This is a genomic window from Corynebacterium sp. MC3, from assembly GCF_900099485.1.
Lineage (GTDB): Bacteria > Actinomycetota > Actinomycetes > Mycobacteriales > Mycobacteriaceae > Corynebacterium > Corynebacterium pseudogenitalium.
Genome location: NZ_LT622811.1, coordinates 1 through 57671 on the forward strand (window position 1 = coordinate 1; position 57671 = coordinate 57671).

A 57671-nucleotide genomic window follows, 5' to 3' on the forward strand; every position below is an offset into this window, starting at 1 on the left:
CGTGCATTGCGGTGGGTGTACCACCATTGTTGGGTGTCGTTGACCCATGTTGGTACTTGACCTTGGGGGATATCACGGCGATAGGTGCGTTGTTTGAGCCAGTCGTCAAAGGTGATGCGGGTGGTGTGTACGGCTGCGATAAACCGTGCGGCATCGTCGGTATCAGCAACGTTGACGAGCATGTAGCCAAGCTTGCGGATTGCCTTATGTACTGGGTGGATCGGGTTTTTACTGATATCGCTAAACGTGTTGCGTTGTACGTGGACTAGGCAGCGCTGGATGGCTACGTGGGGCCATTTACTCCGGATTGCTTTTCAGGCTCCTCCTGAGCCGTCAGTGGTGATGATTAGCGGTGGGGCGATCTTGTCGAGGAGTTTGAGGTACTCCGATGAGCTTTCCCGCAAACACCAGTGCCAGGCAATGACGTGTGTGTCGGTACATGCAACGAGCAGGCATTTCTTGTGGAAGTAGGTGCCGTCGATAAAGACTTGGTCGTAGACGCGATATGGGTCTGTCATGTTGGGCACGGTGATAAACCACAGCAGTTGAAACCATCTGGTTAAGGTGCGTCTGGTCACCTTGTGTCGTTGAGCGACGCGGTCTGCGGGGTCCCCGGAAAGGATCCAGTCGAGAAAGATTTTGAAGTGGCGTACATCGTTGGTGCGGGCGCGGGGGTTGATTGTGGATGCGTTGCAGTTCGGGCAGCGCCAGCGTTGTGTGCCTGCGGTTGTGGTTCCGTTTTTTATCAGTGTGTGGCCGCATAGTGGGCAAGACGGCCGGTTTGTGATTGCCATAGCAATTGGCCTTACCGCACCACGGTCGGAGCCTATACCACAGGTGTGGTGGTATTCGGTGTTGATTTCTCGAAACGGGCGAATGGAACTGTTTTGGAAACCATATCGGACTGTTGGCCGAGGTCATCACGGGAAACCGGATAGATTTATACACACAAAATGTCCCTTAAGCCGGGTTTTTGCGTTTCTGGTTGCTGCGGTCTTGACCACGCTGATCCCGTCGATCTCTTTCGGCCCCCGACCGGAGCGAACGGGCACGCTCCCAAGCTATGAATTCCCGCTTTTTGCCGGTCCAAGAATCTCTATCACTAGAGGATCGACCTCCCCCTTGGCACTCGTCAGCAGCGCAAGGCGTGCCAACCTTGTTTTCGCGTCATCCGTGTCCTGGAAAACAGTGCGCTCATCATTCGCGTACGGAAGCACGCGCTTGCGGCGAAAAAATCCCATAGTGTGCATGCTAATTTCCTTTGAACTCGAGTCGAAGTATTGATTTTCAGTCTACTCGCAAAGACTTCAATGCCGATTTCATTATGTTGTTGATTAGTTTGCGCTCTTCGTCGTTAGGGATGTTTGACTTCAAATGCACCACTAGAATCTCGGACATGGTTCGAATCTCATGATGATTCCGAGCGCCAATCAGCCTATCGACGATCCACTCGGTTCTGTGCCACCATTCTTGAACGTTGGCAACTTCAAGCGTTCGAATTACTCCACGCAACGCAACTATCGACGCAAAAATAGGTGTCGCGGCAATGATTGCATTTGTTGCGGTGAAGTCCCAACCATCGATCATCACGGCAGCAGCAAATATACCTAAAAGATGAAATATGCGATCCTTAAACTAATTTGGAGGATCGCGCCTTCCATAACCCCCATGCGTCTAAAGATAGTGTATGAACGCACGCCCCGCCAGTTACACCACTGTGCCTGGACCCGTCGGTGCCACCACCGAAGTTCGCTGGCTGGAGCGAGCACCCCATCTCACAGCAGACGCAATTCTGTTCACAAAATCCCGAGTCAGTTTTCGACGAGTACTCCGACCTCACCGCATCCCACCACGCCCATCCCAACCAAGACCACCCCACCCCGGCTATACTGCTTCAAATGTCCAGAAGTTCGCATCGTGTCACGCTCGCGGATATCGCGAAGCATCTCGGCGTCTCCACTGCCACGGTAAGCCTCGCACTAAACGGCAAACCCGGTTCGCGCATTCCGGAAGAGACAGTGCGGAGGGTCCGGGAGGCGGCCCGCGAGCTGGGCTAACGCCCAAACACCTTGGCGCGGGTTTGAAGACTGGGCGCCCGCACTACGCTGCTTTTGGGTATCGGCGTGATGTTCGTCCGCATTTTCCTCTGCGCGGCGTTTACCGGCCCGGTGTTGATCAGTATCGCGAAGATGCTGCACGCGTTTGAGGTTCCGCTGTGCATCCTGGCTATCTTCAAGTACTTCGCTATCCACTTCAACAAGGCACTCTCCGCGACCCTGTACCTGGTGGCATTCCAGCTGTCTTCGCAGCTCGGCAACGTGATCCTGTCCACCCCGCTGGGCTCGCTCCGTGACCAGATTGGTTACCAGCCAACGTTCTTCGTCATCTCCGGCGTGGTTTTCCTCGCTGGTGTGATCGCGGTGTTCGCGCTGAAACGCGACGATGAATGTTTTCTCAAAACGGTCGAATGGGACTGTCTTGAAAACCATATCGTGATGTTGGGCGAGGTCATCCCGGTAAGCCGGATAGATTTATACACACAAAATGTCCCTAAAGCCTCTCTGAATGGAAACCATGAATAAACGCATCTACCTCTACGCCGACGAAACCGGAAACCTTGACTACGACGGGACACCGAACCCACAAGGTGGCGGAGCATCAACCTACTTCGGCTTCGGAACCGCCGCATTCCAGCACGACACACACGGAGACGACCTCCTACAAGGGCTCCACCTACGCGCTAGTCGCTCCAAAGAAGGAATAAAGCTCACCCGCGGATTCCACGCCGTCGACGACTCTGCTAGAACGCGAAACGAAATGTTCAGCCTCATCCAAAAGCAAGCGCCCCGCTTCGATACAACCTTCCTGTACAAGTCAAACGCATACCCGCACATCAAAGACGCTGGACCAATGGGTCTCTACAAGACAGCCTGGTACTTACACCTCAAAGAAATCGCCCTCCAAGTTTCCGAGCCTCAAGACGAGCTGTTCGTCATTGTGGCAGAGTTCGGTACCAAAGGAATCAGAGAAGCTGCGCGACAAGCAGTAGAAGAAGTGTGCAGTCAGATACAGCGAAATATCACGCTATGTGTGTGGACCGCGCCCTCAGCGTGGGGATTACAAGTAGCTGATTACGGCCTTTGGGCTGTACAGCGGCATTTAGAAGGTAAGAAATGCACATGGTTTGAGCCGTGCATTAAACCGACGCTTGCGAGTTTGTTCCTTCCATGGGGGCGACCATAGAACATAGAGAAGCTGGCTATCTCACCTATCGGGGTAAGAAGTCCTCCCCTGGAGGACTTATCGCCAGCGTTGCCTTGATTATAACCAATAATGTCCACCGATTCAAGAGTTTTATGAGATGTTTCATACACAAACCGCTTCACTTTCTCCATCTGCCTGAAATCACTCCCCGAGCTCCAGGTTGTTCGCACACCCCATCACTGACAGGGATGGCTCGATCTCGTGCGGTGGACCAGAGCTTGGTGAAAACGAAGAACGACTAAAACGAGGTGAAGCCGCCATCGACTGGCTCAGGGGAAAGCTTGCAAGACAGCGAATTAGCGAAAAGACATGTAAAGAGTTTTTACAAAAGCCCACAGGCTTCATGCCTCCACGGCGACGAGTGAGGGATTAGGGATTGCCAACCACCCTCTTACAACATGTCATTTCAGGCTTTTCCAATATTCATGACATGATTTACACATGAGAAAAACAACTATCGCAGCAGCCCTCGCCTGCTCGCTCACGCTCGGCGTCGCAGCACCAGCACACGCCGCTCCTGAAAGCCCCGCCCCGACAACCACCACAACCGCCAAGCCGGAGACCCCTTCAGAGGGGCTTTCCGACGGCGCCATCGCCGCCATCGCAGTCACAAGCATCCTCGCGGTTCTGGGCATCGGCGCTGGTGCTACGTTCTGGGCGGTCCAGCAGCGCATCATTCCGAATCCACTGCCAGGCATTATCCCTGGACCACCGGCAAAGAAGCCTGCCCCGAAGCCAGCTCCCGCTCCAAAACCAGCACCAAAACCCGCGCCGGCACCGAAGCCTGCCCCAAAGCCTGCCCTGGCTCCGGCTCCAGCTCCGGCCCCGAAGCAGGCACCCGCGCCTTCGCGCAGCGGCAAACTGCCTGCTAATGGCTCCTACAAGTCCTGCGCAGAAGCTCGCCGAGCCGGAGTCACTCCGATTTACAGCCACGAGCCTGGCTACCGCTCGAAGCTCGACCGTGACGGCGACGGCGTCGCCTGCGAGTAGCCCCGCCTGCAGCAGACGCAATTCTGTTCACAAAATCCCGACTATTCCCACGAAGGCACCTACCACCCCCATCAAGCCCGACCCACCCCGGCTATACTGCTTCAAATGTCCAGAAGTTCGCATCGTGTCACGCTCGCAGATATCGCGAAGCATCTCGGCGTCTCCACGGCCACGGTGAGCCTCGCGCTCAATGGCAAGCCCGGCTCACGCATCCCAGAGGAGACGGCGTGGAAGGTCCGGGAGGCCGCGCGCGAACTGGGCTACCGCCCGAATACGCTGGCGCGGGCACTGAAGACTGGACGCACACACACGATTGGTTTCCTCTCCGACGAGGTCACGACTACCCGTTTCGCTTCACCAATGATTACGGGAATCGTGGATGAGGCCGAACGGCTTGGCCACGCGGTGATGATGGCGGAGACTGGCCACCGTTCGGATCGGTTTGCTCCGGCGTTGCGTACGTTGGAGTCGCGGAACGTGGATGGCGTTGTGGTCGGGTTGATGGCCTCGCGCGAACTCGACTTGCCGAAGACGAACTTGCCGCTCGTGATCTGCAACGGACAAGCGGGCGATCTTCCTGCGATTTTGCCGGATGACTTTGCTGCTGGCAGGGACGCGATTGACTATTTGGTGGCGCGGGGACATCGTTCGATTGCGTTGATTGGCCGGTTCCCAGACGAAGAAACCCCTTCGTTCAGCATCAGCGAGCGCATGCGCGGTATCGACGCCGCCTTGGCCCACCACGGGATCCGTCTGCACGCGGAGGGCCACGCGTCGGTGTGGGAGCCGGCGTCGGGGTATGCACGGATGTCGGAAATTCTTGACGACGACCCAGCAAACTACCCCACCGCGGTTCTGGCCGCGAACGATCGTTTGGCGTTGGGCGTGTATCAGGCGATGCAGGACGCGGGGTTGGATGTGGCGTCGACAATTTCGGTGTTGTCATTTGACGATGAGGATTTGGCGTCGTTGGTGCGGCCGGGGTTGACGACGTTCCGGCTGCCGTATCAGGAGATGGGTGCGCGGGCGGCGCGCATGCTGGTTGGCCTTCTGTCCGGCGAACAGCCCGAAGCCGAGAATCCCACCTTGCTCCCCCTGAAAGTGGTTGAGCGTGGGAGCGTTTCCCAAGCTCGCTAAATCGTTTTAGCAACTTCCCCACCTTTCGCACACCCCCGATATACTATGCGCTTAAAGGTTTAAGCAGGGTCGCTGCAAGGACCAAGAACGAGAAGCGCAGTACGCGCACCTGCACATATCCCTGCGAAGCCATTGTCGTGCCCGGCTACCCCCGGGCCTCACAGAAAGGACATTCGGCGATGGAGATGCTTCGATCGCAGTTTTCAAACCCCGCGTACCGCTTCGGTTCCGCCACGATCTTCCTGTTCTTCGCAGCGTGGGGAATCTGGTGGTCCTTCTACCAGATCTGGCTCACGTCTGAGGCTGGCGGTCTGCAGCTCAACGGCGCGCAGGTAGGTACCGTGTACGCCATCCAGGGCGCGATCACGATGGCGCTGATGCTGGTGTACGGCGTGCTTCAGGACAAGCTGGACCTGAAGCGCCCGCTGACCATTTTCATCGGCGCGAGCGCAACCCTCATCGGGCCGTTCACGCAGTTCATTTACCACCCGTTGCTGCGTGACCACTTCATCGTCGGCGCAATCCTGGGCAGCGTGGTGCTCTCGGCCGGGTTTGTGGCTGGCGCCGGGCTGCTGGAGGCGTTCGTGGAGAGGATGGCAAACCGCACTGGCTTCGAGTACGGCCAGGCCCGCATGTGGGGTTCGTTTGCCTACGCAATTGTCGCGTTGCTCGCGGGTATCTTCTTCACCATCAACCCGATGCTGAACTTCTGGATCGGTTCCGCGCTCGGCGCGCTTCTGCTGTGCACCCAGCTGTTCTGGCACCCGCAGGGCACGGCGCAGGAGGCCTCGATTGAGGAGGTCACGGCGAAGACCCCGCCGATCTCCGAGATGCTCGGCCTGCTCAAGGACAGCCATGTGTGGAAGGTCATCGTGATTGTGTTGCTGTCCTGGACGTTCTACACCGTGTTTGACCAGCAGATGTTCCCGGACTTCTACACGTCCCTGTTTAGTTCGCCGGAGGTCGGCCAGCGCGCGTACGGCACGTTGAACTCGGTGCAGGTCTTCCTCGAGGCGATCATGATGGGCCTCATCCCGCTGTTGATGCGCAAGGTGGGCGCCCGCAATACGTTGCTGCTGGGGATCGGCGTCATGTTCGTCCGTATCTTCCTGTGCGCGGCGTTCGGAGGCCCGGTGTTGATCAGTATTGCGAAGATGCTGCACGCGTTTGAGGTTCCGCTGTGCATCCTGGCTATCTTCAAGTACTTCGCTATCCACTTCAACAAGGCGCTCTCCGCAACTCTGTACTTGGTGGCATTCCAGCTGTCTTCGCAGCTCGGCAACGTCATTCTCTCGACCCCACTGGGCTCTCTCCGTGACCAGATCGGCTACCAGCCAACGTTCTTCGTCATCTCCGGCGTGGTCTTCCTCGCAGGGGTGATCGCGGTATTCTCGCTCAAACGCGATGATGAAGCCGTGGTCAACCCCGAGGAAATCCCGACTCGCTAGCCCGCAACGTTTCTAGAAAGGTTTCATCATGCAACCCCTCCGTCACACCAACGACCGCTGGTACCCCTCGTTCCACGTCGCGGCCCCTGGTGGCTGGATAAATGACCCGAATGGCCTCTGCTTTTTCGACGGCCGGTTCCACGCTTTCTACCAGCATCACCCGTACAGCCCAGCGTGGGGCCCGATGCACTGGGGCCACGCTTCCTCCGCGGACCTGCTCGAGTGGCGCGAAGAGCCTATCGCTCTAGCGCCGGGTGATCCCGGATCCGATGACGCCGACGGCATCTGGTCGGGTTCCGCCGTCGTCCACGACGGCACGCTGTATGCGTTCTATACGGGCAACCGCTGGGCCAACGGCGTCGATGATAAGGACGGCAAGTTCCAGACCCAGATGCTGGCCACCTCTACCGATGGCGTCCACTTTGAGAAGCACGGAGCCGTGGTCCCGCCCGTCAAGGCGGACGCGCGCGATCCGAAGGTGTTCTCCCACGATGGCCGCTGGTACATGACCATCGGTGCGGAGGTGGACGGTCGCGGCCACGTGCTGCTGTATACCTCCGAGGACCTCTACACCTGGTCCGAGGTCGGCTCCCTCTTTGTCGACCCAGACCCGAACGTTTTCATGGTCGAGTGCCCTGATTTCTTCTTCCTCGACGGCAAGTGGGTGCTCATCTACGGCCCGATGGTGCGCACCCCGATCCGCTCTGGGTACAGCCTGCGCAACGGCCACAACGTTGGTTACGTCGTGGGGTCGTGGGAGCCCGGCGCGCAGTTCGTGCCCGAAACCGACTTCCGGCTTCTCGACTGGGGCCACCACTTCTACGCCACCCAGTCCTTCGCCGCCCCCAACAACCGGCGCCTGGCGTTCGGCTGGATGGGCGAGTTCGCTCACCCGCTCGCCTCGCGCGAGGACGGCTGGTCCGGCCAGCTCAGCCTCCCCCGGGAGCTCTCGCTTAGCGACGCCCTCACGCTCCACTGCGCGCCCGCCCCCGAAATCGCCGAGCTCTTCGACCCCGCCGAGACACACGACGCCACCCTCCAAGCAGGCGAAACAACCACCCTTGCCCCACTCGAGGAGGCATGGCTGCGCGTCACCCCCGACCTGGAGCAACCCGTCCCGCTGCAGACAAACACCTGCGAGCAGGTAATCCTCCACCTCATGCGTGACGACGCCCCCTCCGCCCACATCGTGCTCGACACCCTCGCTGAGCGCATCCACCTGGTATTCGCGCGAGGCAACGGCGCCGGCAGCGGCTACCGCTCCATGCCGTGGGTCCCTGGCGATGCCCTGGACATCTACCTGGACCGTGGCTCCATCGAGCTGTTCACCGCGGACGCCACGGAGACGCTGTCCTCCCTCGACTTCCTCGGTGAGGGGCCTCGCACCGTGGAGATCGAGTCCGTGGCTGGCCCCGTCGGCGTCAACCTGGAAGTGCGCCCGCTGAAGCGAGATTAACCCCGCCCGCAGCAGACGCAATTCTGTTCACAGAATCCCGACTATTCCCGCGAGACCCCCGTCCCCCAGCGCTACTTCGCCACGAAGTAGCGCTGCTTGTTCACAAACTCGTCCATCCCGAGCGGCCCGAGCTCGCGACCGAAGCCGGAGTTCTTCACGCCGCCGAACGGCAGCCCCGCACCGCGGGCCTGCGGGATGTTGACGTGGATCATGCCGGTGACAACTTGGTTGGCCACCTTCTTGGCGCGCTCCTCATCGGTGGAGAACACGGCGCCGCCGAGTCCGTAGCGGGAGTTGTTGGCCAGCTCTACGGCTTCCTCGTCGGTGGACACCTTGTAGATCTCCACGACGGGGCCGAAGAACTCTTCGTAGTAGGAGTCGGAGCCGACTGGGATGTCGGTGATGACGGCCGGGGTGAAGTAGGCGCCTTCCCCTGTGAGTTCGCCTCCGCAGTGCAGCGTGGCACCGGCGTCGACGGCTGCCGCGACTTGGTCGCGCAGCGTCTCTGCGGCTTCGCGGGAGGACAGCGGGTAGTAGCAGCCGCGCTCCGGGGAGAACGGGTCGCCCTGGCGAAGCTCGGACACGGCGTCCACCATCTTGGAAACGAACTCGTCGTAGATGTCGTCCATCACGATGATGCGCTTGTTGGAGGTGCACGCCTGGCCGACGTTGCCCATGCGCTTCTTCAGCGCGGTGCGCACTTCGCGGTCAATGTCGTCGGTATCGAGGACGATGTATGCGTCGGTGCCGCCGAGCTCCAGCAGGGCCTTTTTCAGGTTGGCGCCAGCCGCCTTGGCTACGGCCTTGCCTGCCCCCTCGGAACCGGTGAGCGATACGCCTTGCACGCGTGGGTCTGCGAGCAGGTCTTCGATCTGGCTGTGGCTGATGCGCCGGTAGTTGAAGACGCCTTCGGGTACGCCGGCGTCGTCGAAGATCTGCTGGATAGCTTCGGCGGAGCGCGGGCAGATGGACGCGTGCTTCAGGATGATGGTGTTGCCCGCCATCAGCGTCGGCGCCGCAAAGCGTGCGACTTGGTAGTACGGGAAGTTCCACGGCATCACGCCGACGATCACACCGAGCGGCACTTTGCGAATGACGATCTCCCCACCGTCGTGCGGCAGCGGTTCGTCCGCGCCGAATTCGGCACCGTGGTCTGCGTAGTAGTTGCAGATTTCCACGCATTCGCTGACTTCCCCGTCGCCTTGGTCGATGGCCTTGCCCATCTCTTCGGCGATGATTTTCGCGAGGGTGTCGCGGCGCTCGTCGAAAAGTTGGGCGACTTTACGCAGGTACGCAGCGCGTTCCTCGTAGCTGAGGGCACTCCATGTCTTGTACGCAGCGTCGGCGCGCTGGAGGGTCTCCTGCAGCTCCTGGTCAGTGGTCTGCTCAAACGTTGCGACGATCTCATTCGTCGCCGGATTTTGTACTCGATATGTCGTAGCCATGGCCCCACGCTACAGCCTCTGCCCGCTTTTCGACGCCCATTCACCCACCTTTACGCCAGTTCCCAGATACGCAAGCTGCGGATTTCCCTTGCCTTGTAACATGCGCTAGAGTGTCTTTCGCACCTAGTGCGTATTCCTCCATAGCTCAGTTGGCAGAGCATTCGACTGTTAATCGAAGGGTCACTGGTTCGAGCCCAGTTGGAGGAGCAAAGCGAAAGGCCCGAGGTTTCCGCATCCTCGGGCCTTTCGCTTGCCCTGGTAGTATTCACCTATATAGTTCACGGCATACTTGAGGAGGGCTCATGGCAACTTCGATCGATGTCGCCCAGTATATCTACAACAAAATGGGCTGGATGGACGCATGGAAGCTAGCCAAGCTCACTTACTACGTGCAGGCATGGAGTCTAGGCTGGTTTGGAAAACCGCTGTTCGCGGAAGAATTTCAGGCCTGGGCAGACGGTCCAGTTGAGCCAAAGCTTCATGCCGAGAACCGGTATTGCCGACGTGGGATTACAGACACGCAACTTCCGTCGGCGGACGTGTCAAGGCTCACTGCACAAGACATCGAAACCATCGATGCAGTGCTGGATTTTTACGGTGGCTTCACAAAAGAAGAGCTTATTAATCGCACGCATTCAGAAATGCCATGGCTTAAGGCCAGGGCCGGTCTTGCGGCTGGTGAGCGGAGCCGCAATCCTGTATCTCAGTCCTCTATGCGTAGGTTCTATGCCGATCAGGAGCTCAAGAAGGTCGATGGTCCTTGCCGCCCCAGAATGCTGGTTCACGGTAATCATGACCAAACTCGTGCACAGTTCCGCGGAGCAGTAGAACGATGGGAAACTGCACTTACGATTCTGGCTACTCGATGAACCAGTACTGTTTGGATGTAGCAGCAGTAATCGATTTGAATCGATCGCTAATTCGCCAGCACTTCAATGTCATTGACCAGTACAAGTTGGAAGGTGCCCTTGCCGCACCGCTTCGAACTTGGGCTGGTCAGTATTTGTACCAATCGCCGGTTGAACGAGCTGCGATACTCCTAGAGCGGTTGACAAACGCGCATGCCTTCTTAGACGGCAACAAACGCACTGCCTGGATTTGCGGAGCCGTATACCTCGAGCAGTGTGGATTCGTCCTGGAAGACGTGGCGGATGAAGAAATCGTGGAGTTTATGATCGAAGTGGCAGAAAACACCCTAGGAACAGAAGCCATTGCAGATTGGCTGATAGATCACCTGGCCTAGCCTCTGCCCACCCCCTGAAATACCTACGCATCCCCATGTCGTGAAATCGAGAGGTCAACCAAGAGTTACACCACCCAGCCGCAATCGCAACGGTCTTCTTCGAAAACCAAAACAGTGTTCGCTTGGATCGCGATAGCGGTCGGCATCATCCTGTTGTTTTCAGGCGAAATTGGTGGCATCCTGCTCGCGGCGGCATTCATTGTGCCGGGTGCCTGGTGGATGTGGTGCGAGGCCCAAGATAAAAAGCACTACAACGAGACTCAAGAAGCCGCCGCGAATCACGAGCAGTTGCGCAAGCTACTCGATCCCCAGCGCGATTCGTTGGTCCTCAACAGCATGGGCGCTGCGCCGCAGTTCACCCCAGTAAACCGCAGGTGGCCTATTGTTTGGCTGACAGCACTGGTGCTGTTTATTGCCGGTGGTAGCCTCATTCCCGAATCTGGATCCACCACAAACACGGAGCCCACTCGGGCCAGCATGGACCCGACGACAACCACGTCTGCCACGAGTGAATCCACCTCAGCAGCAACCACTACAACACACACGTCGACGACCAGCTCTACTCACAACAGCTCTTCCCCGAGCAGTGTTACAACCGAGGAGACCACGGCAAGCATCGCCAAATTCGCCGACATCCCAGCCGAAGAACCTGCACAGGCTCCTGCACCCGAGCCCGTAATTGAACAACCAGTGCCAGCTGCGCCTGCCCCAGCGCCAGCCCGTGTTTACTACGCCAACTGCTCCGAAGCACGAGCAGCCGGAGCAGCACCTATTTACGAGGGACAACCCGGCTACAGCAGGAAGCTCGATCGCGACGGCGACGGAATCGCTTGCGAATAGTGGGCAAAGCCCGCTGACCAGCAGCCGCTTCCGACAATCATCCGCAGCTGCTCACGAAGGAATTTGACATGCAATTCGACTACTGGACGGTTCGAGCAGTCCCCCAGCCGATGGGAATCACCACCATCGGTGTGGGCGTAGTCGTGCTTGACCCTCGCACGGGAGAATCGCAATTCAAGTTCAAGGATGCCCACCGAACGCTCACTGATTCTGATAATCGAGACGCGATCAAACATGCGCTGCAAAATTTTAAGAACGAACTAGAGCAGCTTTCCGCTCCAACAGAACCTCTTTATCTTGGGGATCGCTATTCACTTCGTGGCTACTTAACTTTTGTCAGTAGCCATTGGATGAACATAATCCGGGTTGACCAGGTCAAAAGCATGGATGCAGCAAACATTTCCGAGGCAACCCAATTGCTTTTTGACACTTTGATTGGCGGCCAAGCGCAAAGCGATGTCAAGCCGGGAGTACGCCAGTTGAAGAGGGAAATCCGCACTGTGTACCGCTCATTCCCGGAACTCGGGAAAGCCACAGTACCGGATGCCGATGTCTCCGTTGCCAGGCGCGAGCTCGACCTCAACCTCGCCGTCGTGCGAGACGACACTGTCTTGGAACTGAATCAGGCATTTAATTTCCAAGTAGATAACCCTGCTAAAACACGGTCCCACATCGATGCGTGGACGCTGAAGATCGATAAGCTGCGCCAGGAAGGAGGCAAGCTTAAGTACAACGACTCCTCACTTGAGATTGGCAAGGACCACCTTTCGGTCACTGCGGTCGCCCTTGACCCGGTTACAACTGCCCAGCGAAAGAATTACGCACTGTTCAGGGACTTTTGCCATGATCTCAACGTAATGCTCATTAGTAGCAGCCGAGTGGGAGAGCATGCCGAGAGTCTCAATCGCCAACTCAGTTCGTGACCGAAAACCATTGCGGCCGACGGCGTATGGCAGCGACTACTGTTGCTCCTCCTTACCCCTCCTGCAACAGCGCCTTCACGCGGCACAGCTCATCGTAAATTGCCCGTTCTTGCAACGTGAAGGAACCCGAATCTGCAAGAAATCGTAGCCACCCCGGAGTGAGCCGGTGCTCTCCCAACTCCTCCCCAAGCCGAGCCATCAGTTTGCGCTTCCGCTCCACAAGCTCAGCATCATTCGTGCGACGTAGCTCCAGTTGCATCTTGACCGCCTCCCTCCGCGCCGCAAATCAGCATACCGTCGCCCCACTCGCCCACCCCAGTTACGCTGGCCTCATCGATCCCCCTGGACAACCGGAGCCGACCATGTCAAACGCAAATAACCTCAAGGCCCGCGTACAGCTCCTGGAGCGTGCGCTCGCGAAGCCCCTTAGCACCGATGATTTCGAAGCATTCCTCACCGAATGTCGATTTGAAGCGTCCTGCGTGTGCATGTATAGCCACCAATCCATGGTGATGCGTTTCCAGCAGGTATCTAGGCATTTTGTGTAGCGAGAGTTATTTTGAGCCCTAGGGCTTTCATGATTTTCGTGATAGCTGCAAAGGACGGGTTACCGTCTTTTGACAGTGACTTGTAGAGGGATTCACGGTTGAGTTGAGTTTCTTTAGCGAGCTGGCTCATGCCGTGTGCCCTGGCAATGTCACGCAACACCACCTGTACGGTTTTCGTATCACCGTCTTCGAGGGCGATAGCCAGGTAATCGTTCATTGCTTCTTGGCTATCGAGATATTTGCTTGCGTCGAACGCTGAAAACGTTACTTCCTTCACGACTGTTCCTCCCTTACCTGTTGTGCGAGCTGTTGAGCGGTTCGAATATCTTTAGCCTGGCTGGATTTATCTCCTCCGGCCAGCAAGAAAACCGTTACTGCACCTAGTTGGGTGTAGTACACCCGGTAGCCTGGCCCGAAATGAAATCTTATCTCGTTCACTTTCTCGCCAACGGGTTTGATGTCTCCAATCATTGTTCCGTGTGCTTCGCATCGGGCTATTGCATACAAAATGCGCCGTTGAGCATGTTTGTCTTTCAGCTCAACTGGAAATAATCTGCACACACCCGAGTGTAGCCTACAAGCTACAAAGGTCAAGGGGAGAAACCCCTCTCATGGCTGACTCCTCTTTCGGTTTGAGGGCTGGTTTGGAGGGTGAGTGGGAGTTTAAGCGAGCTATCACCGACATCAACCGCGAGATGCGGGTACTTGGGCCGACTCGCTCATGGTCAATAGCGCCCAACTCGCCCCACCCCAGATACACTGACCCCCTCGATCCCCCGAAAACCGGAGTCCGCCCATGCCAAACGCAGACGACCTCGAGGCTCGCGTGCAGCTCCTGGAGCGTGCGCTCGCGAAGCTCCTTGGCACCGATGTTTTCGAGGCATTCCTGACCGAAACCGAGACCAAGCAGATCCCGTCCCCACCGTCCACACCCGCCACGCCACCGCAAGCATCACATGCACCAGCACCCGAAGAACTCACCAAAGTCACCAACGCTTCTTCCCCCGACGCAAAGCTGCGACTGTTCGCCGACTACTTCCGCGGCCGCAAGGACGTGTACGCGGTCGCATGGCATAACGGCGAGAAGAAGGGCTGGTCACCCGCATCTTATGGCCGCTACGACCGCAACAATCCAAACCTGAAGCCGTTCACTCCGCAGGTCCTCGAGCAGCATCTGCGCCGCGACAACAACTTTCACGTTGGGCTCTACCCGCTATGCAAGGGCGACACCTGCTTCCTCCTCGCCTGCGATTTCGATGACACCGACTTCCGCACCGCCGCCCGCCTGTATGCCGAGACCTGTCGCGAGTACGGCCTCGACCCGCTTATCGAACTCTCCCGTTCCGGCACGGGTGCTCACGTGTGGCTCTTCTTCAGCGAGCCCGTCCCGGCTGCCCTCGCACGCGCCGTAGGTACTGGCCTGCTCGCTAAGGCCAGCCCGAAGCAGTTCTTCACCAGCTTCGACCGCTTCTTTCCCGCCCAAGACACGCTGCCCGGCAAACGCCGCGGCTTCGGCAACCTCATTGCGCTCCCACTCGCGGGCCAACATCGCGCCCACCAGCGCACCATCTTTGTCGACGCCTCCTTCGAGCCCACCGAGGATCAATTCGCCACGCTCGCCTCCACTACCAAAGCGTCTAAGTCCCAGCTCAAAAAGATTGCCGCTTGCCTGCAACCAGACCCGGAGACCCAACTTCCCCAACCGCCAACCAAGGCAGAGCTCAAAGCGCTCAAACAAACCGGTAAAGTACTCGTCACCCACGATTCCCGAGTACACATCTCGCTCGAAAGCGTCGACGGCACCACAGCCACCGCACTTCGCCACCTCGGCGCAATCCCAAACCCACAGTTCTACATCCGCCAGGCCCAGCGCCTCTCCACCTTCCAAACGCCTCGCCTCATCATCCGCTTCGACGAGCACGACAACACCCTCACCCTAGATCGCGGCGTGCTCGATCAAGCCATCGCTATCCTTAAAACCGCCGGTTACACCGTGACCCGCCGTGGCAAAACACCAAAGCCACGCACAATGCAGGTCACATTTACCGGCGAACTGTACCCTAAGCAGCGTAAAACTGTAGCAACCATGCGTAAACACCCTACTGGTGTACTCGTCGCGCCACCGGGTGCGGGCAAAACCGTGATGGCCTGCGCGCTGATCGCACACCGCCAAGTACCGACCGCAATCATCGTTCCCAATGTAGAACTCGCCACACAGTGGAGCGAAGCACTCACAAAGTTTCTCGACGGCCCCACCATCGGCCAGTACGGTGGCAACTCCAAGAAACTCAGCGGAGACATCGACATCGTCACCGCCCAGTCCATCAGCCGAGCCGACTCACGCACCGACTTCCTCTCGGACTACGGCTACATCATCATCGACGAATGCCACCGCGTCGGCGCCGCCGGCCTCACCCGCGTCCTCGCAGACCTCAACGTCCGCTTCATCAACGGTCTTACCGCCACCCCGTACCGCTCTGACGGACTCGACGCCCTCCTACCCTTGATCTGTGGTCCTATCCGCCACACGATGGAGCTCGAGCACGCCGGCCCCAAGCATTACGTTGTACAGACCACGGAGTTCACCTACGACGAACCCCACCTCTACTGGCCCGACCTCGACAATGCCCTCGCCGCCGATAGCGCCCGCAACGCGCTCATCGCCGAGACCATCGCCCGCGCCACCGCCGATGGAAGCAACGTCCTTGTGTTGGTCAAGCGCCGCGAGCACATCAGCGCCCTCGAAACCCTGCTTACGCGCGCTCACCCCGACCTCCCCGTGCCGGTATTTACGCTCCACGGCGCACAGTCTTCCAAGGACCGCAAAGCCACCCGAAAAGCCCTTGACAGCACATCTCAGTTCATCCTTATCGCCATGTCTCAGATCGCAGGCGAAGGGGTGGACCTCCCAGCTCTCGACGCCCTCGTCCTCGCAGCTCCTGTCGCGTTCAAAGGAAACGTCATTCAACAGATCGGCCGCGTAACCCGCGGTACGGAAAGCGCCGCGACAGTCTTCGACTTCCACGACCATCATGTCCCTGCGCTCACCGCTGCGTTCCACAAACGCAGCTCGGTCATTCGCAAGCAAGGATTTGTGTAGTCGGGTGCGCCCACTTCTCGGCGCTTTCCCTTTTCTAAACCCTTGTGGGGCCAGCGGGGCTCGAACCCGCGACCAGCGGATTATGAGTCCGCGGCTCTAACCGACTGAGCTATAGCCCCTTCTTTGAACAGGGCTGAAATGCACCAGTTCCAGAAACACATTACAACATGCCCAAAGCAATTTGAAACAGCCCCTACAGTTGCTACCATCGAACAGTTAAGGTATCAGCAAATTCAGCAGTTTCTAGAGCCAGATAAGGAATCCAGATGACCCCTGCCAAGATCATGGTTGTCTACGGTACACGCCCGGAGGCCATCAAACTTGCACCGGTCATTAAGGAACTGCGCGCCCGTGATGAGTTTGAAACGCTGGTCGTCTCCACTGGGCAGCACCGCGAAATGCTCGCCCAAGTGACAGAGCTTTTCGGTTTTCAGCCGGACATCGATCTCGGTCTCATGCACAGAAAACAACCGCTGAACCGGATTATGTCGCGAGCGCTGAAACGCCTCGATAAGGTTCTGAAAGAATTCAAACCTGACGCACTTATCGTTCAGGGAGACACCTCAACCGCAGCATCTGCAGCCATTGCAGGTTTTAACCGCGAAGCCAAAATCGTTCACATCGAAGCAGGTCTCCGCTCATTCGATTTGGACTCTCCATTCCCGGAGGAGGCGAATCGCAAGATCATTTCCGCAATCGCATCACTGCATCTAACTCCGACCAACCGCGCGAGAAACAATCTCATCGCCGAGGGCATTTCTGAAGATGCAATTGTTGTCACCGGGAACACCGTTATTGACGCTTTACTTGAGACTGCAGCGAAAGAAAGCCACTTTTCTAACGCTTCTGTTGAAAATGCACTTCGGAGCTTCGATCGACGAGTCATCTTCACTTCTCACAGGCGGGAAAACCTTGATTCCCTCGCAAAAATCGGAGTTGCCCTCGGGAACCTCGCAGAGCGGTACAACGACACAGCGTTCTTCGTACCCATGCATCTGAATCCTCGTATTCGGGAACGCCTCCTTCCGGGCGTTGAGCACCTCCCAAATGTGGTGGCCACCGGGCCACTCCCCTACGACGAATTCATCCACCTGATGAAGCAGGCTGACCTCATCATCACCGATTCTGGCGGAGTACAGGAAGAAGCTCCAGCACTGGGACTTCCTGCGCTCCTAATCCGAGACACAACAGAGCGCCCAGAGGCCATTGAAGCCGGCGTAGTGAAGATGATTGGGCCAGACCCGGACACCATCATTTCAGAAGCCACAGAGCTTCTCGACAACCCCGACGCTCACGCTACCATGAGAAACGCAGTAAACCCCTACGGTGACGGCCACGCAGCTGAACGCACTGTGAAGGCTCTCGGCGGCCTTTTCAATCTTGCAATCGTTGCTCAGGCACCGACGCTTCATCCAAGGTTCTAGCCTGTTGTAGGGGTCGGCAGTCGAACGCGCTAGACTGTCAACGGCATTACCCCACGATTCCGCTGAGGAGCACCATGACCGCTGATCGACGCGACCACTTCGACATTGCTGTGATTGGCCTCGGCTATATCGGACTCCCTACAGCAGCGTTCTTCGCGTCTACAGGACTACAAGTCTTCGGCTACGACATCAACGGGGACCGAGTAGCGACAATCGCGAGGGGCGAGGTTCCCTTTGTGGAACCCGGTTTCGACAAACTACTTAAAGACGTAGTCGAGTCTCAATCTCTTACTGTAGGAACATCGCTTCAGCCAGCTGATGTGTACATCATTTCGGTCCCCACACCGCTTTCACCTAACAAGTCGGTAGACCCTTCCTATGTTTTCGATGCAACGAAGTCAATCGCGCCACGGCTCCGGGGAGGCGAACTTGTCATTCTCGAATCAACAAGCCCTCCCGGTTTATCAGAACAAGTGGCGGAGGTTCTGGTCTCTGAACGCAGCGATCTGACGTTGACACCGGGCCAAGCAAAAAGCATTTACGTTGCACACGCCCCAGAACGGGTCCTACCAGGCAAGATCATGGAAGAAATGACAACCAACGCGCGCATCGTAGGTGGCATTAATCCTGAATCGGCAACGCGGGCAAAAGCACTCTATAAGCGATTTTGCAAAAGTGATGTACTTGTAACTGATGCCCGAACTGCGGAGATGGCAAAACTTACCGAAAACGCCTTTCGGGACGTCAACATCGCATTCGCCAATGAGCTTTCTATAATCTGCGATGACTTAGATATTGATGTTTGGGAACTTATCTCTTTAGCGAATCGACACCCTCGTGTAAATATTCTGCAACCAGGACCAGGTGTGGGAGGTCACTGCATCGCAGTTGACCCATGGTTCATCGTTGATTCATCACCAGATCACGCACGACTGATAAAAACCAGCAGGCTAGTGAACGATTCAAAGTCGGCCTACGTTTTATCCAAGATTAACGACGCATTGACTGAGGTCGACCATAAATCGGAACACCCTCGTATCGGCATACTTGGGATTACGTTCAAACCAGACATTGACGACCTCCGCGAATCGCCGGCACTAAACATTACTAGACAAATTGCCCTGAAACACCCTCAAGTCCATGTGCACGTCGTAGAGCCGAACTTGACCCAATTACCGCGATCACTTGCTGAATTGCCGAATATTAATCTTCGCGACCTCGCGCCTACCCTGGAAAATTCAGATATTCTCGTGATTTTAGTCGACCACTACCAATTCCGGCTTAAAGCTAAAGAAATTTCTCAATCCCCCTGTACCATTGACACAAGAGGATTAATTGCGAATTACAATTAGGTTTTTACAGTTGCTCCCTATCAGAAAATCCGGACTGCTTTTTCTTCTCATCCCCTCGAGCACATTCCAACACACTTTTTGAGCGCCGGATTTTTAACTGTCTTCTCACAACGGGAAGCGCGGGTGCTGCGACCGGCTATTTGGTAGCAGTTTCATGACTATCCGTGTTATACCCATAGGGTTTTTGGACACGGAGTCCGGTGGCTTCTTGGACACCGGGTCCATGGTGTTCTTGGGCACTTTTAGCAGATTACGGTTGCATCCCGCGTTTCGGCCGGGGTTTGGATAGTTCCGAGTTCACCCGCGGTGGTTGGCGATATTTCATTCCTTCGACGAGATTGATGCTGATCTGACCACATGGCGGCCTGTGGCTCAACGTGATCTGCAGGGGCACACTGAAGAGGAATTCACCGTCATGGGCCGTGCAGAACTCCGTAACGTTATCGACTGTGACTGTGCAGTAGAGAGCCTGTGGTTTTTAAACCTCAGACCGATGTAGAGACCGAAGCCGGATACGCGTACAACGCCATCGTTGCTCACGCAGAGCTGGTCTGGGATACTCCAATAGTTTGTTGATTGTGGCGTCGGTGCCGTTAGTGCGGGGGTATCGGTGGGAGGCATGCCTTGCTGAGCTGCCATGTCATCGGTGTTGGCCTCGCGTGAAGTTGTCGCTTCCGCGGGGCCGTTTGACATTTTGGATATAGGCACTCTCTAGACGCAAGTAATTGTTCCATATACCTGGCTGAAAACGGGCTGCTACCACGATGAAACGTGTTCGTGCCAACTATCTAAACGATTTGTTGCTGCTGCACGAATGGGATTCATCGGGCCTGTTCAAAGAACAGTTTAATTTGTCCCTCTACTAAACTAGCATCGGGTAACCAGAATCCACGGAACACCACGAACAATTATTGCTTTATAGCTGTCAAAATTTGCCGGGAGTGCTAATGAAGCTTTCTAAATTCAAGCCAGCAGTACAGTATGTTCATGACCTCAGAAGATGGGCTCGACAAACGCGATATGCTCAGTCTTGGTTGAATCTGACTCCTCCGAAGGACAATCCGACACTCTCGATAGTCATCCCCTGCTATAACGCTTCCAGATGGATATTGACACTTGTTCACAGTATCCAGGCACAGGGAATTGACGAATTAGAGATATTAGTAATCGACGACAATTCCACCGATCAATCAGCCACCATCCTAAAGTACTTAGCGCTCTTGGACCGACGGATACGCGTGATCCCCGGCGAAGGGCGCGGCCCTGGGGCTGCTCGAAATCTTGGGGTTTCCCTGGCAAAGGGAAATTATTTAGCATTTGCCGATGCAGACGATTTGGTGTTGCCAGGTGCTTATAAGGCGATGCTTGCGTCAATAACTGAAACCGGAAGCGATTTTGTATTCGGGGGTTACGTGCGCCACCGAAATTCTTCAGTATCTCGACCTCAGATTGTCGAGCGCACACACCAGCGCACCATAAAGCGCGTCAATGCCCAAAGTTTCCCACAAGCATTCGAAGAGCCGGTCTTATGGAATAAAGTTTTCAAAAAATCTTTTTGGGATCGCCATATCGGGGAAATACCTACTGAACTTAATTATGAGGATCAGCTACCGGTCCTAAAAGCAATCATCAATGCAACATCATTCGATGTTCTCAAGGAAGACGTATATTCGTGGCGGCTGTCCGAAGAGGGCCAGTCACGCTCCAGCGCGAAATCCTCTTCAAAAGACTTACAGGATCGGATCGAGATCACTCAAATAATGTGGCAAGAGGCACTTCAATCCGGTGCTCCACGTGAACTCGCAGCATTCATGCTAGAGCGCTTCATCTCCCGTGACATCCCTCTTTATGCTGTTAATGCCCCACGCAAACCCCATGGCGATAGCTTTCGAGAGTCACTTCGTATCTTCGCGAATTTACTCTTTGAATGGACTCATGACTTTCCTGAAATTTGGAATAACGTGCCTTTCGCCCGTAGATCACTAATCTGGGTACTCGCTAATGGCTCGGACTCTGATTTAGATGAGGAGCTTGGTTTGCGGTTAGAAACGAACTCAGGCTACGCATTTACCTCAAGTGGAGCCCCTGCCCCGGAATGCTTACCTCGAGTAAAGGGGCTACCAGCCGAACTATTGAGAGCCAGGAAAGTAGACTTGCCCACGCGAGCAAAGATCCAGTCGCTGCAGTGGTTGGATGCCAATACCTGTCGCCTCAGAATTCGCGCATTCATGGCAGGCGTCGCGCCTGACGAGGTAAACCTCAATGTATTCATCCTGGAAGCATCGGAGGTTGACAGCGACACTCCCGATCCTAACATCACCGACGGTGTTTCTCCGGTACCTATTGAGCAGGTTATTGACACACGTAATGATGCTGAAGTACGTGATCCTTGGCATAATAGACAAGCCAACTCTTTCGAATTTACAGTTTCGCTTGACAAGCTCGATAAAGTTTCATTTGCAGTAAAATGCGACTGGTACGGATTTACCACTATCTCATATCTACGCGCGAGCACCGATCCGTCAACCAACATACCATCGCCGATCGGCCAAAATTCGCGTTGGACGGTCACACCGAAACGTGGAATCGGCGGGAAGCGGTTCGAACTCCACCGACAAACTGTAGACGAAAACTCCTTAGTGCTGGCCAACTACATGGTGTCTGCTTCACGCATAACTACATTTGCGCATCCAGCTGACGCTCCAAGTATCATTTCGAAATCCACGACGCGGATGAAGCCCTTAGGGTATCAGCGTTTACTCGGTTGGGCTAAGACGGCTCCACTGATGCACAACCATCGACCCTTGATTTTTGACGTCCTACACGTTCAAGAGGCTAATTCTGTAGAACGTTTGATCATTGAACACGATATATTTGGAAACGCAATGGTCAGTTTTAAAGCGACCCGAGTCGTCATAGATGAAGCATCGCTTCACGGCTCCCGCTTAGTTATTTCCGGGAGATCGAGCTCTTCTTATCTGAAGCCCACGCTTTGGTTGAGCTCATCCAGCAGCGTGTTAAAAGCTTCAACCACCTGGCGTGGTCAACAGTTCACTGCAGAGTTTGCGCTGACCTCACTCCGCGCTAAATCATATTTTCTCCGGTGGTCTCATTTACCGAATAACCGTTTCACCAAAGCAGCCGTCGAGCCCGGACGACTGGCAGCAAACACCTTCATCGAAGGGACCGTACGTAGTGTTCTGGTAGAGCCCCGTATGAATGGTACGACTGCGTTCTTCATCCTTCCTCCTAGAGACATCGCATACAACACCTCGTGGGAGATTTATCGGGGCATCCCTAAACAGTCTCAGCCGCTATTGAGGGGTATTTTTTTTGAATCCTTTAGCGGGAAGAACGCTGCTGACAACCCTGGAGCAATATGTGAATATCTCATTCATCAGATAGGACAAATACCACTTTGGGTATCAGTAAGGGACGAACAAACAAAAGTGCCTGATGGTGCAATACCAGTGATAACTGGCAGCGACGACTGGTACGACAAGTTAACACGCTCGAAGATAATTATAGGTAACGATAATTTTCCTTTATGGTTTAGAAAGCGCGAGGGGCAATACTGGCTCCAAACTTGGCATGGTACTCCCATCAAGCGTCTTCTATTTGATGCACATCCTAATTTCGTTGGCCTGTCGTACCGGCGATTAATGAGAAGACAGGCAACTGATTGGGACCTGTTGTTAGCGCAAACAACGCGCGCGGGTAAACTAATCGGTGGATCCGCCCTGTATAAGGGTGAGGTAATGGTCGGAGAATATCCTCGCAATATTAAACTTGCCCGGGGTCTAAACGACGTAGAAGGGTTGAAGAGGAAGCTTGACATCCCTTTAGACAAACCGGTGATTCTTTGGGCACCTACTTGGCGTTACTCTGCCAACGGAATTCCCTTTCCTGCGGCGCTCATAGCTCGAAAAAACAAAGCTGTCGTACTAGTTCGAAGTCACCACATGTCATCAATAACTATGCAGGGTCCCGGAGTAATTAACGTCAGCGACTATCCCCACGTCGAGGAACTCATGGCGGTTTCGGATTTATTGATTTCCGACTATTCCTCAGTCCTTTTCGATTTTCAGCTCACTAAGAAGCCGGCAATCATTTATGCTCCAGATCTCAAGCGATACCGCGATGAAGAGAGAGGGTTTTATGGTGATTGGCCCTCTGACTCTACCCACCCGTACGCTGAAAACACGAAAGAGTTGCTGTCAACAATCGAATTGGTTCTAGAAAATCCCATCTCGAGAGACTCTGAATTGGCGGCGCAACGGGTCGAAAGCCAGGTAGAGAACACCCTAGAAAGAATCTTATCGTGGGTGAGAGCGCACCTTGAACAGTAGAATTGCTTGACGGAGAGAGAACGCATGCCGTCACCATTGGAGCTTGCTGAGTTTATTAGTTACCGCGATTAAGTGTTGTGCGGGGTATCCAGTAACAACCTGGTGACTATCGGGTAACGCAATGGCGGGCTTCGAGTAACTCTTTGGGAGAAGATCCCTCTGTCCGTGTGGCAAAAGGACACGCGACACAATCAGAAAAGTCCGATCGTGACTGAATACCGGGCCGTGATGGACCTTGTCGTACAAGGCTGGTCCGTCCGCCAAACCTGCTCAACTAAATATGCGCTTCGAAGCCAACGAGTAACGCTCCAACGCTTCCGTGGCACCTGGATGATCCCTGCGCCACCGGGCACTCACTCATGCGCTACCGGATACTCACTACGCCGCTACCATTTCAGTCTTCTAAACATACTCTGCCCGTTTCTTGTCGAACAGACACCCTGGCCAACCAACTGATGGTTCCACGCCATGATTGTCGGATAGCACAGCACGCGTGGAGTTTCTTTGAAGACTTGCACCTAGCAGATGCACTCGTGCTTGACGACTTCTCAACGACGCCGATTGATACTGCCACAGCACACCAACTGCTCAATATTCTTGCTGAGCGTGAACACCGGAGATCAACGATTGTCACCTCCCAATTCACGCCCTATGAGTGATACGAGTCCATCCCGTATGCTGTCGTCGCTGAGTCGGTACTGAACCGGCTTGTCGTGGGGCTGGGATCGTCACGCTGGAAGGCTCGAACATGCGCCTCGAAGCCAATACGAAGTAGCAGCTCATAGTTGACGTCTAAGTGTTACTCGATACTCACCACAGTGTTGCTAAGTCCATGGGCCTAACAAAGCTTAGATTATATACCCAGAAAGAACCCCTGCAAGTTTAAGGAAAAAGAGAAACTGGTCCATCGGGTCATAGAGACGGTCCGGTTGGAATCTTGCCCACTGCAACGGCGCTACGAGAAGATCGGCGAGTTCCTACTCGTGTCACGACAGCGCCAAAGTATGGGAGCGAGGCCACAGCGTGACTAGATGCCGAAACATAAAAATAAGAGCTCAAGCTTCTGTACACCGAAGACCACGGACCGCAACGAGCAAACGAGATACTCAAGACAACTTCGGCTTTTCGCAGCAAAACTCCACCACTCTTAAGACCAAATAGTCTCCAATATCGACGTGCAAAGATCGGTATAGTATCGATACCATCTGCTACGTCCTTCAACAAGCAGATCGTGGATTCATCGCCTCACGCGGCCGCCGCAAAAGCCGCTACGCGCCTCCCCGATTACGGGGGAATACGAGTGGTGGACGGCTTATGCCTGCCGCCCACCACCTCGAGGCTCCGCTTATATTTACTTTCACTTGGGTTTTAATTCCGGTCTGCATTAAAAACCAAGTCGTACACCTCTTTAGCTGTGCTCTCAGAGTCATTTGGCGCAAACTTTGCTCTATAACTGTGATATGCAGTTGCGTATCGAGCCTTCACATCGTCGAGATTGCTTAAAGCATCGATGAGTTGAGACGTGGATTCACATAACGGTCCAGGAGCTGAGTCTACAAAATTAAAATAAAAACCTCGCGTTTTGCTGCTGTATTGTTCCAAGTCGGGAACCAGGAACAATATAGGTTTACCAGTGTTGACATAATCGAACATAACAGACGAGTAATCGCCGACCATCAAGTCTGATGCGTTAATCAAGTCATTGAGATCCGGATACTTCGTCACGTCAATAACATTAGAGCCAGCCAACACCTTATTGGATTTGCTCGTGTTGACGTGGCCTCTCGCCAAGACGACCACGTCGGAGCCAAACCTTTTTTGTAATGCACCAAAATCCAAATATGACACCTTTTCGTAATGGCCAGACGAGGTTTTTTTGTTATCTCGCCATGTCGGAGCATATAAGATGACAGTTTGGTTTTCCTCTATCTCAAAAAACTCACGAGTAATCTGTCGAGATTCTTTGGCAACCTTGCCGAACAACGAGGAATTCCGAGGATATCCGATATCAATCACGTCACCCTCGTAACCGAACGCCTTACTCATCGTACGCCCGGCCCAAGGGGATTGAGCCAGGAAATAGTCCCAATACGCCGCCTCTCGTACCATTAACTGCCTATACACAAGACTAAGGTTTTGTGACGGCACGTCATTTCCGATGCGTTTCAGCGGCGTACCATGCCAGGTTTGCAGATAAACCTGGTTCGAAGCCTTACGGAATGCAGAAGGGAAATTATTATTATTTACCAGGTACTTTGCAGTCGAAAGTATTTCCCACCACTTACTGCTATATTGGACCAAAGGAACTGCTCCCTTTGGCACCGCAATGGATTGATCCTTTACCGTCCAGTATCGAACGAGATCAGGGCGATTTCGTCCTATCTCACGGTCTAAAGCTAAGCACGAGTCTGTGACGGCCGACCCTCCAAAGCTCTCGAATAAGACAGCCTCAACAAGGTTTCGGCTCCCCTCAGTCATGTACTTACTTTGCAAGCGATATTGCTTGATCCTGCCTTGACTATCAGGAAGTAACAGTGGTGCGATACGCACGTTCATGCCATGCGCAGAAGGCGTAGGAGATACGATGACGCGACTTAATTCGCCATAAATGGTTACCTCTCGAAGGATTTCTTCCTTAACAATTCGGGGCCAAACACTCGCAGGCAATTTCTTGCCAGTCGGTTGGAGGATTTGGAAAACATACGATCCAGACGGGACGGCTACGCGGGCCCCACGTGCATCCGTGCGGTCGAGCCGAAAACTTACAGTGAACGCGCCAGTCTCGCCGTTAAACGTGAAATTGCTCGGGTAGATGTTACCTGCAGCAGAATTTACCAAGGCGAAAGACGGCGATGACTGCCGGACTAACCCCAAATCGAAAAATGCCCTCCCCTCAACAGTCAGGGAGTTTCTTCCTTCATCAAACGAATACCCCTCCACAATGCCGAACTGCGAGTATTTTTCGAGTGAAGCATATCCCCAGAGCGACGCGGTCAATCCGAAGAATGGCTTAGCGTATTGATTCTTTAGACGGTTAGGCAGCGACAGGTGGGATACATACATGTCGTGGCTGACTATTTTGAGGTCGAAAGCGGTGATGTTTTTAGCTTTGTCTCCCCCTTTCCACGGAAGTGGAAGGTTTGTAACCCATTTTTCGCCTTCCATGTCCAGTTCAGCCTGGGTTAAGACAGTCCCACCCCGAGACGCTTCAATGCGAAGGCCATATTCCTCAATGGATCGTCTCCAATGCTTATCGTCTTGCTTCAGATTGTCAATCTCCAGCTTCAACCGCCCATCAACGAATTTTGCGTCAGCGACCATAAATCGGGCTTCCTCGACTTTGACGCTGATTCCGTTCGAGTTCGAACCAAAGACCACTCGGTCTCCACTCCCAGTGAGCTCACCTGGTTGCAGGGCGGTCAACCCCATCCATCGCGAAAACTTCGTTCTCTCACTTTCCACATAAAAGGCGTCAGTATTAACACGACATTTCAGCATCATCTCCTGTCCGACCTGATGTCCAATTTTTGACTTTAAATAGTCCGGATCGAGATTGATGCGGATTACTGACGCGGACTGGTCCACAAACCAATTTGGGAGAAAAGGAATTAACTCTTCGCGAGTAATCTGCTCTGGGTCAAGTGAAATCAATTCGTCCCCGTCGCTCGATGCAAGGTACGGTTCCAACACCAGGGAGGCACCCCAGACTGTCGGCAGACAATTCAGTGCACACCAAACGTCCAGCGATACCGTTCCATCTTCATTCATTTTCTGGTCGAAGACCCGAAAATCTAGTTTCAACAGCGACGGACTGATGATCCGTTCCTCGTTGGTTAATTCAAACGATAAGCCGTCCTCAATCTTGGAGTAAGCAACTACATTGCCATTTTCGTCGATTTCATCTTCCCAGTAGGGTCCAAATTCTTGAAAATGAAGTAGCACTGCACGAAAGTCATCAATGGTCCCCTTTGCCAGTGCTAGCGCCATCAAACGACGGTCGTAAGGCATTGCCTGGACCGCACCGAGGTCTGCCTTTGGGTAAAAGTATTGCACGGCGGCTTGAAGAGAGCGACCAAATTGCGAATCGGTACGTGGCTCTTCTCGGTAGTAATAATACAAGTCCTCTGAAAGGAGCTTTGTGAACCAGTAGTTCTTAAGCGATTCATCCGGGCTCACCTCAACTATTTTTTCCACCGACTTTGCGACATGCACCCTCTGCTCAAGGTCGTAGAGATTCGCTTTATTTTGGGTAATAGAGCTATTGTCATCCCGCTGTCGCCACCTATAGACGACCTCGGCCAAGAGATCGAACTTGATACCACCAGCGTAAAGCTTCGCTGTCGCCTCTTGGTCCTCGTATAGGACCCCTTCAGGAAACTTGCCTACAAGTTCGTCCCACTGATCAGCCCTAAACAACTTGTTACAGGCGAATACGTCATACAGAGCTGGAGGAAGTTCCGATGCTGTAACGCCCTGCTGGTCTTTGAAATGAACTTCTTCCACCCATGCTGGTGTCCATGAGCGAGTCGAGTTAAACCGTTCAATCGAACCTGCTACAAAAAACGAACCCGATCTCTCCAATGACTTAACCATCATAGAGATGCCGCTTGGAGTAACGATGTCATCTGAATCAACAAATGTGAGATACTTGCCGTTTGCCCTCTCGATACCAGTATTTCTGGCGGCTCCCAAACCCGCATTCTCTTTATGAATAACCGTTATTCGGTCATCCATATCTTTGAGCTGCTCACAGATCATCGGCGAGTCATCATCCGATCCGTCATTCACCAGAATCACTTCAACGTTCGAATAGTCCTGGTTCAAGACGCTCAAAACCGCTTCTTCCAAATATTCCTGAACGTTATAGACCGGAATAATGACAGATACCAATGGTCCCGTTCTCAGCGGGCTCTTTGTTGAACGCTTTTCGGCAATCGCTGGCTTCTTCTCACCGGTACCACCAGCAGACGGTGCGCCGGAACGATGCTTGGCATAGAGCTCCGCCCCCAATATCTGACGAAGGCGCGGATTGTCTACCACGCGATCCAGTCCTGCGGAACGAGCGATTTGTGCGACTTTGGTACTAAGTTTCATACAAGGTCCTCAAATATTCAACAGTTTTGCCACTGCATACCAAAACGTTAAGCGAACACGCTAATAGGCAACATTAAGCAAGACGGCAAGCCTCTTTTGCGTTCTCAATATCCGATTCGGATGCTTTCGTCTTTCATTACCTTAGCACTTTCGTCCTCATTTGAACTGTCGGGCTCCTGATTATTCCCAGTCCTTTCATCAAAACGACCTATCAGACGGTCAACAGCAAAACACAGACCATCACTGACACGCCAGTCACTTTCCATCCCTAACGACCAGTGTCAAATGGATGTCCGCCCGCTCAGAATCATGGTCGCCGAAGCGTCCTGGGAAACTTACCACCCCTGTTAACCGCTCAATCTGCTTAGCATCCGGCTGGATATGTAGTGCCTACGCATGGTTGTCTGCGTAATAATGACAACAGAGTCCCGATTAGTCGGAGTGAAGGGACACGAGCCCGTATACTGAGGACTGCGGAATCCACTCCACCAAGCTCTGAAGAGAACTGCAAATAGATACGCGGATGTTGATCGCGTACAACAGGTTTCGCCTAGTCGAACTGTTAGCCAGTAACTATGCAATTACATGTTTTTCGTGTAATCCAAATGTACGCACTTGCCCTTGTGCAATGAAATCTTCATCTGAAATTCGCCACGTATGGCCTGAGCTTCTGACCTGGATAAAATTAAATCGGTCACTGCAGTATATACTGCCACCTCGCCTCTTTACCGTGTTGATGAATGCTGTGTCTTCACCTGTATTTCTTGGTTGGAATGGCGTCTGCTTAAAGGTAGCTATTGGCCCAAATAGAGTAGGACCGGCTACAAAGTTGCCCCAGAGATGCTCACATTCTGGGTTGCGGAGAACCAAAGCATCATACTGTTGTATGTAGGCATAACAGGCTTGCTTTCCGATAAGATCTGCACCGCTGAATGCTGCTGTGTTCCTCATGTCTTCTAAATAATGAGGCAAGTAGATATCATCATCATCGAATTTAGCAATGTATTGGCCGCGTGCGTAGCTAACTGCTTTGTTGAGGCATGCACCCAATGTCTCATCCTTCGGAGATGAATCTATGATTACCTCCTTTGCAGAAATCCCATACGCTTCGAACAGTCGCTCGCGTTCTGAATCATCAAGTTCGTAGCCATGCGTGATTAAGACGAGTTCACGGTCAACGTTGATCTGACGCGAGTACTGCGAAAGTAGATGCTCAATGTTGTTTGGCCGATTTGAGGAGCAGATCACTGAAATTGTAGGTGAAAAAGTTGCCGAATCGTCTTGGAGTTTTATAGCGTCAAAGAGCAATTGCGCTCGGTGGTGGTAGCAGTGCCGATTCCAAATTGTGCGTTGTGCCTTGTGAACCATCCGGTCTCGAACTTCTGGAGAATTAACTAGAGTCTTTATTTTCGCAGCCGCATCCTCAGCCGATCGTGCTATAGAAATTTCATCTTCCGCAAAAAAGTTTGAAACTGCAGGGGAATACGCAGACACGACAGCTGCACCGCAGGCGGGAAGCTCGAACAGTCTCCTCGCACACATTGTTGCGCTATCGGTCACGGAATTTACATTTAAAAAAACTTTATGTTCCTTATTGGCACTAAGCATTCTGTCAGGACTTAGGGAACCTACGACATAACTTCTGAAGTGAGACGGAAATCTATAGCGTTTATCCAGCTCATTTTGCCTGGAAAATATCGTTAATGAAGCTCGATTGTCCTGCGCTACCTTTATGGCACCTTTTAGTAAGACGTCAAGTTGCCGACGTCGTTCAGCGTATTTTTCTGTGAAATAGGTCCCTGCAAAAGCGATATCACCCCGACGAATGCGAGGGTCTCGGATCCCTGGCATTGTCGGAGAATTGTTAGCGGGGTTGTGGATTTTAGGTTGAGCTGCAAAGGGCATAACCGCAACGGTGGCATTGTTGACGAAAGATTCATATTTCGGAATCATGTTCGCGTCGGTGGTGAAGATGACATCGAACAGTAGGGCTGTCTGGAGAAACTCGTCGAAATGGACGGGATCTTCTTTGTTCCAGAAGACCGTGGGGATACCTCGGTTCTTACACCAGTCTACGACACTCGCAAGCTCGGCGTCTGGTGATCCGGTACTTTTAATTTTTCCACGCCATTCTCCGTGGTTTCCAGAATGGGCTGACTCTACGAACAGAAAATCAACATTCGTTTGTTCTAGCTGATGTCTCCAATTATCGACGGTTATTACAATAGTATTAAACTCTTGTTGCCAGCAGTGTAGCGAGAAATCGTCCAGGATTACCGCCGCCCGAATTCTTGGAAAACTTAGTTTTGAAGTATTAAACATGTAGGCAGGTGCAGCCATGGGGTCGAAATTTTGCTGTACGCGCGAGCGTGGGTGGAGGTTAAAAGGTAATGTTAACCACGGGTGGTGGAAATACTTATTAAGATGTGTGACTGCTCTGGCGACTACATAATTGACATTACCTCGCTTCAGCTGGGTTAGCGCCGTATATGCCTTCCGTCCGATAGCCTTTAGTGAATTCATAAGTCAATTTGGTCCGTTTGGTTTGTAATGTTCACCGAGCCGGAATGGTCAGCCTCGCGACTCGGTTATTGTTATTGGTAACTTATGATAGTCCGATCTCCTTGAGCAGGTGAATACCTGCCCTTGCTGGCATGCTGAGTGCAACCAGAAGCCACAAGGAGATTCACGTCGATGCCGCATACAGTATCCCCCGCTGATACGACCCCCACAACGAACGGAATGGGTGTACTACAACTGGCCCCGCAGCACACGCAAGCGTCGGCATGTAATCCTCCTATCTGTTCGCGCCGCGCTAAAGCACCCTGGGTTGAGTCGCTGCCTTAGGTAAGGAAGGATTTGGCACTATGCCCAGAAGTATTCCGTCGAGTTTAAAGTGAAGGCGGTCTATCAGATCATCGTAGTGGTCCGTTTGGAGTCCTACTCAATGCAGCGGGCCTACGAGCAGGTCGGCGAGCTCCTCGGTGTATCTCGCCACACATTGCGGGCGTGGTACCGCGACAGCGCCTCCACCCAAGATGGCCGCATAGGGCCGGATGGCGAAACAATGGAAGAAGAACTTAAACGTTTGCAGCGAGAGAACCGTGAACTGGATCGAGCAAACTGGGGTTGCCCGCGAATCGTGGACGCGCAATGTAACTATCTGGTGGTCAGGCAGCTGTTTCTTTCTTAGCCACCCTCTGAGCGCCGCGACCCTCCTGCTCACTTTTGACCCACTTACCTAACAGGCTTGCGCCGACGCCGATTTCTTTAGCCCCATGTAAGATCGGTCGGCCCGACTCGATGACGAGGTTGGCTGCTTCACATCGCTACTCCGGCGTGAATTGTCTACGTTGTTGACTCACAACGAGCATCCTCTTTTACGGACACATCATCCGTACTACTTGGATTTCCCTTAAAGCGTGGTAGCCTCAACCCTCCTTGGGCGCACTCCTTCCTGTCTATGCCAGCGCTCGGCTGGTGTGGATACCGGCAGTAGGGCTTGGGAAGGTTGCGGAGTGTTGCCAGAAGCCCACTTCGTTGTCGCATTGTCCACACAACGCCTTTACTAATCCATCAGTCGCAGTAAGCAGCAAGCAAGCTTGTGGCGCGCTTAACAGGCACAGTATCCGGTAGGCCATTATGCGCCTCAGGGTTGCTTGCTGAGATGTCGTGTCGACCAAAACATAAAGCGATGCGTCACTCTGCACATCAGATTAAATCGATAATTTTGACGTTGGGGTAATGTGTCTTCAACGTCGCTTCGTAAACTCCTAAAGATTCTCCATGATTCCCGATATAAAACCGTACATCCTTTCCCATCATCGCACCAGCAATTGCAATGTGCATGCGGTCTGTATAGATACATGAATACCGGCTTAGAATCTCGAAAAATGGTGTAATGGAATCCATATGATTACCAAATTTTGAGAGATCCAATGTACCTCTGTACAAGTCACCCAAAGCTGAGCTTCGCTCTTTATCTCCCCTGAAAAAGAAGCCCTCGCCCAAAGCTCCGTCAACCCTAGTTAGGCTTGGCAGTTGCAAAAAGAACGCTATATCGTGACAAAATGACGCTGACGGTACGTGTTCTAGGCTGCCGCTCCTATCGCGGGCAAAATAATCGATTTCACACCCTGACTGGTCGATCATCGAAGTAGCGTAGCTATGAGGGAGTTCGATTATGTTGCCAAACACCCCAGCCATCGCTTGAGCTCTGGACCTGTTCCCTGACGTGGAGGCTCTCCACGACCCGCCACCGCCATTTAAAACAGCCTTTTCTCCCACTCTTAAGCCTAGGCGTTCCGACTCTCTCAGGTAAGGTTGCAACTCTTTCCACTGAATCGTCTTAAAGTCAATACCAAAGTGCTTTAGGAACTGCTCTGTACCCTTGTGAATCAGAGCATCTTCCCAGTTCCCCATGTTTGGCACGTAGAGCACCCAATCCCCATTGGATCGTGTTTTAATTTTGTCAGCCAACTCCTTATACTCTGGCGCAGACCGCAAATTCTTCAAGGGGTAACGAGTACGTGGCCACTTGTTGAGCTTCCGCTGTAATGAAACAACGCCAGCCTGCAAAGGCTCCATTTCCATGACTTGCATGATAATTCTTTCGGCTAACGCGAGTGCGTCATCCCATCTCTCGCTACATCCTAGCTCTAAGACTTCATAACCTAACTGGGAGGGTTTTGGAGCGCCTAATTCAGCGCCAAATGTAGACTGTAAACTTTCCTTAAATCTGACGGCTTCCGCTTTATTCCTGACACCGCAGCTCATGACCAGCGTCGATTCCCGCTGTACGATATCAAATGCAATGTCACTTGATTCTCCTGGGTACTCAAGCACAAAAACCTTAGAGCGCCACAACCAGCATTTGTGCCATACGTTGTGGAGTTCGGAAGAAGTTCTTAAAGCGTTAAACAACCAACTAACCATAGGCGCATCCGAAGCGTCATACTTGATTCCAACCGTCGATAGCGAGCGTGTCAATGCAAGGTCCGATGCCTCTTGCACACCTACGTCCTCAAACGCGTAGCGGACAGCTTTTAATAGATGTGATTCGTCCCTTGTCAGCGGACTGCGTCTAACTTCCCGCGACACTTCCCTACGCGTCGGAATCTTCCACCCCGAATTCAAAGGCTTAAAATGCGCAAGCATGAAATCACTGCTCTTGCATTCTCCGACGCCGCGAACGTAATGAGCTGTGGGATGGGCTGACGGTTTCACGCGGTCACTGGCCATTACCCACTTAGCGTTGCATTCTTGCGCAGTAAAGTATGGAAAGTTCCAGTATCTCGGCAACTGGCCCTCTTGGAGGTCCACAGCAATGTTTGATATCCACCGCCCTCCAACACCGACAACTCCAGATGAGGAGTGTTCAAGTTCGTCAAAAATTGTTCGTTTCTTCAGCGGCACTATCAATTCGTCCACATCACAATTGATCCAACCTACCGCTTTCGTTGTCCATTTGTATCGACAGTTTTGAAAAGCGCCTATCTGACAGAAGTCGGAATCCCAAGCCACGCCCGGCCCTACCCAAGGACTACCTTGCGGACCGTATTTAAAACCCCAATCAACAACAACGACATGTCCAATTCCATCAATACTCGCAACGGCTTTCGCAATATCTTGAGGAGAATACCTATCGGACCCGTTGTCGTAAATTATAACTGCATTAACGCCGTGATTTTTAACATAGAACTGGGCCCAATCTCGTATCCACGCCAGCTCTTCATTCTTTTGCAGCGTCATGAGAACTTTCGAATCTTTAAGAATCTCATAGCTCGAGATGTCTATTTCTGATTCTACGAAGAGCCCTAAAGATTCAATACGAAGCGTAAAACTAACTGTGGAGTTTTCGGGCGGCGAAGGAAGCGAAAAGATTGTAATCTGTGACCGCTCGAGGGCTTCGGTCTTTTCGAAGATTGCAACCTCTCCGTCAATAGTAACAGTTGCTGATCGTACATGCTCTTCCAAATTTAAAAGCGGTGGCCCTGACAACACAACGTCTTCTCCCACTAAAACTATGTCATAGAAGAGGGTGCTATCGTCGTATTTTTCCGCATAAGTAGGGTCTTGGAGGTGCTGAGGGCGGGCGGCGGCTCGCCTAATCGCTCCTTCAGGAAGACTGACTGAATTTGGAGTAGCTAGAGTGATTTTAGGCGCACTTTCACCCTTCAAGTTGCCTAAAGCCGTCGCATCTATGCTCGATCCTTGATTCATGAGTTACCTTTTCATTAGTTATTAAATTACAACCTGTCCCCACCATCAGTTTTAAACCTTAAGTCTTCGTGAAGGTCGTTTGCACCGCGGACACATAATGAACGCCTAGACTTCGATTATCTTTACTTCCACAAGTATTCCCAGTACTGTCCTCTTCAATAGAGTGCCTAACCCAGCACGTTGGACTATAGCGACTAAGTTAACTTACTAGTCGATAGCACCCCTTCGATTATCCCCATCCACTCTTACGTTGCAAATAGCTTGCTTGTACGGAAGGGGCATCGCCCCTCTGCACACCAAATTTTTAACCACTAGCAATTAGCTACTGCAGTGGCATGCACCGCGGCGCCAGGGGTTTCAAACTACTACCTCAATTTATCCACCGCGGTTCAATTCTCTCTTAATCTGAGTAGTTGAAATATCAGGAGTACGAGGCAGGTAAATTACCTCGCACTTCCCCTCAAGCTCAGCATCAAATTTGCCTGACCAGTCATCTCCCATAACGAAAACGTCAACTTTAAGGTTCTCTACATCACGAGCTTTTTGCCCCCATGTTTGTTCTGGTACAACTAGGTCAACATACCGTATAGCTTCCAGCATTCGGCGTCGCCTTTCGTAGGAAAAGTACGAGTGCTTACCTTTAAGTTTATTGAACTCATCAGTAGATAACGCAACTATCAAATAGTCACCAAGTGCTTTCGCACGGTGCAGCAGCTCAACGTGGCCGTAATGCAATAGATCAAACGTTCCGTAGGTTATAACACGCCGCATGGGTATCCGAGCATTCTTCCTTCAACGATTAAGTCGATCACTAAATCATCTCGCATGATATCACGCCAGAAGGTTCTTCGTTACAATGCAGCCGCTTCACTCCTAAGTTCCTAAGTTGTTTTCTCTGGCGCTCCGAAAGGGATAGTTGCTCATCGCGATCTTCTTATATGTAGAAGTGAGTGCCGAATCCGCAACCACGTCCTAACTACCGGCTTGTTTCAAGGCAGATACTAGGAGATTGATAGTCGGTCTCTATTTGCTTTATTAAATTCTCAGCATCCTTTCGCTTATTGGCCCCTTTCAGGTTTGCCCACTGCCGGTAATTTGTCGCAATTTTACCCACTTCCCCATCCGCGATGATCCTACCTTCATGAATCCAAAGTCCCCGGTCACACATTGTCTCCAATTGTTTTGGCGAATGCGAGACAAGCAACACAGTGCCAGCACTATTGATAAGCGATTTCATCTTGGCTTCCGCTCGCTGAGCAAATGCTGCGTCACCGGTAGAAAGCGTCTCATCCACGATTAGGATTTCCGGATTCGTTGCTAGCCCAATCGAGAATCCCAATCGTGCTCCCTGCCCTGAAGAATATGTGTTCATTGGGCGATCAATGGCGTCACCGATATCGGCGAGTTCAACAATCCCGGGGAACGCAGCCTTAGATTCTTCAGGCGTCATTCCCATAGCGAGGCAACCTATACGGATGTTTTTTGCACCAGAAAGACGTGGCTGCAACGCGGCATGCACTCCCATCAGCGTCGGCTGGGATTTTACTAGCACATCACCAGTTGTCGGCCTCTCGGCACCGGCAATGATCCGCATCATCGTTGACTTCCCCGACCCATTTTGTCCGAAGAAACCAACTGACTGGCCTTCATACAGCACAAGGTTGATGTCATCGAGCGCACGAACTGTGTCCCAGCCGAAACGCTTTTCCTCAGACTTCACCGGGTAGTCCATAGTGATGTTCCGAAGCACGATCGAAGGAACCATCTCGCTGTCATTGCTATTTGACTGTGGCATAGCGCTCTTCCGCCCTCCAGAAGAAAAGGAATCCGACCGCAAAGGTAGCAAAAGACCAAATGATGATCGGTCCCCAGAGGTCCATTGCTGGTACTTGACCGTACATGACGCAGTTACGGGCTGCCATAAGGAACTGGTACCCCGGGTTGTTTTCCATAACCTCTTTCAGCACTGGTTGGTGGACAAAGCGTTCAACGGAGAAGAACACGCCCGAGCAGTAGAACCAAAAACGCTGCCCCAAGCGGAAAATGATCTCTGCGTCTGGGTAAAAGGCTGTGACGCGCGCAACGATGAACATGATGCCTGTGCCGAAAATATGCGCCAGGAAGAAAAGCGGAACGAGAAAGATAATCGTCCAATGCAGCGGCTCATTGAGTTGTGTTAACAACGTGAAAACCGTCGCGACCCCGACAGGTAGCATCGTCGAATAGAACAGACGCAAGCTCTGCGAAAGCACCAGCGCTGCACGCGGGAACATGAACGACTTGATCAAGTTCTGCTGCTTCTTCACCAAGTCATTACCGTCGGTGATGTACTTCTGAAAGATCTGAAATACCGTTACCCCAAGCACCACGTATCCGGGGAAGTTCTGAATACCGTTACTCGTACGGATAATGAAGCCGAAAATTACGGCGTACATCATCGCGTCAATCAACGGTGAAATGACAAGCCAGACTTTGCCCATCCAGACGTCACGCGGCGTGCGAAACGCCTTCGCGGTTGCATCTGCGTGCAGGAAGTAGCGGCGCTGCCAGATCTCGGTGATGTACTGGCTGATAGGCGGCCGTGCAGATACTCTCTTTAGCGACGACGTGTCAACTACGATTGTACTCGAATCCTGGCACTCCAGCTCCTGGCTGTCTGCATCTCGACTCATCAACAATCCTTCCACTGGCGGTGCGACAACTCTCCGTCATTCAAAGCCTAACTGTTACAGCTTAGTAAGCACGCAGTAGCAACGCTATTTTGCTCACTGCCTGTATAGCGCGGCGTATTCCTGCGCTACAGCGGACCACGCCCTCGTTCGCGCCCATAATGTACGCCTTTCGTCATGCTCGAGGCTTGCCGCGACGCAGATTCCCTCCGCCAACGACAAAGCATTTTCCGGTTCCACGTACGTTTCTATACCACCGGTCACTTCGCGAAGCGCCGGCAGATCAGAAGCAACAACAGGGATGTCGAGTGCCTGTGCCATCACCGACTTAATAGGAGTCACGTTCCTACACACGACAGTGTCCTTGCGCGGCACTACGAAGACGTCGAGCGCCCCGTACCATTTGTGGATGCTGCTCGCAGGCTGTCGGCCGACGAAACGTACTCGCTGTTCAATGCCTAGCGATTGAGCCTGTTCCTTCAGCCCCTCCAGCGCTACCCCATCTCCCACTACGACACCCAAGAAAGACTCATCGAGCTTTGTGAGTGCCTCGAGGAAGTACTCCAGACCTTCGTAGTCGACAACTGCGGTGATGGCTCCCACAAGCGTCTTGCCCTCGGGAAGGCGTAGCTCCCGGCGTAGTTCAAGCTTCGAATCGCGGCGCTGGAACACGTCATCGGGCACGCCGTTCGGCGCAACCACAATCTTTTCAGCACTAATTCCGCGCTCAATCAGAGACCGTTTTGTAATCTCGCTCAGCACCACCACTGCAGCTGCCTGACGAGCCGCCTCGAGTTCCTGGCGGTGTGCCGCTTGATAGTACTCAGATTGCTTTGCAGTCTCGCGTTTGTCCGTTGGTTGCTTTGAAAGCCATGTTTGTTCCGGTGCGCCCCGCATCTCGTACACCCACGGGATGCCGAGCCGTTTTGCTGCTCGGCTAACGATCAAGGCATTTTCGAACCCTGTAGTCGTATGTAGTGCTTCAGCACCGAACTTCGCAGCGTAACGCACCAGCTGTTTTACAGCTTGGTCCTGCTGCTCTGAAAAGGAGCCCGATGGCCACAAAGGCAGGATTCGAAAATAATCAATGCCATCAACGCACTCACGTTCATCTGTAGCAAGCTTGCCGACAACATTTGGATAGCCATACCGCGTCGCAGCTGCTACCTGAAGTCCAACGGACTGCATGCATTGAAGTACTGCATGGCTTCGCAGCGAGTATCCCGCGCTTGTGTGTGGCAACGAGTTGGTCAGGTAGTGAAACACGCGTTCCGCACCGCGCAGCGGCAAGGACGACTCAATGCCTTGATGCAGTTTCGCCCGCTCAAACTCATAACGTTGGTGTGTCAGCCGGTGACGCCGACTGCCTGCGAGCAAGTCAATGGCTTCCGAAAAATTACCAGATTCGAAAGCATGACGAGCAGCCTTCGCGATGTCCTGTTGATCGGCGTCTTTATCCGAAAGCACACGACGCTGCAGTACCGGACCCACGATCTGAACGTACTTGAGCCGCTGCGCTACGTTGCGTGCAAACGCATCAGCGTCAGTTCTGCACTGCTGCGCGATAAATCCGGCAGTAAAAACGGCTTGGCGCAGATACGCAACTTTGAGCAACGATTTCACGGTACTGCCTTAGTTCGAGAGGGCGTCGAGAAACTTCTGTAACGCGGCTGGACTCGCAACGTCTCGTTCGTGAACGACCCACTGAGCCGCATTACTCGGGACTTCCAATTCCTCCCGGTTATGTGCCAGCCGTACCCAGAGCTGTGCCAGCGCCTGTGGATCCTCGGCCGGCACAGTATGTCCCGCGTGCAGCTGTTCGATTAGGCGAGCAGGCTCGCCCTCCACTGCCCCACTGATATGGATCCCGGCTTCCATGAGCTCATACGTTTTCGAAGGCACTGCGCGCTGTAGCGGTGCCCAATCAGCAAGATGTACTAGTGCCGTATCAGCCCAGGCGTAGTACTGCTCGAGCGCATCTGCTGAGGTCCTAGGCAGAATTTCGATATCCGCGTCGAGTTCCCGTGCTTGGTTTTGCAGAGCTTCTTTGGTCACTCCAGCGCCGATGAGCTTCAAGTGCACATCAACACCTTGTCGGTGGGCTATCTCTGCTGCCTCGATCGCATTGCCAAGTTTTTGGGCTCGACCTAACGTGCCGGCGTACAACACATTGAGGTACGGGCGTTCACTCTCCTCATGGTGCACAGAGGTTGCATGTTCCCTTGAAAATGCGCTTTTGACTGGAAACACATTTCGCACGGTACAAACGTTCACCGGAACGCCTGCGTCTCTGCGAGCTAGCTTTGTCTGAAGCTGTTCCCCCAAATCATCGGCGGTAACAATCACACCGGCAGCGTTGCGCAACGACTTCTTCAACAAGTGCGAAACAATGGCGATCACAACCTGTTTTGGTCCCTTACCAAAGATTCGTTCCCGCCACGAAGAATCACCCAGTCCAGAGTTCCAGTCATTCGAGTACTTCAACAAATCCGGCCAGGCATCCCGCAAATCAATCACATACGGCACTCCAAGCAGCTTCGCAGCAAGCGGAGTAATGAATGCCGTAGGCAGCGCAGGAACCGTACCAATGATGAGATCAGGCGTCGCATCCTCCGCCTTATCGCGCTGTTTGGCGACTTTCAGCAGCGTCGAGAGCGCAACAAATCCTTGGTTCAAAGCCTTCGCTGTCAGCCCGGAGCCACCAGTTAGATACTGTGTCCGAAAGATCCGCTCCCCCGATGGACCCCACTCGACTTTGTTCACCCCCCGAATGCGGCGCCGAGTACGCACTCTTGCGTCCTTGGCGCGTTCCGCCCAATCATTCACCCGATTGTAATGCGGCGGTGGCGCGATGACACTGACGGAATGCCCCTGCTCGTGCAGCATCTCAGTGAGCCACGTCCACCTCCGCTGTGGGACCCCATTTTCTGGCGCCCAATAATGCGATAGCACCAAAATACGAGCCAACTTCATTCCCTTCTCACAGAGTGCACCAACAGTCATCGCAATATCGGCGTGTGCCTTGGCTTCCAGGATAACGGTTAGCTTTCTTAAAACCTTAATTGTGGCAGTACTGAAGCAAGATCGTAATCCTCTGTACTATGGCACCCATGATTCAATTCGTTGTCGGAGCAGCCGCCGGGTACGTGTTCGGCACGAAAGCCGGTCGCAAGCGCTATCACCAGATTGTCAACGCCACACAGAAGGCAGTGAACTCGCCGGTGGCCAAACAGGTGGTGACTTCCACCCGTAAGGCCATTGCGAACAAGATCGATCCGGAACCCCGCATGCGTGAGATCAAAGACTTACGCGGCAAGCGGGGGCACCAGGACCAAATCCTGGAGCCGGACGAGGACTAGCGTTTACTTGAGTTAAAGTTACTATTCGTGGCTTGCCAACGAGGCCACGATGCCGTCGAGGATGTCTTTCTCACTGATCACAATCGAGTCAAGACCAGTGAGATCCTCGGCGGCTTTCAATATTTCCTCGACGACGGCAGCGCCGGCGGGGATGACGTCGGCACGCCCGGGGTGGATCACCGGGTGGTCCTTGCGTTCCTGCACGCTCAACGCCTGGATCTCCGCGATGGTGGCACGCAGATCCTCGAAGGAGAGGCGTGAGAGGTGGATGCGGGTTGGGTTGTACTCGGGAAGGTGTTGGGTGAGCGCGGAGAGCGTCGTAAAGGTGCCGGCGCAGCCGACCATCGTGCGGGCCTTCGCCATGTTGACCACCGCTGCCGCGTGCTGGACCTGCTCGCGCGCGTAGTCGCGGGCTGCGCGCAGCTCCTCGGGGGCTGGCGGATCCGAGCGTAAGAAACGCTCCGTGAGGCGCACGCACCCCATCTGAGTGGAGATGCGGCCCTCGATGGCGTCGCCGTTGCCTACAACGAACTCGGTGGAGCCGCCGCCTAAGTCGATGACGCAGAAGGGGCCGTCGCCTGCGGGAAGGTCCATCGTGGCGCCGATGAAGGAAAGCTGGGCTTCCTCCTCCCCCGTGATCACCTCGGCCTGTGCGCCAGGCTGGATCTGGCTAAGCAGCTCGCGGGTCATGTCGAAGAAGACGTCGCGGTTGGAGGCGTCGCGCGTCGCGGAGGTGGCGACCATGCGCACGCGCTGCACACCCTCGGCGAGCATGCGCTCGGTGTAGGTGGCGAGCGCCTTGCGGGTGCGCTCAATCGCCTCGGGGTTGAACGCACCCGTCTTGTCCACGCCCTGCCCCAAGCGCACGATGATGTTCTCGCGGCAGGCCTCTTCAAACGTGTTCGTTGTGGGGTCGAAACGCGTGATCAGGAGGCGGATGGAGTTCGTGCCACAGTCAACCGCGGCGAGCGTTACCGGCTGGCTCATGCGAGGTGCTCCCCCGCCTCAGCGAGCGTGATGCCGAGGTCCTCGAGCGTCGGCCAGTCGGCAGGAATCGCGGTGCCACGCAGGTTGCCGTGCTCGGCAGCGAGCGCCACCGCCTCCGTACCGAAACGGAAGTGCTCCGGCCCCTCCGCAAGCGCGTACGCAATCAGCACGTGCAGGCACTTCACACGATCCGGCATACCGCCGCCGGAGAAGTCCGTACCCAAGTCCTCAATCTCGTTGCGCTTCGCCAAAAAATACTCGTGGGCGCGACGGTAATCCTCTTGCAAATCCTCGTCCTCGGCCAGGCGGGCCTCCATCCACTTCATCACCTGAGCGCCCTCCAAACGCGAAGCCTCGGCCGTGAGACGGCGGTCCGTCAGGTAGTAGAGGGTGGGGAACGGAGTGCCGTCGTCAAGCTTTGGTGCAGTCTTGACCACCGCAGGCTGGCCGTCCGGCGTGCGGTAGGAAATTTCCAGCACACCGCGGGGCGCGCGGCCGAGCTGCTCCTGAATGATATTGAGATCCTCTTGAGTCGGTTGCATGAGCAACATTGTTCCACACGAGGTGGGCGGTGGTGGAACGGTGCGGCGGAGGTGGGTTGAGGCTTCAGCTGCTTCTTGCACAATCAGTCATGGGGGCATTGCCTAACTGACTAAGGTTGCGTAGAATGTGTATCACAGCACCAACCCGAGAAGGATACAGCTGGGTTCCCGAATGGGAGTAAGGTCAAACGACCTGAGAATTCCTTTGCTCCAAGGGTTGGTGTTTTACTTTTCGAAGGCGATTTGCGGCTCAGTTATTTTGTATTAATTTTCCTTCTTAACTGATCAAGACAGTGACCAGGGTCTTTTTCAACTTGATGCGCGATAAATTCGACTGCTGCCTCGGAATATATCCAATTGCTCGTTTTCTCTCCCGCAGTCTTACGGTCGTAGGAGAAGCGCTCATCGCCTTTCATCTCGTACGCTTTGGTAAAGAGTTGGAAAGCATACGTAGTAAACTTCTCTTTCACTGAACCATTGAAGCAAAAAGTAATGCCTCTTTTCTTTAACAAAGAATCGATCTTTTTAGTCGCGTTACCAGCAGTATAAGGATAAAAGCTAACGGCATCTTTCACATCCTTGACGATGGCGATGCCATGCTCCGATCCGTTTTGAATGTAAACATTCAAATCTGCATCATTCTTCTTTTTAACCAGCCTCAACGAGGTCTCGTAAGTCGCCGCGATCCTCTGATTTCCTTCAGCCCCGATAGCATCCGCAACGTCTTTCCGCCGGGCAAGTAGTTCCTGCGCAACTGCAGCGTCATACTTTGTCCGAATAACGTCAGGAACGATTGCACCTCTTCTCATTGCCAAGGCCAACCGATTGTCTGGGATGAGCTCGCTTACCGAACGGTTATGCAATTCCCAAAGCTTGTCCGCATAGTTTTCCACGCACGACTGCAAGAAGGGCCCATAAAACAAGTCGTACTCGTCTGTGATGAAGTGCGTGTTCGTATTACGAAACTCCATCACATTCTTCATGTTTACCCGAAGAGGATCCTTCTCATTCGTAAAAACCCTCTTCAAACAATCGGAAAGAGCAAGAGTCCTACTAGGATCATCTTTGAAGTAAATTGAATCAATGCCCCACTTTCTGATCATGTGAGCTTTCAGCATCAGCTCCCAAGCATTGCACAACAAAATCGAACAACTTTCCGCACCGTATTTTAAGCTCGGTCGATTGTACAGTTCGACAGCAAGAACAAACGCCTCCTCACTCTTATCCAGCAAGCGGGTAATTGTCTGCTCGTTTCCTTCATCGATACACATATCACCAAAGTTTACTCGAATCGATACGCAAAGACGTTCTAATATCGATCCCTTTGGTTTCGCTGCGCACCCTGTCCTGCCTGCGCTTTCTAAAACCTAATCCCCGATCAGCTGAAATTTGCTTCCTAAGTACTCTGCCTCCCTGCTAGCCCAATCGCTTTTCTTCACCAGGTTCTCAAAGGACTTATACGAGGCAGCGCCAAGAAGCCGCGCAGCATCTCTCTCAGGAATCTGTCCAGACTTTGCGGCAAAGGTGATCGTCTCGAAGAACCGCTCGCCGACGCGAGACCGAACGAGGACATGGAACGAAGGACCGCCGCTGCCTTCTTGTGTAGCTTTCTTTTCTTTCCTGACACGGACCAATCGCATAACTTCGTCGAACTCTTGTTGCTCGATCAGGAAAATATCTTTCAAGCGCAACAGCATCGCTTCCCTACTGATGCCAAACACGCTTGCCAGAGACGTGACGTTGTCGAGCAAAGAACACTTCTTGTTGTACCGTTCTTTCACTGCAGTCTCTGGGGCAATGAATGCCGCTGCAAACTCGTTACACCAGCGCTCTACCCGCAGGTGATCGCTGTGGTCAGAAATACCAGCCTTCCCCAAAGCAACATGACCCAACTCGTGGGCGAGACTGAAGAGCTGCGCAGTTTTAGCGTCACTTGTATTCACAAACACCAGGCAGAATTCCCCATCAATCAGGGTGAATCCGCGGAACTCATCAATACTGAAATGACGTTGCGTAGAGTTTCCGACAATGGAATTTCGGGATACTAAAATCCCTACATCTTCCATCTGATGCGCTAGTGTCGTCACTCTCTCTGGCCCAGGAATTGCAGAAGCCTCGTCAAACCCCAGCGCGATGCGAGCCTGGCGAGCAGCCAGGATGGAACTGGTGGAATCTTGGGCAGAGCGCAGAATTTCAGGACCAGGAATTCCAACTTCCTCCGCGTAATCCGAGTACCACCCCAAGCGCGCCTCGGCGGAGTGAATAACTTCCTGCAGATCAGGACTCAGCCCATCGAGACGCTCATTTCTGACAGTACGAAAATCAGGTACATCAGTCTCTTCGCCAGAAGGCGCCTGAAGAAGGAGCCTTCCAAATGGGATTCGTGCCTTCTTCGCTAGTTCCTTCGCTTGGTTGAGCGTCGGACGCTCCTCCCCTGAGCGCCAATCGTTTACCTTGGGAGACGTGGCACGGAGCTTTTCGTCACTGAGTCCTGTACGTCGCAGCGCCCAGTCCAGCACAGACGGTTCGATATCAACACGCAGAACCCCCATCGCTTCCCTCCTTTCAATCTTGGTAATGAAAACGGCGCAACAGAATTGAGAATACTTTAACTTGCCTGGTTAAACGTTAAAACCCAAGGACCCAGCCGAAGAACTCAGTGAGCTTCGAGCGCTTCTTTCTTTTCGGGAGCGTGAGGTAATCAATCAGCCACTGCTCCTCTCGTTGTCGCAAGCCGTTGGGTTGGTTTCAGGCTACACAGTTCTGGTTCTTGATTGCGCTTGTTGGACCCCAGCGTGGGCGTAAAAAGCGTGCGCTAAATGTCGTGCGATTCAGGTCGCGCTGTTTGCCCCGGGCTTGGTGATTTTCGGCGACCAGCGTCGCACTCCATTAATCACACGCTGCTAATAGCACGCTGCTAATCGGTCGACGGGAGCGCTCGGGGTGGCGTCGGTGGAAGCCTGGTGATTCTCCAAATGGGAGTAAAAGGATTGGAATAATCCAGGTGGGAGCGCGCAAAAAGTGGATTGCAGTAATCCTGTTGCTACCTTTTAGCTTCGGGCTACTGCGCTTCAGGCGCCGCAGGTGCTTCCGCGGGCGCTTCGGGAGCAGGCGATTCTGCCGGGGCGGGCGATTCTTCAGGAGCGTCAGCGGGGACGTCATCGGGGACCTCGCGCAGGGAATCCCAGAGGAATACGGCCCAGCCGCGGTCGTCGGGGGTTTCGTCGGAGGTGATGGTGGTGCCGTGGGTCATGCGGGGGTCGATGACTCGCCAGGCGGACTCGCCGGGCTCCATCACGCCGAGGCGGCGGCGGGCGACCTGGTTGAGATACTCGGGGTCCTCATACTTCGCGATTTCGCGTTCAAGGTCCGCCTGGCGGCGCTCCAAGTGCTCGATGTTTGCCTGGGCGCGCGCGATCTCGTTGCGGCCCTCGTAGAAATTACGGAGTGGGGCTGCTACTGCCACAAGTACGGCGATGAGCACGATGATGAGCAGGGCGAGCGTCGCTAAGTTGGGGGCGGCGAAGCGCGACTCCCTGTTGGCCTTCTGCTCGGCGAGCTGCTGCTTGCGCTGCTCGCGGGACGCCACGGGCACAGTGCGAGCCAACCGCTTCCTGCGGCGCTTCGCTGTGTGCTTGTCTCGGGGCGTGCCAGTGCTCATAGTGCTCATTAGTGTACAGCAGGGAAAAACGCGACACCCCCTGCCACGCGCGAGCGCGCGATGGGCAGGGGGTGCGTACAAATCAAGCGATTACTTGAAGCGTGGGAATGCGGAACGACCAGCGTAAACAGCGGCGTCGCCGAGCTCCTGCTCGATGCGCAGCAGCTGGTTGTACTTCGCAACGCGCTCGGAACGAGCCGGTGCACCAGTCTTGATCTGGCCGCAGCCCAGAGCCACTGCGAGGTCCGCAATGGTGGTGTCCTCGGTCTCGCCGGAGCGGTGGGACATCATGGTGCGGTAGCCAGCGCGGTGAGCCATGTCCACAGCGTCGAAGGTCTCGGTCAGGGTACCGATCTGGTTGACCTTTACCAGCAGCGCGTTCGCAGCGCGCTCCTTGATGCCGCGTGCGAGGCGCTCAGGGTTGGTGACGAAGAAGTCGTCGCCAACAATCTGGACCTTGTCGCCGATGGTCTTGGTCAGGTTTGCGTAGCCCTCCCAGTCATCCTCCTGCAGTGGGTCCTCGATGGAGACGATTGGGTACTCAGCGATGAGCTCCTCGTAGACCTTGGCCATCTCCTCAGCGGAGTGCTCGCCGCCCTCGAACTTGTACACGCCGTCCTCGAAGAACTCGGAGGAAGCAACATCCAGAGCAAGTGCGACGTCCTCGCCTGGCTTGAAGCCAGCCTTCTCGATTGCCTCAACGATCAGGTCAAGCGCTGCGCGGGTGGAGTCGACGGAAGGAGCGAAGCCGCCCTCGTCGCCAAGGCCGGTGGAGAGGCCCTTTGCGTTAATAACGGACTTCAGAGAGTGGTAGACCTCTGCACCCATGCGCAGAGCCTCAGCGAAGGACTCAGCGCTCAGCGGAGCAATCATGAACTCCTGGACGTCAACGCCGGAGTCAGCGTGCTCGCCACCGTTGACGATGTTCATCATCGGAACAGGCAGGATGTGAGCGTTCGGGCCGCCAATGTAGCGGTACAGCGGCAGACCAGCGGACTCAGCAGCAGCCTTCGCCGCAGCGATGGACACGCCCAGGATCGCGTTCGCGCCGAGGCGGGACTTGTTGTCCGTGCCGTCGAGCTCGATCATTGCCTTGTCGAGCAGACGCTGATCGTCAGCCTCGATGCCAGCCAGTGCGTCAGCGATCTCCTCGTTGACGTTCTTGACAGCCTTCTGGACACCCTTGCCGCCGTAGCGATCGCCACCGTCACGCAGCTCGTGCGCCTCGTGTGCGCCAGTGGACGCACCGGAAGGAACACCCGCAATGCCGTGCGCACCATCGTCGAGGAAAACCTCAGCCTCAACGGTTGGGTTACCGCGAGAGTCCAAAATTTCACGAGCAAAGACGTGCATAATATCAGCCACTACAGTTCATCTCCTTGAGATTGGCCAAACCAAATTTCCGTTACCGATTGTTCCAGATCGCAGCAAAAAATGCTTGTTGGCGTTCGTCACACTCGCGCTTTCCCTGCGTTTCCGTGCAGTGATAGGCCCACAACCACGCCATTTAAGGTCACACCATTCGGAATGTGATCTTCGTCAAACCTTTTGTCCATGCCCGGTTTCGCCCGCTTTTGTGGCTTTCTCGGCATGGCCGCGGCACGCCTACCGGGTGGCGCGCTGGGTGAGCGCGTAGTTCGCAGCGGCATCGCGGACGTTGTGGAGGTACTCGCGCGAGTGGTTATACGTCAGCACCGCATCCGACCACCCCTCCGCAGTGGACAGGTCACGCCCGTTCGCACAGAGGAGGTTCGCTGCGCTCAGGGCGGCGTCGTCAATTTGCTGCGGGTTTGCTACCCCATCGCCGTCCGCGTCGCGGCCATATATCGCCCACGAGCCGGGGATGAACTGCATCGGCCCCACCGCGCGGTCGTACTCGGCATCGCTGTCGAGGGTGCCGCCGTCCGTGTCCGAAATGAGTGCGAAGTTGCCCGTGCCGTCGAGCGCCGGGCCGATGATCGGCGGCTGCGCCACCCCGCTCTCGTCGAGGCGACCAGCGTCGAACTTCTTACCCGTATAGGTGCCGTGGCGGGTCTCCACCCAGCCGATGCCAGCGAGCGTATTCCACTGCAGGTTACAGGCCGGCCAGGCCTCCGCTGCGATCAAGGCGGCGTTGCCGTAGGCACGCACTGCCTGCGGGTCGACCCCGATCTCCTCCGCGATAGGGGCGGCCCAGGCATGGAGTTCGTTGGCGGTTCGGCCGGGCGCGTGGACGTCGATAGCAGGTGGTGGCGTGGCCGCAGCCGGGGGTATGTCTTCCGGGATGGGTTGGCGCTGCACGAACTGCTCGGGGCCGCCAAGCGCACTGAGCAGGAAGGCCACCAACGCAACAACCATCACCACCGCGCCGACAACGACAAGCAGCGCCACACACCCACACCCGCGCGCACGCCTGCCGGGACGGCCAGAAAACGTCATGGCAGAAGATCCTACACTACCCCCGTAATCCCCAATTTTCACTTGCGTCACACCAGTAACAGGTATGGTGTAATCCGTTCTGTTTTCAAACACCTATTTACAACCTGAAAGTGAGCACCCTATGCGCATTTCCACCCGCATCGCAGCCATCGGCGCCGCAGCCCTGACCGGCCTGGCAGGCCTCGCAGCACCAGCAGCACAGGCACAGGACGCCACCTCGCTCCTGCAGCTGGTCAACGGCAACGTCAAAACTATGAACTGCAGCACCCTGCGCGTCACCCTCAACGGCACCGGCGTCGCAGGCAAGGACACCACCCGCCAGCAGCTGGTCAACAACCTCAATGGCAAGATCGGCGACTCCATTGCCCTTCGCGTCATGTCCGGCGGCACCGTCCAGGCAGTTGCGGACCGTGCGCTGGAGTGCGGCATCGTGAAGCCGGACCCGGTACAGGACTGGGCGAAGCTCCTCGGCAGCTCCCAGACCAACATCCCACCACAGCTGCAGCAGCTGTCCTCCAACCTGGACCTGGGCCAGCTCCTGACGCGCTAGGTTTTAGGCGCTCGCCCCGTTGCTTGCGCACCACATTCCCTTTTTCCTTCGCCGACTTTTACGTTTCCCCAGGTCACGCAAAGCACGGGAGGGAATCTGGTGTCACCCCAAGCAGCACGCGCACCACATTCCACGATTCCGATCGGCGAGCGCGGCAAAAGCCCAGGTCAGGCTAAACCTGTGAGGGAATGTGGTGCGCACCCCCGCTAGCGCACAATCCCAAGAAGCCCCCCCTACTCCACCACCAACTTGATCACGTCGGTGGGGCCTTCGTCGCCCGCGAACTCGACGGGCTGGACGGTGGGGGTAATCGGGGCGTTCACATCGACGGGATCGCCGGTGGTGGCGCCGGGGCAGGCGTCGATAATTGAGGGGTCGAACCACTCGATGGCGGGTTTGCGATCATCGCTGAAGATGACGCCGATGCCGCTCCAGGTCTCCCAGCGTTGTGAGTCGTCGTTGATGCTGTAGACATCGTCGGGGTCGAAGCCCAGGGCCTCAGCCTGCGCCTTGTCTGTGTACGGGCAGAAGAGATAGGCGCGCTCGGCGTGCTCGCCGGCAACCTGCGACACCGTAAACGGTGTGCCCTCCTGCGCTGCGGCTGCGAATCCCAGGTCCGTCGACTTCTCTGTCGAACACCCGGCTAGCGCCACACAGCCGAGGGCAAGTCCAGCAAGAACCGTTGTACGCGCCTTCATGATGGTCTCCTATCCTTGGCGGGCGTGCTCGCGTAGTGCGAATTCTACCGCGTCGAGTGGGAGGTCGGGGGCGTGCTCGTCGCGCCCGGCCTTGATGGCTGCCAGGTAGGTGCCGTATTCGTCGGCGGACCAGTCGCTGGTTACGTCCAGGCCGGCGCCCTTCGCGCGGTTGGAGCAGATGATGAGCGGCTTCTCGTCGGCGGCCTCCTGCGGGCCGGCCAGGAAATAGATCAGGCCGGAGGCGAACTTCGCAGGCAGGCCCGTGGCAACGACGGCCTCGTACTGCTGGACCGGCGTGAGCTCACCGGAGCCGACCTTGCGCAGCGCCTGCAGCAGCGCGTTCGCCTTGCCCTTGTTGCGCAGGAACTGCTGCAGCTTCAGCTGCGCCTGCGCGTTCTTGCCGCCCTGGAATGCGAAGGACGCACCCAGAAAGTCGATGATCTGGTCGCGGGCGAACTCGGAATCCACGACGTCCTGCGCGAAGGCGAAGACTTCGCGGCGGGTCAGGGTCGCGGTGGCGTCGTCGCGGAAGGGTGGGACGCGGCGCAGGTTATGCGGCCAGCCGGTCTTCCAGCGGATCGGGGAAAAGCTGACGGTTTCTTGCGCGACGGCCTCCGCGGTTGGGGAAACGGCCTTGATGGCTTCTGCAATCTGGTTTGTCATGCGGACTATTGTTACACACTATGACCATCCTCGTGCTTGACCCTCGTTGGCCCGACATGCTGCCCGTTTCAGTTGCGCAGCGCATCCGCGGACCAGTGGAGTTCACCATGGAAGTGCCCGTCTCCGTGCGTTGGGACCTTGCCGACGCCCCCGACGGCCCCTCCCCCTGGCTGCTCACCACGAACGAGGAGGACGAGCTCGTGCGCGACCGCATCGCGAAGGGCGAGCACGTCGAGCGGGTGCCTTCGCTCGAGGACCCCGTCCACCAGGCAGTATCCGTCATGCACGCGGCGCGCACCCGCGGGCAGTGGGAGCGCTCCATGACACACGAAACGTTGCTGCCCTACCTCCACGAGGAAACCGAGGAGCTCGCCGCCGCCATCACCGACAACGAGGGCGACGAAGCCCTGCGCAACGAACTTTCCGACGTCCTGTTGCAAGTCCTTTTCCACGCCGAAATCGCGGCAGAGCGCGGCGCGTTCGGGTTCGCGGAGGTGGCGCAGGGGTTCGTCGATAAGATGAAGGCGCGCTCCCCCTACCTTTTCGACGGCAGCACCGGCACCATCGACGCCGAGACCCAGGACCGGCTGTGGCAGGAGGCCAAAGCCAAGGGCAACTAGCCTTGCGGCCCGTAGGCCCCGCCGCGCAGGGCGCGGTCGTTGAGCTCGCGGCGCGCCTGCTCAAGCGCCACCAAGTCGGAAAACAGCGCGTTGTAGGCGGCCTCGTCGTCGGAGGGGCGCATGCGCTGCAACTGCGCCTTCAGCAGCGCAATCTGATCCCCCACGCGGGTCTCCTGTAGGCGTGAAAGCACCGAGTCCACGTAACGGTCAATGTCGTCCGGGTGCATCGGCTCAACCGCCAACTCTGAAACGAAATTGCGGCCCACCAGGTCCAGCATCTCCTGCGCCACCTTCGCCAAAAACTGCGGGCCCACGTGCGCGCCCGTCACCCCGCCAGCCTTCTCGATCGCGTCACGCACCTGGCGATACGCCGGGTTCGTAAACGCCTCCGGCGAAATGCCCTCAAAGTAGCTACCGGCTTTCTCCGGGTACTGCAGCGCAATCTTGAGCGCCTCGCGCTGCGGCCACAGCAGCGGATCCTGCGGGTTCGGCGGCACCAACGCGGGCGGCTGGCCCGGCGCGGCCTGCTGCTGGCGCTGTGGCTTCTGCCAGGTACGCTGCTGCTTCTTCGGCCGACGCGCCTCCTCGCGGACCTGCTCGAGCACCTCGTCCGGGTTCGGCCAGCCCACCCAGCCGGCGAGCCTGCGTGCGTACTCCGTCTGCAGTACCTTGTCGCTGATACCGGCGACGACGGGGACGGTGCGTCGCAACGCCTGCAGGCGCCCCTCCGCCGTGTCCAGCGAGTAGTCCTTCAGCAGGGACTCAATCACGAACTCAAAAATCGGGATTCTCGACGCCACCAAGTCCCGCAACGCGGAATCCCCACGGTCAAGGCGCAGGTCACAGGGGTCCAGGCCGTCGGGGGCGACCGCCACAAACGACTGCCCCGAAAACTGCTGATCCCCCTCGAACGCGCGCATCGCCGCCTTCTGGCCAGCCTCGTCGCCGTCGAAGGTGTAGATCAGCTCGCCGCGGAAGTAGTTGTCATCCAGCATGAGGCGGCGGATCACCGCCATGTGATTCTTACCGAACGCCGTACCACACGACGCCACCGCCGTCTTCACCCCCGCAGCGTGCATCGCCATCACGTCCGTGTAGCCCTCCACCACCACAGTCTGGTGATCCGTAGCAATGTGTTTCTTGGCCAAATCCAGCCCAAAGAGCACCTTCGACTTGTGGTACAACATCGTGTCCGCGGTATTCATGTACTTACCCATCGGGTCATCATCAAACAGCTTGCGCGCCCCGAACCCGATCACGTTGCCGGCCACATCCTTAATCGGCCAAATCAGGCGGCGCCGAAACTTATCAATCGGCCCACGACGCCCCATACTCGAAATCCCAGCATCCTGGAGCTCCTGGGCGTCGAAACCCTTGCGAAGCAAGTGCTTCGTCAACGTATCCCAACCATCCGGGGCGTACCCGCACTCGAAGTGATAAATCAGCTCCTTCGAAAACCCCCGCTCCAGCAAGAAATTCCTACCGACCTCCGCCTCCGGGGTCTCCAACTGCTCACGGTAAAACTCGTGCGCCGCCTTATTCACCGCCAACAGGCGCGCGCGAGTCCCCGGCTTCACATCACGCCCACCAGTCGTCCCGCCCTGGTAATTGATGTGGTAGCCGATCTCCTGAGCAACCGCCTCCACCGCCTCCGGGAAGGACATCTGCTCCATCTCCATCAGGAAGGAAAAGACGTCCCCGCCCTTGCCCGTAGAAAAGCAGTGGTAGTAACCACGCGCCGGACGCACATGGAAAGACGGCGTCTTCTCATCCTTAAACGGGCTCAATCCCTTCAGCGAGTCATAGCCAGCCGGTTTCAGCTGCACATACTCGCCAACGATGTCCTCGATCGCCGCCCGCTCACGAATAGCCTCAATGTCACTATCCGGAATTCTGCCCCTAGCCATACGCACATCGTAGCGCCTGTGCCACAATGACTCAGCGTGAGCCGAAAATCGAAGAACACCGCCGTCGGCGCCGTCGTTGTCGCCGCGGCGCTCCTGATCAACACGTTCCTGCCCAACAAGGACGAGGGCGCCGCGTCGGGAGACCCCACCTCCTGCCCGAACCTCCCCGCAGAGGCCTGGGACACCATCAACCTCATCGAATCCGGCGGACCCTACCCACACCCAGAGGACGACTCGCGCTTCGGCAACTACGAGCGCACCCTCCCCGAAGAGCCACTCGGCTACTATCGCGAATACACCGTGGACACGCCAGGCGTCCACCACCGCGGGCTGCGGCGCATCGTGACCGGCGGCGGAGCCGACGGCGTCGTCGACGAGTGGTACTACACCGACAACCACTACGACACCTTCTGCGAGGTGCAGCCGAGGTAACCAACTGGGGGAAGGTGGCGTCTCGAGCACACTCGGGAAATTGTGAACAAAATTGCTACACTTCCAACGCATGGGGGAATTCGCAGCGCTGCGCGCACACATTCACAGCCTTCGGGGACGCACAGTACAAGCTCAGCGGCTCAAACGAGCCGTCACGAGCGGGACTATGGTGCGGATTGGGAGGTATGGGGCCGTCGAAAAGCGGTGGTGGGGCACGCTTGACCCCGACACCCGCCGCATCGCACGAGCCCTCATCCACGGCCGCGAAAACCGCAAAGCCGCCATCGTTGGGCGCACCGCCGCGCGCCTCCACCGCCTCCCCGTGCCACACCTCGGCCAACAGCCCGAACTCACCGAAGTCGCGCTGCCCAACGGCACCTCCATCACCCGCAGCAAATGGCGCCCCAGCCTCCACTATCGACGCCAAATCCTCCACACCACCGACACCATCGCCGGAATCCGCGTCGCACCCCTGCCCGAAACCATCGCGGGCATCTTCAAATGGGAGCCACGCGCGCAGCTCTACCCCGTCCTCAACCACCTCAAACACATCGGTGGCCACGAGGACACCATCACCGCAGCCATCTGGGCCCTGCCCCACCAACGCGACCGCAACACCCTCCAACTCTGCTGGGAGCGCGCCACCCACCACCCAATCGCGCCCGAGCTCAGCTACCTCGCCACCGCCCTCATCTCCCACCACGCACTCCCCGCGCACTACTGGCACACCCAACCGCACCGCGTCATGTACGGCACCCACTTCGCCCTCGCACTCACCGACGCCCCACTTTTCGACGACCACTGCGCCCCCACCGAAACCAGCTGGGTCCGCACATTGCACGTCCCCGTGGAAGCACTCCACCGCGACCTCCGCGGCACGATCAACCTCATCGCCGACACCGTGCGCGCCACCTACCGCGGCCGCCCGCATTGCGACATCTGCCGGGGCCCGCGCGAACCACTGCAATACGCCGACGACCCCCTCCGTGATGCAAGCATTGAAGCCTACATCGCAAGGATTAGCAGATTCCCCGACGATGAGCGGCCCGAAGGCCTTCTTCCTGCGTGGTGATTTTGGGGGTGGCATGTGTGCTCTCGAGCGGAGTCGGGAATTTGTGAACAAAATTGCGTGTGGTTGGAGTCACAAAATGCGCAATTCTATTCACGATTTTCCGAACAATCTCGCGAGGCATATCCCCACCCCACGCGAGCCGTCGCCGAGGAGAACCTCCGGGAGGGTTCAGAAAACACCGGAAATGAGCTGTGAGGTGTGGCATACTTTCCGCAGTTGTGACTCAAGACACTGACAGAAAGGCGACCGCATGAACTCGCTCTTCCTCGTACTCATCGGGCTGGCGATGCTGCTCACCGGGTACCTGCTCTATTCAAAGTTCCTGGGCCAGCGGGTCTATAAGCTTTCTGAGAGCTATGAGACCCCGGCGCACACTATGGAAGACGGTGTGGACTACGTGCCCACCAACAAGTACGTGCTGTGGGGCCACCACTTCACTTCCGTGGCGGGCGCCGCGCCGATTATCGGCCCGGCAGTCGCTGTGATTTGGGGTTGGCTGCCCGCATTCCTGTGGGTGACCTTGGGAACGGTGTTCTTTGCGGGGATGCACGATTTGGGGGCGTTGTGGGCGTCGCAAAGGCATAAGGGGCAGTCGATTGGTACGTTGTCGGGGCGCTACATCGGCGCGCGTGGGCGCAATCTCTTCCTCGTGGTGATTTTCTTGCTGCTGCTGATGGTGAATACTGCGTTCGCGGTGGTGATTTCGAACCTGCTGATCGCGACGCCGTCGGCGGTGATTCCGACGTGGGGCGCGATCCTGGTCGCGGTGCTGATTGGGCAGGCGATTTACCGCCTGAAGTGGAATCTGCCGCTGGTGTCGGTGGTTGGTGTTGTGGCGCTGTACGCTCTGATGGTGATTGGTGACCGCGTGCCACTCGCGCTGCCGGAGACGGTGATGGGGATTCCGGATCGCGGTATCTGGATCATTTTGCTGTTCGTGTACGCGTTCATTGCGTCGATGCTGCCGGTGTGGGTGCTGTTGCAGCCGCGTGATTACATCAATGGTCTGCAGCTGTTTGTTGGTCTGATTATTTTGTACGCTTCGTTCTTTATTGTGCGTCCGGAGATTGTGGCGCCGTCGATTAATGAGGCGGTGCCGGAGGGCACACCGAGTATCTTCCCGCTGCTCTTCGTGACGATTGCGTGTGGTGCGGTGTCTGGCTTCCACGGCATTGTTGCTTCGGGTACGTCGGCGAAGCAGTTGGATAAGGAGACGGACGCGCGCTTCGTCGGGTACTTCGGTGCGGTTGGTGAGGGCCTGCTGGCCCTCGGCACGATTGTGGTGACGACGGGCGGCTACAAGACGATCGCGGATTGGGAGAACGTGTACAACGAGTGGAACGCCGGTGGCGTCAACGCCTTCGTCGAAGGCGGCGGTGCGTTGATGAACCAGGGCCTGGGCATCCCGACGTCCCTGTCGGCCACCATCCTGGCCACCATGGCTGTCCTCTTCGCTGCGACCACGATGGACTCTGGTGTGCGTCTGCAGCGCATGGTCGTCGGCGAGATCGGCCAGATTATGGGAGTGAAGCTCTCCGGCCTGGCAGCCACGATCATCGCGGTTGGTGCTGCGCTTGGCCTGACGTTCTCGACGGGCCTGGACGGCTCCGGCGGCATGATCATCTGGCCGCTGTTCGGCACCACGAACCAGCTGATGGCCGGGCTGACCCTGGCAGTCCTGGTGGTCATCCTGACCAGGCTGCGTCGCCCGACGCTGCCACTGCTGATCCCGCTGGCGTTCGTGACGCTCATGTCGCTGTGGGCGGCAGTGCTGCAGCTGCGCACCCTCTTCGAGGCAGGCAACTGGCTGCTGCTCGCTATCGACGTCGTCATTATTATCTGCGCGATCTGGGTCATCGTTGAGGCGATCACCGCGATCAGCAAGGCGCGCCGCGAGCCAGCCGTCGAGTGGGAGGACACGCCGGTCGATGAACCTGCGCAGTAAGCTGGCCGCGCTCGGCGCGGGCCTCAGCGAGTTCTACCAGGCGCCCTACCGGCGCGAATTCGCCCGCGCCGCACGCGAGGAGGACGACCTGTTCACCCTGCTGGTTGCCTCCGAAATGCTCGGCATCCCGAACCCCGCCAGCTACTACACACTCGAACTCCTGCCCCTGCTTTACGACGACTTCCACGCCTGGCACACCCGCATGGGCATGGAACACTCACCACTCGACGGAATCTCATGTTGCTAGACGCCCCAGTCATGTTCTTCGGCGGGAAAGGTGGCGTCGGCAAGACGACGATCTCCGCCGCCACAGCCGTGCGCCTCGCCGCGCGCCGCCACCGCGTCCTCTTAGTTTCAACGGACCCCGCACACAACCTCGGGCACATTTGGAACACCTCGCTTCACGACGCCCCCACCGCCCTTGAACCGAACCTCCACGCCATCGAGCTCGACCCGGCAACCATTACTTCACAGCACCTGCGCGCCGTCGGCGAATCGATGCGCGCCATGATGCCCGAACGCCTCCACCGCGAAGTGGACCGCCACCTGGAGATGTCACGGCACTCCCCCGGCATGCACGAGGCCGCACTCCTCGAACGCATCGCCGACCTTGTCGCAGAGCGCGGCGACTACGACCACATCATCTTCGACACCGCCCCCTCCGGCCACACCTCCCGCCTCATGGCGCTTCCCGAGGTCATGGCCGCCTACACCGACGGCCTCTTGGCCCGGCGCGACAAGTCCGATAAGTTCAGCGAGCTCGTCCGCGGGATGGGCGGCACTTCCGGGAACAGCGGCTCCCCCGTCGACCGCCGCAATCAGCAGATCCGCTCCACGCTACTGAAGCGCCGCCGCAAGTTCGAGCGCCTCCGCGCCGTGCTCACCGATCCCGCCCAGTGCGTCTTCCACATCGTGCTGACCGCGGAGCGCCTGCCGGTCATGGAGTCGATGGAGTTCTACGAGGAGCTCACGTCCCACGGCGTGCACGTCGGCGGGGCCGTGGTGAACCGTCGCACGCCAGATGAGGCCGGCTCTTTTTTGGCGGGACGCCGCGAAGTGGAAGCGCGAGCGCTGGAGCTGCTGGACCTGCCAGTGCCGATCCTTGAGCTTCCGTGGCTTCCGGGTGAAATTGGCACGCGGGATGCGCTCGAGCAGATCGCTGAATTCCTCTCCTCGTGATGGTGGGAGTACTGCTCTCAAGTTGAGTCGGGATTTTGTGAACAGATTTGCTTGTGTGCCGAGTCACAAAAACTGCAATTTTGTTCACGATTTCCCGAATAATCTCGCGAGGCATACCTCTAGTAAAATCCGTC

Annotated in this window: 50 protein-coding genes, 2 tRNA genes and 2 pseudogenes (1 of these 54 running past the window's edge); 27 read left to right on the top strand and 27 right to left on the bottom strand. The window is 55.7% G+C overall.

All coding sequences use genetic code 11. The features are described 5' to 3' along the window. The 3 genes and pseudogenes from BQ4436_RS01605 to BQ4436_RS11835 form a co-directional block, all read right to left on the bottom strand. Positions 1–794, bottom strand: a pseudogene (locus BQ4436_RS01605) (transposase); the annotation flags it as partial. Positions 795–1061: 267 nt separating this feature from the next. Beyond that, positions 1062–1241 (bottom strand): hypothetical protein, encoded by a 180-nt coding sequence (locus tag BQ4436_RS01610; RefSeq protein WP_143000759.1) that lies wholly within the window; start codon positions 1239–1241, stop codon positions 1062–1064. Between the two features lie 46 nt (positions 1242–1287). Then, a complete protein-coding gene (locus tag BQ4436_RS11835) occupies positions 1288–1590 on the bottom strand; it encodes a hypothetical protein (protein WP_143000760.1) in 303 nt (100 codons plus the stop codon). A gap of 308 nt (positions 1591–1898) precedes the next feature. Here BQ4436_RS11835 and BQ4436_RS11435 point away from each other — a divergent pair, with 308 nt between their 5' ends. The 7 genes from BQ4436_RS11435 to BQ4436_RS01640 all read left to right on the top strand — a co-directional run bounded on the left by BQ4436_RS11435 (position 1899) and on the right by BQ4436_RS01640 (position 8295). After that, positions 1899–2057 carry a LacI family DNA-binding transcriptional regulator gene (locus tag BQ4436_RS11435; protein ID WP_083329380.1) on the top strand — a complete coding sequence of 53 codons (159 nt, stop codon included), beginning with the start codon at positions 1899–1901 and terminating at the stop codon, positions 2055–2057. Between the two features lie 30 nt (positions 2058–2087). Beyond that, a complete protein-coding gene (locus BQ4436_RS01615) occupies positions 2088–2582 on the top strand; it encodes an MFS transporter (RefSeq protein ID WP_255366085.1) in 495 nt (164 codons plus the stop codon). Further along, positions 2575–3243 (top strand): DUF3800 domain-containing protein, encoded by a 669-nt coding sequence (locus BQ4436_RS01620; RefSeq protein ID WP_070975340.1) that lies wholly within the window; start codon positions 2575–2577, stop codon positions 3241–3243. The genes BQ4436_RS01615 and BQ4436_RS01620 overlap by 8 nt, the downstream gene beginning before the upstream one ends. Positions 3244–3705: 462 nt before the next feature. Beyond that, on the top strand, positions 3706–4254 hold the full coding sequence (locus BQ4436_RS01625; protein WP_070975285.1) for an excalibur calcium-binding domain-containing protein: 549 nt from the start codon (positions 3706–3708) through the stop codon (positions 4252–4254). A gap of 105 nt (positions 4255–4359) precedes the next feature. Beyond that, positions 4360–5391: a LacI family DNA-binding transcriptional regulator gene (locus BQ4436_RS01630; protein ID WP_070975286.1), complete on the top strand. Its 1032-nt coding sequence runs from the start codon at positions 4360–4362 to the stop codon at positions 5389–5391. Positions 5392–5570: 179 nt separating this feature from the next. Beyond that, on the top strand, positions 5571–6839 hold the full coding sequence (locus tag BQ4436_RS01635) for an oligosaccharide MFS transporter (RefSeq protein ID WP_070975287.1): 1269 nt from the start codon (positions 5571–5573) through the stop codon (positions 6837–6839). A gap of 28 nt (positions 6840–6867) precedes the next feature. Further along, a complete protein-coding gene (locus BQ4436_RS01640; RefSeq protein WP_070975288.1) occupies positions 6868–8295 on the top strand; it encodes a glycoside hydrolase family 32 protein in 1428 nt (475 codons plus the stop codon). A gap of 71 nt (positions 8296–8366) precedes the next feature. On the opposite strand, the gene BQ4436_RS01645 is transcribed toward BQ4436_RS01640, so the two are convergent. Continuing rightward, complete coding sequence (locus BQ4436_RS01645) at positions 8367–9740, bottom strand: NAD-dependent succinate-semialdehyde dehydrogenase (RefSeq protein WP_070975289.1); 1374 nt, start codon at positions 9738–9740, stop codon at positions 8367–8369. A 134-nt stretch (positions 9741–9874) separates the two neighbouring features. Between BQ4436_RS01645 and BQ4436_RS01650 the strand changes: the two genes are divergently transcribed. The 5 genes from BQ4436_RS01650 (at position 9875) to BQ4436_RS01670 (ending at position 12746) form a co-directional block, all read left to right on the top strand. Then, positions 9875–9947, top strand: a tRNA-Asn gene (locus BQ4436_RS01650). Positions 9948–10042: 95 nt separating this feature from the next. Continuing rightward, complete coding sequence (locus BQ4436_RS01655) at positions 10043–10609, top strand: Panacea domain-containing protein (protein WP_070362131.1); 567 nt, start codon at positions 10043–10045, stop codon at positions 10607–10609. Beyond that, positions 10606–10983 (top strand): type II toxin-antitoxin system death-on-curing family toxin, encoded by a 378-nt coding sequence (locus BQ4436_RS01660; RefSeq protein WP_070975290.1) that lies wholly within the window; start codon positions 10606–10608, stop codon positions 10981–10983. The genes BQ4436_RS01655 and BQ4436_RS01660 overlap by 4 nt, the downstream gene beginning before the upstream one ends. Positions 10984–11097: 114 nt before the next feature. Next, a complete protein-coding gene (locus tag BQ4436_RS01665) occupies positions 11098–11823 on the top strand; it encodes an excalibur calcium-binding domain-containing protein (protein ID WP_070975291.1) in 726 nt (241 codons plus the stop codon). 68 nt (positions 11824–11891) lie between these two features. Then, positions 11892–12746, top strand: a complete 855-nt coding sequence (locus BQ4436_RS01670; protein ID WP_070362128.1) for a DUF3037 domain-containing protein — start codon at positions 11892–11894, stop codon at positions 12744–12746. 52 nt (positions 12747–12798) lie between these two features. Here the strand turns inward: BQ4436_RS01670 and BQ4436_RS01675 are convergent, their stop codons facing one another. The 3 genes from BQ4436_RS01675 to BQ4436_RS01685 all read right to left on the bottom strand — a co-directional run bounded on the left by BQ4436_RS01675 (position 12799) and on the right by BQ4436_RS01685 (position 13855). Continuing rightward, a complete protein-coding gene (locus tag BQ4436_RS01675; RefSeq protein WP_070975292.1) occupies positions 12799–13005 on the bottom strand; it encodes a hypothetical protein in 207 nt (68 codons plus the stop codon). A 272-nt stretch (positions 13006–13277) separates the two neighbouring features. After that, positions 13278–13571: an addiction module antidote protein gene (locus BQ4436_RS01680; RefSeq protein WP_004009166.1), complete on the bottom strand. Its 294-nt coding sequence runs from the start codon at positions 13569–13571 to the stop codon at positions 13278–13280. Then, on the bottom strand, positions 13568–13855 hold the full coding sequence (locus tag BQ4436_RS01685) for a type II toxin-antitoxin system RelE/ParE family toxin (RefSeq protein ID WP_070975293.1): 288 nt from the start codon (positions 13853–13855) through the stop codon (positions 13568–13570). Before BQ4436_RS01685 ends, BQ4436_RS01680 begins: the two co-directional genes overlap by 4 nt. Before the next feature lie 235 nt (positions 13856–14090). On the opposite strand from BQ4436_RS01685, the gene BQ4436_RS01690 reads away from it, so the two are divergent. Then, positions 14091–16394 (top strand): DEAD/DEAH box helicase, encoded by a 2304-nt coding sequence (locus BQ4436_RS01690; RefSeq protein WP_070975294.1) that lies wholly within the window; start codon positions 14091–14093, stop codon positions 16392–16394. A gap of 45 nt (positions 16395–16439) precedes the next feature. Here the strand turns inward: BQ4436_RS01690 and BQ4436_RS01695 are convergent. Beyond that, positions 16440–16513: transfer RNA gene (locus BQ4436_RS01695), tRNA-Ile, on the bottom strand. 147 nt (positions 16514–16660) lie between these two features. Here BQ4436_RS01695 and wecB point away from each other — a divergent pair. From wecB to BQ4436_RS12380, 4 genes are all read left to right on the top strand, one after another. Continuing rightward, positions 16661–17818: a non-hydrolyzing UDP-N-acetylglucosamine 2-epimerase gene (gene wecB, locus BQ4436_RS01700; protein WP_070975295.1), complete on the top strand. Its 1158-nt coding sequence runs from the start codon at positions 16661–16663 to the stop codon at positions 17816–17818. Between the two features lie 74 nt (positions 17819–17892). Continuing rightward, positions 17893–19170 carry a UDP-N-acetyl-D-mannosamine dehydrogenase gene (gene wecC, locus BQ4436_RS01705; protein WP_070975296.1) on the top strand — a complete coding sequence of 426 codons (1278 nt, stop codon included), beginning with the start codon at positions 17893–17895 and terminating at the stop codon, positions 19168–19170. Positions 19171–20117: 947 nt separating this feature from the next. Then, the gene (locus tag BQ4436_RS11445) at positions 20118–23519 is read left to right on the top strand and encodes a bifunctional glycosyltransferase/CDP-glycerol:glycerophosphate glycerophosphotransferase (RefSeq protein ID WP_083329382.1); all 3402 of its coding nucleotides are present in this window, start codon (positions 20118–20120) and stop codon (positions 23517–23519) included. 455 nt (positions 23520–23974) lie between these two features. After that, positions 23975–24178 (top strand): ATP-binding protein, encoded by a 204-nt coding sequence (locus tag BQ4436_RS12380; protein ID WP_255366086.1) that lies wholly within the window; start codon positions 23975–23977, stop codon positions 24176–24178. Between the two features lie 709 nt (positions 24179–24887). On the opposite strand, the gene BQ4436_RS01720 is transcribed toward BQ4436_RS12380, so the two are convergent. Further along, positions 24888–28613, bottom strand: coding sequence for a bifunctional glycosyltransferase/CDP-glycerol:glycerophosphate glycerophosphotransferase (locus tag BQ4436_RS01720; RefSeq protein ID WP_083329383.1), 3726 nt, complete (start codon positions 28611–28613; stop codon positions 24888–24890). Positions 28614–29186: 573 nt separating this feature from the next. Next, entirely contained in the window at positions 29187–30953 is a 1767-nt protein-coding gene (locus tag BQ4436_RS11455) for a glycosyltransferase family protein (protein WP_176754787.1), read from the bottom strand. 517 nt (positions 30954–31470) lie between these two features. On the opposite strand from BQ4436_RS11455, the pseudogene BQ4436_RS11460 reads away from it, so the two are divergent. Next, a pseudogene (locus BQ4436_RS11460) lies at positions 31471–31737 on the top strand (transposase); the annotation flags it as partial. Between the two features lie 587 nt (positions 31738–32324). Here the strand turns inward: BQ4436_RS11460 and BQ4436_RS01730 are convergent. From BQ4436_RS01730 to BQ4436_RS01750, 5 genes are all read right to left on the bottom strand, one after another. Further along, complete coding sequence (locus BQ4436_RS01730; protein WP_070975300.1) at positions 32325–34835, bottom strand: glycosyltransferase family protein; 2511 nt, start codon at positions 34833–34835, stop codon at positions 32325–32327. A 375-nt stretch (positions 34836–35210) separates the two neighbouring features. Then, entirely contained in the window at positions 35211–35606 is a 396-nt protein-coding gene (tagD, locus tag BQ4436_RS01735) for a glycerol-3-phosphate cytidylyltransferase (RefSeq protein ID WP_070975301.1), read from the bottom strand. 205 nt (positions 35607–35811) lie between these two features. Then, entirely contained in the window at positions 35812–36630 is an 819-nt protein-coding gene (locus tag BQ4436_RS01740) for an ABC transporter ATP-binding protein (RefSeq protein ID WP_070975302.1), read from the bottom strand. After that, on the bottom strand, positions 36614–37507 hold the full coding sequence (locus tag BQ4436_RS01745) for an ABC transporter permease (RefSeq protein WP_070975303.1): 894 nt from the start codon (positions 37505–37507) through the stop codon (positions 36614–36616). Before BQ4436_RS01745 ends, BQ4436_RS01740 begins: the two co-directional genes overlap by 17 nt. Before the next feature lie 93 nt (positions 37508–37600). After that, the gene (locus BQ4436_RS01750; RefSeq protein WP_255366087.1) at positions 37601–38770 is read right to left on the bottom strand and encodes a glycosyltransferase; all 1170 of its coding nucleotides are present in this window, start codon (positions 38768–38770) and stop codon (positions 37601–37603) included. Between BQ4436_RS01750 and BQ4436_RS12120 the strand changes: the two genes are divergently transcribed. Further along, positions 38762–39169, top strand: coding sequence for a hypothetical protein (locus BQ4436_RS12120; protein ID WP_176754789.1), 408 nt, complete (start codon positions 38762–38764; stop codon positions 39167–39169). The two genes, BQ4436_RS01750 and BQ4436_RS12120, sit on opposite strands and share 9 nt — an antisense overlap. Here the strand turns inward: BQ4436_RS12120 and BQ4436_RS01755 are convergent. Then, the gene (locus tag BQ4436_RS01755; protein ID WP_083329386.1) at positions 39137–40507 is read right to left on the bottom strand and encodes a glycosyltransferase family 4 protein; all 1371 of its coding nucleotides are present in this window, start codon (positions 40505–40507) and stop codon (positions 39137–39139) included. The two genes, BQ4436_RS12120 and BQ4436_RS01755, sit on opposite strands and share 33 nt — an antisense overlap. Before the next feature lie 107 nt (positions 40508–40614). On the opposite strand from BQ4436_RS01755, the gene BQ4436_RS01760 reads away from it, so the two are divergent. Next, positions 40615–40863: a hypothetical protein gene (locus BQ4436_RS01760; protein WP_070363455.1), complete on the top strand. Its 249-nt coding sequence runs from the start codon at positions 40615–40617 to the stop codon at positions 40861–40863. Between the two features lie 21 nt (positions 40864–40884). On the opposite strand, the gene BQ4436_RS01765 is transcribed toward BQ4436_RS01760, so the two are convergent. The 7 genes from BQ4436_RS01765 to BQ4436_RS01795 form a co-directional block, all read right to left on the bottom strand. After that, complete coding sequence (locus tag BQ4436_RS01765; RefSeq protein ID WP_070975306.1) at positions 40885–41850, bottom strand: Ppx/GppA phosphatase family protein; 966 nt, start codon at positions 41848–41850, stop codon at positions 40885–40887. After that, positions 41847–42392: a DUF501 domain-containing protein gene (locus tag BQ4436_RS01770; RefSeq protein ID WP_070975341.1), complete on the bottom strand. Its 546-nt coding sequence runs from the start codon at positions 42390–42392 to the stop codon at positions 41847–41849. Before BQ4436_RS01770 ends, BQ4436_RS01765 begins: the two co-directional genes overlap by 4 nt. Before the next feature lie 254 nt (positions 42393–42646). Further along, positions 42647–43663 (bottom strand): DUF3644 domain-containing protein, encoded by a 1017-nt coding sequence (locus BQ4436_RS01775; protein WP_070362111.1) that lies wholly within the window; start codon positions 43661–43663, stop codon positions 42647–42649. Between the two features lie 96 nt (positions 43664–43759). Continuing rightward, a complete protein-coding gene (locus tag BQ4436_RS01780; RefSeq protein ID WP_070975307.1) occupies positions 43760–44944 on the bottom strand; it encodes an ImmA/IrrE family metallo-endopeptidase in 1185 nt (394 codons plus the stop codon). Positions 44945–45453: 509 nt separating this feature from the next. Further along, on the bottom strand, positions 45454–46053 hold the full coding sequence (locus BQ4436_RS01785; RefSeq protein WP_070975308.1) for an FtsB family cell division protein: 600 nt from the start codon (positions 46051–46053) through the stop codon (positions 45454–45456). 90 nt (positions 46054–46143) lie between these two features. Beyond that, positions 46144–47418, bottom strand: a complete 1275-nt coding sequence (gene eno / locus BQ4436_RS01790; protein ID WP_070975309.1) for a phosphopyruvate hydratase — start codon at positions 47416–47418, stop codon at positions 46144–46146. A gap of 240 nt (positions 47419–47658) precedes the next feature. Next, positions 47659–48471: a lytic transglycosylase domain-containing protein gene (locus tag BQ4436_RS01795; RefSeq protein WP_070975310.1), complete on the bottom strand. Its 813-nt coding sequence runs from the start codon at positions 48469–48471 to the stop codon at positions 47659–47661. 121 nt (positions 48472–48592) lie between these two features. Between BQ4436_RS01795 and BQ4436_RS01800 the strand changes: the two genes are divergently transcribed. After that, complete coding sequence (locus BQ4436_RS01800; protein WP_070975311.1) at positions 48593–49021, top strand: hypothetical protein; 429 nt, start codon at positions 48593–48595, stop codon at positions 49019–49021. Between the two features lie 233 nt (positions 49022–49254). Here BQ4436_RS01800 and BQ4436_RS01805 read toward each other — a convergent pair whose 3' ends face one another. Further along, a complete protein-coding gene (locus BQ4436_RS01805; protein WP_070975312.1) occupies positions 49255–49719 on the bottom strand; it encodes a hypothetical protein in 465 nt (154 codons plus the stop codon). Between the two features lie 9 nt (positions 49720–49728). Continuing rightward, entirely contained in the window at positions 49729–50382 is a 654-nt protein-coding gene (locus BQ4436_RS01810; RefSeq protein WP_070362104.1) for an 8-oxoguanine DNA glycosylase OGG fold protein, read from the bottom strand. A 20-nt stretch (positions 50383–50402) separates the two neighbouring features. Between BQ4436_RS01810 and BQ4436_RS01815 the strand changes: the two genes are divergently transcribed. After that, the gene (locus BQ4436_RS01815) at positions 50403–51002 is read left to right on the top strand and encodes a MazG nucleotide pyrophosphohydrolase domain-containing protein (protein ID WP_070362103.1); all 600 of its coding nucleotides are present in this window, start codon (positions 50403–50405) and stop codon (positions 51000–51002) included. Here BQ4436_RS01815 and dnaG read toward each other — a convergent pair. Beyond that, positions 50999–52909 carry a DNA primase gene (gene dnaG / locus BQ4436_RS01820; RefSeq protein WP_070975313.1) on the bottom strand — a complete coding sequence of 637 codons (1911 nt, stop codon included), beginning with the start codon at positions 52907–52909 and terminating at the stop codon, positions 50999–51001. The genes BQ4436_RS01815 and dnaG overlap by 4 nt on opposite strands. A gap of 36 nt (positions 52910–52945) precedes the next feature. Between dnaG and BQ4436_RS01825 the strand changes: the two genes are divergently transcribed. The 5 genes from BQ4436_RS01825 (at position 52946) to BQ4436_RS01845 (ending at position 57537) form a co-directional block, all read left to right on the top strand. Then, complete coding sequence (locus BQ4436_RS01825; protein WP_083329387.1) at positions 52946–53341, top strand: guanyl-specific ribonuclease; 396 nt, start codon at positions 52946–52948, stop codon at positions 53339–53341. 70 nt (positions 53342–53411) lie between these two features. Further along, positions 53412–54413 carry a hypothetical protein gene (locus BQ4436_RS01830; RefSeq protein WP_143000762.1) on the top strand — a complete coding sequence of 334 codons (1002 nt, stop codon included), beginning with the start codon at positions 53412–53414 and terminating at the stop codon, positions 54411–54413. 250 nt (positions 54414–54663) lie between these two features. Further along, positions 54664–56358, top strand: coding sequence for a carbon starvation CstA family protein (locus BQ4436_RS01835; RefSeq protein WP_070975315.1), 1695 nt, complete (start codon positions 54664–54666; stop codon positions 56356–56358). Continuing rightward, positions 56342–56605: a cory-CC-star protein gene (locus tag BQ4436_RS01840; protein WP_070975316.1), complete on the top strand. Its 264-nt coding sequence runs from the start codon at positions 56342–56344 to the stop codon at positions 56603–56605. Before BQ4436_RS01835 ends, BQ4436_RS01840 begins: the two co-directional genes overlap by 17 nt. Then, the gene (locus BQ4436_RS01845; RefSeq protein WP_176754790.1) at positions 56596–57537 is read left to right on the top strand and encodes an ArsA family ATPase; all 942 of its coding nucleotides are present in this window, start codon (positions 56596–56598) and stop codon (positions 57535–57537) included. Before BQ4436_RS01840 ends, BQ4436_RS01845 begins: the two co-directional genes overlap by 10 nt. A gap of 119 nt (positions 57538–57656) precedes the next feature. Here BQ4436_RS01845 and BQ4436_RS01850 read toward each other — a convergent pair whose 3' ends face one another. Further along, positions 57657–57671 carry the 3' portion of a deoxyguanosinetriphosphate triphosphohydrolase gene (locus tag BQ4436_RS01850; RefSeq protein WP_070975343.1) on the bottom strand. The gene runs 1299 nt beyond the window's last position, so the window shows 15 of its 1314 coding nt (coding positions 1300–1314); its start codon lies beyond the right edge, outside the window; it ends in the stop codon at positions 57657–57659.

Excerpts from the sequence above, each read along its gene's own strand:
- BQ4436_RS01610 (WP_143000759.1), bottom strand. The coding sequence starts at position 1,241 with ATGGGATTTTTTCGCCGCAAGCGCGTGCTTCCGTACGCGAATGATGAG.
- BQ4436_RS11435 (WP_083329380.1), top strand. The coding sequence starts at position 1,899 with ATGTCCAGAAGTTCGCATCGTGTCACGCTCGCGGATATCGCGAAGCAT.
- BQ4436_RS01620 (WP_070975340.1), top strand. The coding sequence starts at position 2,575 with ATGAATAAACGCATCTACCTCTACGCCGACGAAACCGGAAACCTTGAC.
- BQ4436_RS01625 (WP_070975285.1), top strand. The coding sequence starts at position 3,706 with ATGAGAAAAACAACTATCGCAGCAGCCCTCGCCTGCTCGCTCACGCTC.
- BQ4436_RS01630 (WP_070975286.1), top strand. The coding sequence starts at position 4,360 with ATGTCCAGAAGTTCGCATCGTGTCACGCTCGCAGATATCGCGAAGCAT.
- BQ4436_RS01635 (WP_070975287.1), top strand. The coding sequence starts at position 5,571 with ATGGAGATGCTTCGATCGCAGTTTTCAAACCCCGCGTACCGCTTCGGT.
- BQ4436_RS01640 (WP_070975288.1), top strand. The coding sequence starts at position 6,868 with ATGCAACCCCTCCGTCACACCAACGACCGCTGGTACCCCTCGTTCCAC.
- BQ4436_RS01645 (WP_070975289.1), bottom strand. The coding sequence starts at position 9,740 with ATGGCTACGACATATCGAGTACAAAATCCGGCGACGAATGAGATCGTC.
- BQ4436_RS01655 (WP_070362131.1), top strand. The coding sequence starts at position 10,043 with ATGGCAACTTCGATCGATGTCGCCCAGTATATCTACAACAAAATGGGC.
- BQ4436_RS01660 (WP_070975290.1), top strand. The coding sequence starts at position 10,606 with ATGAACCAGTACTGTTTGGATGTAGCAGCAGTAATCGATTTGAATCGA.
- BQ4436_RS01670 (WP_070362128.1), top strand. The coding sequence starts at position 11,892 with ATGCAATTCGACTACTGGACGGTTCGAGCAGTCCCCCAGCCGATGGGA.
- BQ4436_RS01675 (WP_070975292.1), bottom strand. The coding sequence starts at position 13,005 with ATGCAACTGGAGCTACGTCGCACGAATGATGCTGAGCTTGTGGAGCGG.
- BQ4436_RS01690 (WP_070975294.1), top strand. The coding sequence starts at position 14,091 with ATGCCAAACGCAGACGACCTCGAGGCTCGCGTGCAGCTCCTGGAGCGT.
- wecB (WP_070975295.1), top strand. The coding sequence starts at position 16,661 with ATGACCCCTGCCAAGATCATGGTTGTCTACGGTACACGCCCGGAGGCC.
- wecC (WP_070975296.1), top strand. The coding sequence starts at position 17,893 with ATGACCGCTGATCGACGCGACCACTTCGACATTGCTGTGATTGGCCTC.
- BQ4436_RS11445 (WP_083329382.1), top strand. The coding sequence starts at position 20,118 with ATGAAGCTTTCTAAATTCAAGCCAGCAGTACAGTATGTTCATGACCTC.
- BQ4436_RS12380 (WP_255366086.1), top strand. The coding sequence starts at position 23,975 with ATGGTTCCACGCCATGATTGTCGGATAGCACAGCACGCGTGGAGTTTC.
- BQ4436_RS01720 (WP_083329383.1), bottom strand. The coding sequence starts at position 28,613 with ATGAAACTTAGTACCAAAGTCGCACAAATCGCTCGTTCCGCAGGACTG.
- BQ4436_RS11455 (WP_176754787.1), bottom strand. The coding sequence starts at position 30,953 with ATGGCTGCACCTGCCTACATGTTTAATACTTCAAAACTAAGTTTTCCA.
- BQ4436_RS01730 (WP_070975300.1), bottom strand. The coding sequence starts at position 34,835 with ATGAATCAAGGATCGAGCATAGATGCGACGGCTTTAGGCAACTTGAAG.
- tagD (WP_070975301.1), bottom strand. The coding sequence starts at position 35,606 with ATGCGGCGTGTTATAACCTACGGAACGTTTGATCTATTGCATTACGGC.
- BQ4436_RS01740 (WP_070975302.1), bottom strand. The coding sequence starts at position 36,630 with ATGCCACAGTCAAATAGCAATGACAGCGAGATGGTTCCTTCGATCGTG.
- BQ4436_RS01745 (WP_070975303.1), bottom strand. The coding sequence starts at position 37,507 with ATGAGTCGAGATGCAGACAGCCAGGAGCTGGAGTGCCAGGATTCGAGT.
- BQ4436_RS01755 (WP_083329386.1), bottom strand. The coding sequence starts at position 40,507 with ATGACTGTTGGTGCACTCTGTGAGAAGGGAATGAAGTTGGCTCGTATT.
- BQ4436_RS01760 (WP_070363455.1), top strand. The coding sequence starts at position 40,615 with ATGATTCAATTCGTTGTCGGAGCAGCCGCCGGGTACGTGTTCGGCACG.
- BQ4436_RS01765 (WP_070975306.1), bottom strand. The coding sequence starts at position 41,850 with ATGAGCCAGCCGGTAACGCTCGCCGCGGTTGACTGTGGCACGAACTCC.
- BQ4436_RS01770 (WP_070975341.1), bottom strand. The coding sequence starts at position 42,392 with ATGCAACCGACTCAAGAGGATCTCAATATCATTCAGGAGCAGCTCGGC.
- BQ4436_RS01775 (WP_070362111.1), bottom strand. The coding sequence starts at position 43,663 with ATGTGTATCGATGAAGGAAACGAGCAGACAATTACCCGCTTGCTGGAT.
- BQ4436_RS01780 (WP_070975307.1), bottom strand. The coding sequence starts at position 44,944 with ATGGGGGTTCTGCGTGTTGATATCGAACCGTCTGTGCTGGACTGGGCG.
- BQ4436_RS01785 (WP_070975308.1), bottom strand. The coding sequence starts at position 46,053 with ATGAGCACTGGCACGCCCCGAGACAAGCACACAGCGAAGCGCCGCAGG.
- BQ4436_RS01795 (WP_070975310.1), bottom strand. The coding sequence starts at position 48,471 with ATGACGTTTTCTGGCCGTCCCGGCAGGCGTGCGCGCGGGTGTGGGTGT.
- BQ4436_RS01800 (WP_070975311.1), top strand. The coding sequence starts at position 48,593 with ATGCGCATTTCCACCCGCATCGCAGCCATCGGCGCCGCAGCCCTGACC.
- BQ4436_RS01805 (WP_070975312.1), bottom strand. The coding sequence starts at position 49,719 with ATGAAGGCGCGTACAACGGTTCTTGCTGGACTTGCCCTCGGCTGTGTG.
- BQ4436_RS01810 (WP_070362104.1), bottom strand. The coding sequence starts at position 50,382 with ATGACAAACCAGATTGCAGAAGCCATCAAGGCCGTTTCCCCAACCGCG.
- BQ4436_RS01815 (WP_070362103.1), top strand. The coding sequence starts at position 50,403 with ATGACCATCCTCGTGCTTGACCCTCGTTGGCCCGACATGCTGCCCGTT.
- dnaG (WP_070975313.1), bottom strand. The coding sequence starts at position 52,909 with ATGGCTAGGGGCAGAATTCCGGATAGTGACATTGAGGCTATTCGTGAG.
- BQ4436_RS01830 (WP_143000762.1), top strand. The coding sequence starts at position 53,412 with ATGGGGGAATTCGCAGCGCTGCGCGCACACATTCACAGCCTTCGGGGA.
- BQ4436_RS01835 (WP_070975315.1), top strand. The coding sequence starts at position 54,664 with ATGAACTCGCTCTTCCTCGTACTCATCGGGCTGGCGATGCTGCTCACC.
- BQ4436_RS01840 (WP_070975316.1), top strand. The coding sequence starts at position 56,342 with ATGAACCTGCGCAGTAAGCTGGCCGCGCTCGGCGCGGGCCTCAGCGAG.
- BQ4436_RS01845 (WP_176754790.1), top strand. The coding sequence starts at position 56,596 with ATGTTGCTAGACGCCCCAGTCATGTTCTTCGGCGGGAAAGGTGGCGTC.